Origin of the sequence: Ramlibacter sp., assembly GCF_035554825.1 — a bacterium.
Lineage (GTDB): Bacteria > Pseudomonadota > Gammaproteobacteria > Burkholderiales > Burkholderiaceae_C > Ramlibacter.
On sequence record NZ_DATMHS010000151.1, the window covers coordinates 1 to 48,384 of the forward strand.

56 protein-coding genes are annotated in these 48,384 nt (G+C 70.7%); 23 read left to right on the forward strand and 33 right to left on the reverse strand.

Annotated elements, in window-relative coordinates; genetic code table 11:
- Positions 1 to 1,401 (reverse strand): VCBS domain-containing protein (locus VNT59_RS18770; RefSeq protein WP_325500936.1); only part of this gene is annotated, 1,401 nt, incomplete at its 3' end.
- Between the two features lie 284 nt (positions 1,402 to 1,685).
- Here VNT59_RS18770 and VNT59_RS18775 point away from each other — a divergent pair.
- A complete protein-coding gene (locus VNT59_RS18775) occupies positions 1,686 to 2,969 on the forward strand; it encodes a multidrug effflux MFS transporter (RefSeq protein ID WP_325500938.1) in 1,284 nt (427 codons plus the stop codon).
- Positions 2,970 to 3,049: 80 nt separating this feature from the next.
- On the opposite strand, the gene VNT59_RS18780 is transcribed toward VNT59_RS18775, so the two are convergent.
- Positions 3,050 to 4,813, reverse strand: coding sequence for a DEAD/DEAH box helicase (locus VNT59_RS18780; RefSeq protein WP_325500940.1), 1,764 nt, complete (start codon positions 4,811 to 4,813; stop codon positions 3,050 to 3,052).
- Positions 4,814 to 5,038: 225 nt separating this feature from the next.
- A complete protein-coding gene (gene orn, locus VNT59_RS18785) occupies positions 5,039 to 5,647 on the reverse strand; it encodes an oligoribonuclease (protein ID WP_325500942.1) in 609 nt (202 codons plus the stop codon).
- Between the two features lie 37 nt (positions 5,648 to 5,684).
- On the opposite strand from orn, the gene VNT59_RS18790 reads away from it, so the two are divergent.
- The 3 genes from VNT59_RS18790 to rsgA are packed head-to-tail and all read left to right on the forward strand — an operon-like array spanning position 5,685 to position 8,256.
- Positions 5,685 to 6,956, forward strand: a complete 1,272-nt coding sequence (locus VNT59_RS18790) for a M48 family metallopeptidase (protein WP_325500944.1) — start codon at positions 5,685 to 5,687, stop codon at positions 6,954 to 6,956.
- Positions 6,957 to 6,968: 12 nt separating this feature from the next.
- Positions 6,969 to 7,304, forward strand: a complete 336-nt coding sequence (locus VNT59_RS18795) for a 4a-hydroxytetrahydrobiopterin dehydratase (RefSeq protein ID WP_325500946.1) — start codon at positions 6,969 to 6,971, stop codon at positions 7,302 to 7,304.
- A gap of 28 nt (positions 7,305 to 7,332) precedes the next feature.
- Positions 7,333 to 8,256 carry a ribosome small subunit-dependent GTPase A gene (gene rsgA / locus VNT59_RS18800; RefSeq protein WP_325500948.1) on the forward strand — a complete coding sequence of 308 codons (924 nt, stop codon included), beginning with the start codon at positions 7,333 to 7,335 and terminating at the stop codon, positions 8,254 to 8,256.
- A 9-nt stretch (positions 8,257 to 8,265) separates the two neighbouring features.
- Here rsgA and VNT59_RS18805 read toward each other — a convergent pair whose 3' ends face one another.
- The 6 genes from VNT59_RS18805 to rpsP all read right to left on the reverse strand — a co-directional run bounded on the left by VNT59_RS18805 (position 8,266) and on the right by rpsP (position 12,165).
- Complete coding sequence (locus VNT59_RS18805; protein WP_325500950.1) at positions 8,266 to 9,255, reverse strand: CobD/CbiB family protein; 990 nt, start codon at positions 9,253 to 9,255, stop codon at positions 8,266 to 8,268.
- 32 nt (positions 9,256 to 9,287) lie between these two features.
- Complete coding sequence (locus VNT59_RS18810) at positions 9,288 to 9,995, reverse strand: CoA pyrophosphatase (RefSeq protein WP_325500952.1); 708 nt, start codon at positions 9,993 to 9,995, stop codon at positions 9,288 to 9,290.
- Positions 9,996 to 10,072: 77 nt separating this feature from the next.
- Positions 10,073 to 10,453, reverse strand: a complete 381-nt coding sequence (gene rplS, locus VNT59_RS18815) for a 50S ribosomal protein L19 (protein ID WP_325500954.1) — start codon at positions 10,451 to 10,453, stop codon at positions 10,073 to 10,075.
- Positions 10,454 to 10,551: 98 nt separating this feature from the next.
- On the reverse strand, positions 10,552 to 11,298 hold the full coding sequence (trmD, locus tag VNT59_RS18820; protein WP_325500956.1) for a tRNA (guanosine(37)-N1)-methyltransferase TrmD: 747 nt from the start codon (positions 11,296 to 11,298) through the stop codon (positions 10,552 to 10,554).
- Positions 11,299 to 11,316: 18 nt separating this feature from the next.
- Positions 11,317 to 11,880: a ribosome maturation factor RimM gene (gene rimM / locus VNT59_RS18825; protein ID WP_325500958.1), complete on the reverse strand. Its 564-nt coding sequence runs from the start codon at positions 11,878 to 11,880 to the stop codon at positions 11,317 to 11,319.
- A 6-nt stretch (positions 11,881 to 11,886) separates the two neighbouring features.
- Positions 11,887 to 12,165, reverse strand: a complete 279-nt coding sequence (gene rpsP, locus VNT59_RS18830; RefSeq protein WP_325500960.1) for a 30S ribosomal protein S16 — start codon at positions 12,163 to 12,165, stop codon at positions 11,887 to 11,889.
- 108 nt (positions 12,166 to 12,273) lie between these two features.
- Here rpsP and VNT59_RS18835 point away from each other — a divergent pair, with 108 nt between their 5' ends.
- From VNT59_RS18835 to VNT59_RS18845, 3 genes are all read left to right on the forward strand, one after another.
- Complete coding sequence (locus VNT59_RS18835; protein ID WP_325500962.1) at positions 12,274 to 12,807, forward strand: GNAT family N-acetyltransferase; 534 nt, start codon at positions 12,274 to 12,276, stop codon at positions 12,805 to 12,807.
- The gene (locus VNT59_RS18840; protein ID WP_325500964.1) at positions 12,804 to 13,250 is read left to right on the forward strand and encodes a hypothetical protein; all 447 of its coding nucleotides are present in this window, start codon (positions 12,804 to 12,806) and stop codon (positions 13,248 to 13,250) included. The genes VNT59_RS18835 and VNT59_RS18840 overlap by 4 nt, the downstream gene beginning before the upstream one ends.
- 98 nt (positions 13,251 to 13,348) lie before the next feature.
- On the forward strand, positions 13,349 to 13,891 hold the full coding sequence (locus tag VNT59_RS18845) for a GNAT family N-acetyltransferase (protein WP_325500966.1): 543 nt from the start codon (positions 13,349 to 13,351) through the stop codon (positions 13,889 to 13,891).
- 3 nt (positions 13,892 to 13,894) lie between these two features.
- Here the strand turns inward: VNT59_RS18845 and VNT59_RS18850 are convergent, their stop codons facing one another.
- Genes VNT59_RS18850 through VNT59_RS18860 form a run of 3 tightly spaced genes read right to left on the reverse strand, consistent with a single transcriptional unit; the run spans position 13,895 to position 15,999 of the window.
- Positions 13,895 to 14,905, reverse strand: a complete 1,011-nt coding sequence (locus VNT59_RS18850; protein WP_325500968.1) for an inorganic phosphate transporter — start codon at positions 14,903 to 14,905, stop codon at positions 13,895 to 13,897.
- A 20-nt stretch (positions 14,906 to 14,925) separates the two neighbouring features.
- Positions 14,926 to 15,573, reverse strand: a complete 648-nt coding sequence (locus VNT59_RS18855) for a DUF47 domain-containing protein (protein ID WP_325500970.1) — start codon at positions 15,571 to 15,573, stop codon at positions 14,926 to 14,928.
- A gap of 57 nt (positions 15,574 to 15,630) precedes the next feature.
- Positions 15,631 to 15,999, reverse strand: a complete 369-nt coding sequence (locus tag VNT59_RS18860) for a DMT family protein (RefSeq protein WP_325500972.1) — start codon at positions 15,997 to 15,999, stop codon at positions 15,631 to 15,633.
- Between the two features lie 2 nt (positions 16,000 to 16,001).
- Here VNT59_RS18860 and VNT59_RS18865 point away from each other — a divergent pair, with 2 nt between their 5' ends.
- The 3 genes from VNT59_RS18865 to VNT59_RS18875 all read left to right on the forward strand — a co-directional run bounded on the left by VNT59_RS18865 (position 16,002) and on the right by VNT59_RS18875 (position 18,132).
- Positions 16,002 to 16,673: an RluA family pseudouridine synthase gene (locus VNT59_RS18865; protein ID WP_325500974.1), complete on the forward strand. Its 672-nt coding sequence runs from the start codon at positions 16,002 to 16,004 to the stop codon at positions 16,671 to 16,673.
- Between the two features lie 96 nt (positions 16,674 to 16,769).
- Positions 16,770 to 17,351: a protocatechuate 3,4-dioxygenase gene (locus VNT59_RS18870; RefSeq protein WP_325501042.1), complete on the forward strand. Its 582-nt coding sequence runs from the start codon at positions 16,770 to 16,772 to the stop codon at positions 17,349 to 17,351.
- 25 nt (positions 17,352 to 17,376) lie between these two features.
- On the forward strand, positions 17,377 to 18,132 hold the full coding sequence (locus VNT59_RS18875; RefSeq protein ID WP_325500976.1) for an SDR family NAD(P)-dependent oxidoreductase: 756 nt from the start codon (positions 17,377 to 17,379) through the stop codon (positions 18,130 to 18,132).
- A gap of 3 nt (positions 18,133 to 18,135) precedes the next feature.
- Here the strand turns inward: VNT59_RS18875 and VNT59_RS18880 are convergent, their stop codons facing one another.
- The 7 genes from VNT59_RS18880 to VNT59_RS18910 all read right to left on the reverse strand — a co-directional run bounded on the left by VNT59_RS18880 (position 18,136) and on the right by VNT59_RS18910 (position 23,842).
- Entirely contained in the window at positions 18,136 to 18,417 is a 282-nt protein-coding gene (locus VNT59_RS18880; protein ID WP_325500978.1) for a DUF427 domain-containing protein, read from the reverse strand.
- Entirely contained in the window at positions 18,414 to 19,421 is a 1,008-nt protein-coding gene (gene egtD / locus VNT59_RS18885) for an L-histidine N(alpha)-methyltransferase (RefSeq protein WP_414708420.1), read from the reverse strand. Before egtD ends, VNT59_RS18880 begins: the two co-directional genes overlap by 4 nt.
- A complete protein-coding gene (gene egtB, locus VNT59_RS18890; protein ID WP_325500980.1) occupies positions 19,421 to 20,650 on the reverse strand; it encodes an ergothioneine biosynthesis protein EgtB in 1,230 nt (409 codons plus the stop codon). The genes egtD and egtB overlap by 1 nt, the downstream gene beginning before the upstream one ends.
- Positions 20,651 to 20,661: 11 nt before the next feature.
- Positions 20,662 to 21,069, reverse strand: coding sequence for a hypothetical protein (locus VNT59_RS18895; protein ID WP_325500982.1), 408 nt, complete (start codon positions 21,067 to 21,069; stop codon positions 20,662 to 20,664).
- Positions 21,070 to 21,079: 10 nt separating this feature from the next.
- Positions 21,080 to 21,523 carry a hypothetical protein gene (locus VNT59_RS18900; RefSeq protein WP_325500984.1) on the reverse strand — a complete coding sequence of 148 codons (444 nt, stop codon included), beginning with the start codon at positions 21,521 to 21,523 and terminating at the stop codon, positions 21,080 to 21,082.
- Between the two features lie 151 nt (positions 21,524 to 21,674).
- Positions 21,675 to 22,823 carry a serine hydrolase domain-containing protein gene (locus VNT59_RS18905; protein ID WP_325500986.1) on the reverse strand — a complete coding sequence of 383 codons (1,149 nt, stop codon included), beginning with the start codon at positions 22,821 to 22,823 and terminating at the stop codon, positions 21,675 to 21,677.
- Positions 22,823 to 23,842, reverse strand: a complete 1,020-nt coding sequence (locus VNT59_RS18910; protein WP_325500988.1) for a methionine synthase — start codon at positions 23,840 to 23,842, stop codon at positions 22,823 to 22,825. The genes VNT59_RS18905 and VNT59_RS18910 overlap by 1 nt, the downstream gene beginning before the upstream one ends.
- A gap of 72 nt (positions 23,843 to 23,914) precedes the next feature.
- Between VNT59_RS18910 and VNT59_RS18915 the strand changes: the two genes are divergently transcribed.
- Positions 23,915 to 24,580, forward strand: coding sequence for a phosphatase PAP2 family protein (locus VNT59_RS18915; RefSeq protein WP_325500990.1), 666 nt, complete (start codon positions 23,915 to 23,917; stop codon positions 24,578 to 24,580).
- Between the two features lie 71 nt (positions 24,581 to 24,651).
- Entirely contained in the window at positions 24,652 to 25,038 is a 387-nt protein-coding gene (locus VNT59_RS18920; RefSeq protein ID WP_325500992.1) for a DUF488 domain-containing protein, read from the forward strand.
- Between the two features lie 41 nt (positions 25,039 to 25,079).
- Here the strand turns inward: VNT59_RS18920 and VNT59_RS18925 are convergent, their stop codons facing one another.
- Genes VNT59_RS18925 through VNT59_RS18945 form a run of 5 tightly spaced genes read right to left on the reverse strand, consistent with a single transcriptional unit; the run spans position 25,080 to position 29,816 of the window.
- A complete protein-coding gene (locus tag VNT59_RS18925; RefSeq protein ID WP_325500994.1) occupies positions 25,080 to 25,970 on the reverse strand; it encodes an ion transporter in 891 nt (296 codons plus the stop codon).
- 4 nt (positions 25,971 to 25,974) lie between these two features.
- A complete protein-coding gene (locus VNT59_RS18930; protein ID WP_325500996.1) occupies positions 25,975 to 27,087 on the reverse strand; it encodes a mandelate racemase/muconate lactonizing enzyme family protein in 1,113 nt (370 codons plus the stop codon).
- 52 nt (positions 27,088 to 27,139) lie between these two features.
- A complete protein-coding gene (locus tag VNT59_RS18935) occupies positions 27,140 to 28,033 on the reverse strand; it encodes an NAD(P)/FAD-dependent oxidoreductase (protein WP_325500998.1) in 894 nt (297 codons plus the stop codon).
- A 10-nt stretch (positions 28,034 to 28,043) separates the two neighbouring features.
- A complete protein-coding gene (locus tag VNT59_RS18940; RefSeq protein ID WP_325501000.1) occupies positions 28,044 to 28,520 on the reverse strand; it encodes a DUF2269 domain-containing protein in 477 nt (158 codons plus the stop codon).
- On the reverse strand, positions 28,521 to 29,816 hold the full coding sequence (locus tag VNT59_RS18945; RefSeq protein ID WP_325501002.1) for an SDR family oxidoreductase: 1,296 nt from the start codon (positions 29,814 to 29,816) through the stop codon (positions 28,521 to 28,523).
- Positions 29,817 to 29,933: 117 nt separating this feature from the next.
- Here VNT59_RS18945 and VNT59_RS18950 point away from each other — a divergent pair, with 117 nt between their 5' ends.
- Positions 29,934 to 30,428 carry a hypothetical protein gene (locus VNT59_RS18950; RefSeq protein ID WP_325501004.1) on the forward strand — a complete coding sequence of 165 codons (495 nt, stop codon included), beginning with the start codon at positions 29,934 to 29,936 and terminating at the stop codon, positions 30,426 to 30,428.
- Positions 30,429 to 30,568: 140 nt separating this feature from the next.
- On the opposite strand, the gene VNT59_RS18955 is transcribed toward VNT59_RS18950, so the two are convergent.
- The 3 genes from VNT59_RS18955 to VNT59_RS18965 all read right to left on the reverse strand — a co-directional run bounded on the left by VNT59_RS18955 (position 30,569) and on the right by VNT59_RS18965 (position 35,624).
- The gene (locus tag VNT59_RS18955; RefSeq protein ID WP_325501006.1) at positions 30,569 to 32,272 is read right to left on the reverse strand and encodes a response regulator; all 1,704 of its coding nucleotides are present in this window, start codon (positions 32,270 to 32,272) and stop codon (positions 30,569 to 30,571) included.
- Positions 32,272 to 33,786: an ATPase domain-containing protein gene (locus VNT59_RS18960; RefSeq protein WP_325501008.1), complete on the reverse strand. Its 1,515-nt coding sequence runs from the start codon at positions 33,784 to 33,786 to the stop codon at positions 32,272 to 32,274. The genes VNT59_RS18955 and VNT59_RS18960 overlap by 1 nt, the downstream gene beginning before the upstream one ends.
- Before the next feature lie 131 nt (positions 33,787 to 33,917).
- Positions 33,918 to 35,624: a long-chain fatty acid--CoA ligase gene (locus VNT59_RS18965; RefSeq protein ID WP_325501010.1), complete on the reverse strand. Its 1,707-nt coding sequence runs from the start codon at positions 35,622 to 35,624 to the stop codon at positions 33,918 to 33,920.
- Positions 35,625 to 35,790: 166 nt separating this feature from the next.
- Here VNT59_RS18965 and VNT59_RS18970 point away from each other — a divergent pair, with 166 nt between their 5' ends.
- Positions 35,791 to 36,228: an OsmC family protein gene (locus VNT59_RS18970; RefSeq protein WP_325501012.1), complete on the forward strand. Its 438-nt coding sequence runs from the start codon at positions 35,791 to 35,793 to the stop codon at positions 36,226 to 36,228.
- Between the two features lie 12 nt (positions 36,229 to 36,240).
- Here the strand turns inward: VNT59_RS18970 and VNT59_RS18975 are convergent, their stop codons facing one another.
- Complete coding sequence (locus tag VNT59_RS18975) at positions 36,241 to 36,504, reverse strand: DUF4242 domain-containing protein (RefSeq protein WP_325501014.1); 264 nt, start codon at positions 36,502 to 36,504, stop codon at positions 36,241 to 36,243.
- Positions 36,505 to 36,640: 136 nt separating this feature from the next.
- Here VNT59_RS18975 and VNT59_RS18980 point away from each other — a divergent pair, with 136 nt between their 5' ends.
- A complete protein-coding gene (locus tag VNT59_RS18980; protein WP_325501016.1) occupies positions 36,641 to 37,519 on the forward strand; it encodes a LysR family transcriptional regulator in 879 nt (292 codons plus the stop codon).
- Positions 37,520 to 37,613: 94 nt separating this feature from the next.
- On the opposite strand, the gene VNT59_RS18985 is transcribed toward VNT59_RS18980, so the two are convergent.
- Positions 37,614 to 37,865 carry a hypothetical protein gene (locus VNT59_RS18985; RefSeq protein ID WP_325501018.1) on the reverse strand — a complete coding sequence of 84 codons (252 nt, stop codon included), beginning with the start codon at positions 37,863 to 37,865 and terminating at the stop codon, positions 37,614 to 37,616.
- A gap of 427 nt (positions 37,866 to 38,292) precedes the next feature.
- On the opposite strand from VNT59_RS18985, the gene VNT59_RS18990 reads away from it, so the two are divergent.
- The 7 genes from VNT59_RS18990 (at position 38,293) to VNT59_RS19020 (ending at position 43,673) form a co-directional block, all read left to right on the forward strand.
- Complete coding sequence (locus tag VNT59_RS18990) at positions 38,293 to 38,787, forward strand: DUF411 domain-containing protein (protein WP_325501019.1); 495 nt, start codon at positions 38,293 to 38,295, stop codon at positions 38,785 to 38,787.
- On the forward strand, positions 38,784 to 39,137 hold the full coding sequence (locus VNT59_RS18995) for a copper-binding protein (RefSeq protein ID WP_325501021.1): 354 nt from the start codon (positions 38,784 to 38,786) through the stop codon (positions 39,135 to 39,137). The genes VNT59_RS18990 and VNT59_RS18995 overlap by 4 nt, the downstream gene beginning before the upstream one ends.
- 75 nt (positions 39,138 to 39,212) lie before the next feature.
- Positions 39,213 to 39,893 (forward strand): heavy metal response regulator transcription factor, encoded by a 681-nt coding sequence (locus tag VNT59_RS19000; protein ID WP_325501023.1) that lies wholly within the window; start codon positions 39,213 to 39,215, stop codon positions 39,891 to 39,893.
- Positions 39,894 to 40,042: 149 nt separating this feature from the next.
- Entirely contained in the window at positions 40,043 to 40,408 is a 366-nt protein-coding gene (locus VNT59_RS19005; RefSeq protein WP_325501025.1) for a four-helix bundle copper-binding protein, read from the forward strand.
- Positions 40,409 to 40,478: 70 nt separating this feature from the next.
- Positions 40,479 to 41,492: a P1 family peptidase gene (locus tag VNT59_RS19010; RefSeq protein ID WP_325501027.1), complete on the forward strand. Its 1,014-nt coding sequence runs from the start codon at positions 40,479 to 40,481 to the stop codon at positions 41,490 to 41,492.
- Between the two features lie 14 nt (positions 41,493 to 41,506).
- Positions 41,507 to 42,826: a TAXI family TRAP transporter solute-binding subunit gene (locus VNT59_RS19015; RefSeq protein ID WP_325501029.1), complete on the forward strand. Its 1,320-nt coding sequence runs from the start codon at positions 41,507 to 41,509 to the stop codon at positions 42,824 to 42,826.
- A 118-nt stretch (positions 42,827 to 42,944) separates the two neighbouring features.
- A complete protein-coding gene (locus tag VNT59_RS19020) occupies positions 42,945 to 43,673 on the forward strand; it encodes a hemerythrin domain-containing protein (RefSeq protein ID WP_325501031.1) in 729 nt (242 codons plus the stop codon).
- Here VNT59_RS19020 and VNT59_RS19025 read toward each other — a convergent pair.
- Together VNT59_RS19025 and VNT59_RS19030 are read right to left on the reverse strand one after the other, a co-directional pair.
- Positions 43,670 to 45,007, reverse strand: a complete 1,338-nt coding sequence (locus VNT59_RS19025; RefSeq protein WP_325501033.1) for a GAF domain-containing protein — start codon at positions 45,005 to 45,007, stop codon at positions 43,670 to 43,672. The genes VNT59_RS19020 and VNT59_RS19025 overlap by 4 nt on opposite strands.
- Positions 45,004 to 45,492 carry a hypothetical protein gene (locus VNT59_RS19030; protein ID WP_325501035.1) on the reverse strand — a complete coding sequence of 163 codons (489 nt, stop codon included), beginning with the start codon at positions 45,490 to 45,492 and terminating at the stop codon, positions 45,004 to 45,006. The genes VNT59_RS19025 and VNT59_RS19030 overlap by 4 nt, the downstream gene beginning before the upstream one ends.
- 221 nt (positions 45,493 to 45,713) lie before the next feature.
- Here VNT59_RS19030 and VNT59_RS19035 point away from each other — a divergent pair, with 221 nt between their 5' ends.
- On the forward strand, positions 45,714 to 45,908 hold the full coding sequence (locus tag VNT59_RS19035; protein WP_325501037.1) for a hypothetical protein: 195 nt from the start codon (positions 45,714 to 45,716) through the stop codon (positions 45,906 to 45,908).
- Between the two features lie 184 nt (positions 45,909 to 46,092).
- On the opposite strand, the gene ettA is transcribed toward VNT59_RS19035, so the two are convergent.
- A complete protein-coding gene (ettA, locus tag VNT59_RS19040; protein ID WP_325501039.1) occupies positions 46,093 to 47,754 on the reverse strand; it encodes an energy-dependent translational throttle protein EttA in 1,662 nt (553 codons plus the stop codon).
- A gap of 151 nt (positions 47,755 to 47,905) precedes the next feature.
- A partial coding sequence (locus VNT59_RS19045) for a DUF1631 family protein (protein WP_325501041.1) occupies positions 47,906 to 48,384 on the reverse strand: 479 nt, incomplete at its 5' end.

Genomic DNA, 48,384 nt, shown 5'->3' on the forward strand with positions numbered 1-48,384 from the left:
GCTGCCGTCGCCGTTGTTCACCAGGGTGCCGCTGCCGGAGGCGATCGCCAGGGCGCTGGCCACCAGGGCGTCGCTTTCCACATCGGTGGCGTTGGCCAGCAGCTGCGCCTGCGTGATCAGCCGCGCCCCGCTGTCCTCGGCAATCGCCGCCAGCGTCACCGCGCTGGTGGTGGGCGCGTCGTTGACCGCGCTCACGGTGACCGTCGCGGTCGCCACGTTGCTGAGGTTGTAGAGCGCGCTGCCGTCGTTCACCCGGAAACTCACCGTCCTCGTGGCCGTGGCCGGGTCATCGCTGGTATTGGCGTAGGTAACCGAGCGCAGCGCGGCCTGGTAATCCGCCAGCGACGCCGTTCCGGCCAGCGTGAGCACGCCGGTCGCGGCATCGTAGCTGCCGGTGATGCCGCTCTGGTTGGTGAAGCCGAGCACGTCCTGGCCCGACTGGAAGTTGCCGCTGATGCTGACCGCGGCGCCCGTCAGCTGGGCGCTGTCCACATCGGTGATCGCCAGTGTCGGCAACACGGCCGCGGCCGCCTGGTTCTCCGTGAACGCCAGGGTGCCGCTGCCGGTGACGACCGGCGTGTCGTTGGTGCCGTTGATCGTGATGGTGACCTGCTGCGTGCCCCCGTCCGCCGTGGTCACCAGGATCGTGTCCGTCAGCGTCGCCCCCGCATTCAGTCCCTGCACCGCGGCGTTCGCATCGTTGAGCACATAGGTCCAGACGCCGGCGCTCGTCACCCCGTAGGTGCCGTACCCTTGGCCGCTCGCGGTGCCGGCGGCGACCACCTGGAACAGGTCGTCGGGGCCGTCCAGGTCGTCCGCAAAGAGGTCGCCGCTGGCGTTCGGCACGCCCGCCGCGCCGTTGGCCACGCCGCCCGCCTCGGTGACGGCGGCCGTCGGCGCCGCGCCGAGGATCAGCGCGGTGAGGTAGTTGACGGGGCTGAAATGTCCCGGCGAGTCCTCCACCTCGACCGCCAGCTTCTCGGTCATCTGCACCGTGAGCGTGCCGGCGCCGGCGCCGAACTGGAACGAGAAGTCGCTTTCCAGGCCGTTGGAGACCTCGCCCTGCGCGCTGAGCTTCACCGACCCCAGGAAGGCGACGTAGCGCTGCAGCTCGGCCCGCACCGTCGCATCCTGCCATTGCGCCTGCGTCAGCCGCAGGACGATCGTGTCGATGCCCGAGCCGCCGGTGTAGACGTCGGAGGCGCCGGCATTGGCCGCCAGCTCGTAGATCAGCCGGTCGTCGCCCGAGCCGGCTTTGAGGTCGTCGCTGCCGCCGCCGCCATCGAGCACGTCGCTGCCGGCGCCGCCGAAGATGCGCTCGTTGCCGGCCCCGCCGGTGAGCGTGTCGTTCCCTGCCCCGCCGTACAGGTCGTAGTCCCACTGGGTGCTGATGGTGGCCATGGCTGCTCCGGTTGCGTGGCCGCGCCGCGACGCGGCACTGGCTCCGGGGCATTACAGGACGCCGGCGGCCGGCGCGCATCGGCGAAACGTCCTTTCTTGGCCCCGGGGCGGGGCGCGGCCTCACAGGACTTTTGTCACGGCAGAGCGAACGCCGGCGCCGCGGCGGGAGGTGCCAGATGGCCCGTCGGCCCAGCGCGTGGGCGCATGCTCGACCATGACCAGGACTTGGGACCGGTCGCCCGGCTTTTCGCTTCCGGCGGGCGAACGGCTAGACTCTCGGCCTCGTGAATCCCGAAGCCGATCAACTCTGGCGCGCGCCGCGCTGGGCCCTCGCCGTGCTGCTCGCCGTCCTCGGCATGCTGGGGCCGTTCTCGATCGACACCTACCTCCCGGCCTTCTCGGGCATCGCCGGGGCCCTCGACGCCTCGCCGGTGCAGATGCAGCAGACGCTGTCGGCGTACCTGTTCGGGTTCGCCTTCATGAACCTGTTCCACGGCGCGCTCGCCGACAGCTTCGGCCGCCGGCCGGTCGTCCTGTGGGGCATCGCCGTCTTCACGCTGGCTTCGGCCGGCTGCGCGCTGTCGCAAAGCATCGGCCAGCTGGTGTTCTTCCGGGGCTTGCAGGGCCTGTCCACCGGCGCCGGGATCGTCGTCTCGCGCGCGGTGGTGCGCGACATGTTCGCGCCGGCCGACGCGCAGAAGGTGATGAGCCAGATCACGATCTATTTCGGCGTGGCGCCGGCCATCGCGCCGATCATCGGCGGCTGGCTGCTGGTGAACACCGGCTGGCACAGCATCTTCTGGTTCCTCACCTTCGTCGGCATGGTGCTGTGGACGGCGAACTTCCGGCTGCTGCCGGAGACCTTGCACGCGACCCAGCGCCAGCCGTTCAACGTGGCGAACCTGATGCAGGGCTACTGGCAGCTCGGCTCCAGCCCGCGCTTCCTGCTGCTGGCGCTGGCCAGCGGGGTGCCGTTCAACGGCATGTTCCTGTACGTGCTGTCGGCGCCGGCGTTTCTGGGCCAGCACCTCGGCCTCGCGCCGACGCAGTTCTTCTGGTTCTTCGTGCTCACCATCAGCGGCATCATGGGCGGCGCCTGGGTCAGCGGCCGCCTCGCCGGCAAGATCGCGCCGCGACGACAGATCCGCCATGGCTTCGTGATCATGCTGCTGGTCTCGCTCGGCAACGTCGCCGCGAACTTCACCTTCGAGCCGAGGGCCAGCTGGGCGATGATCCCGATCGCCCTCTTCGCCTTCGGCTGGGCCTTGATGGTCCCGGTGGTGACGCTGCTGGTGCTCGATCTCTACCCGGAGCGGCGCGGCATGGCCTCGTCCCTGCAGGCGGTGGTCGGCTCCACGGCCAACGGCATCGTGGCCGGCGCGATCGCGCCGCTGGTGATGCACTCGACGCGCGCGCTGGCGCTGTCGTCGATCACGATGATGGGCGTGGGCCTGGTCGCATGGGTGTGGGTGAAACGTCATGCACCCGAGATCGGGCGCCTGCACGCTGGCGAGTCGCCGGCGCGGACGCACGCGGCAGGCGCGCGCCAGGACCGGGCGTCGCGCTGAACGACAGCGCCGCGCACGCCAGCGTGCCGGCCAAAAGAAAGCCGGCATCGCGGCCGGCTTTCTTCATTCGCTCGCGGTGATCAGGCCGCCTTGTACGGCCGCTTCTTGAGGTCGCGCGGCACGAAGACCTTGCCGCCGTTGCCCAGCTTGGCCGGCTTGTCGAACGACGCGCGGCGCTCGGCGCCATCGCCGCGCCGGCCGAAACCCTCCGTGCCGCCGCCCGCGAAGCGCGGATCGAAGCCGCCCTTGCGCTGGTCGGCAAAGCGGTCGCGGTCGCGTCCGCCCTGGCCGCCGCCGAAGCCGGCGCCGGCCTGCCGGGCGCCATCGAACGGGCCGCGCGCGTGGCGCTCGCCGTCGAACGGGCCGCGGGCCTGGCGGTCGCCGAACCCGCCGCCGAAGCCGTTGCCCTTGCGCGGGGCACCGAACCTGCGGTCGCGCGACGGCGTCTCCCGGCCACGGCCGGCGAAGTCGCCGCGCGGGCCCTGCGGCGCGCGCTGCTGCGGCTCCAGGCCCGGAATCGTCTCGGGCTTGAACTGCTGGCGCGTGTAGCCTTCGATGTCGAAAATCTTGCGGCGGTCGCGAAACTCGGCGAAGGTCACGGCCAGGCCGTCGCGGCCGGCGCGGCCGGTGCGGCCGATGCGGTGGGTGTAGTCCTCGGCCTTCATCGGCAGGCCGAAGTTGAAGACGTGCGTGATGGTCGGCACGTCGATGCCGCGCGCGGCGACGTCGGTCGCCACCAGCACCTGGACCTGCCCGTTGCGCAGCGCCATCAGCCGCCGGTTGCGCAGGCCCTGGCTCAGCGCCCCGTGCAGCGCCACGGCGTCGAACCCGGCCTGCTGCAGGTCGCCCGCGAGCCCGTCGCACTCGATCTGGGTGCTGGCGAACACGATCGCCTGGTTGATCGAGGTGTCGCGCAGCCAGTGATCGAGCAGCTTGCGCTTGTGCTGGGGCGTGTCGGCCCAGAACAGCACCTGCTTGATGTTGGCGTGCTTGTCCTGCGGGCTGTCGATCTGGATCCGGCGCGGCTGGCGCATCACCCGGGCGGCCAGCTGCTGGATGCGCGGCGCGAAGGTCGCGCTGAACATCATCGTCTGCTGGCGCTCGACGGTCAGCTGGTTCACTTCGGCCAGGTCATCGGCGAAGCCGAGGTCGAGCATGCGGTCGGCTTCGTCGACGACCAGGAACTGCACCTTCTCGAGCTTGATCTGCGACGAGCGCTGCAGGTCCAGCAGGCGGCCCGGCGTGGCGACCACCAGGTCGGCGTTCTGCAGCTTGGCGATCTGCATCTGGTAGGGCATGCCGCCCACCACGTTGGCGATGCGCAGGCCGCGGCAGTGCTTGACCAAATCGATGGCGTCGTGCGCCACCTGCTGCGCCAGTTCGCGCGTCGGGCACAGCACCAGCGCGCCCGGCGTGGCGGCCTTGAAGTTGCGCGGGCTGGTCGGGTCCTTGCGCTTGGCGCGCTTGGGCGGCGGCTCGCCCTTGGCCGCCGCTTCGGCGACGGCACGGTCGTAGTCGGCGCGCGCCTGCGCTTCGGCGTGCGCCTGCTGGCGCAGCAGCGTGTGCAGCACCGGCAACAGGAAGGCCACGGTCTTGCCGCTGCCGGTCTGGCTGGAGACCATCAGGTCGGTGAAGCCGGCGCTCGCGTCGTCCGAGGGCATCGCCAGCGGAACGGTCTCTTCCTGCACCGCCGTCGGCTGGGTGAAGCCCAGGTCGTCCAGCGCGCGCAGCAGCTCGGGCTCGAGGCCCATCTTCAGGAAGCCATTGGGCGCGATCGGCGCGGTATCGATGGCAGCGGTTTGCACGGGCGAAGCTTCGCCCGGCACGTCAAAGGTGTCGGTCATGTCGTGGTACTCACACGGTCACGCCGCCGAAGATGGCGGCGTGGTCGTCAATGGTTAAGGAACATCAACCATCAAACGACTGCAGGCCGGGAAGGCACTGGTGGCTCCAGCGGGTGCGCTGTTTCGACTGCGGCGCCGGGGGCGCTGTGCTCAGTCGTGAGCCGGTGTGTGAAGGGAGATGCACGAGGGCTGCGAAGTGCAGCCGAGCCAGCGATTATCGCACGATCAGGGTTTTCCTGCAGGCGGCCGCGGAATCTCGAGCCGCAGGAAGTGCTCGCGGTAGTGCGCAAGCTCGTCGATGGACTCGTGGACATCGGCCAGCGCGGTGTGCTTTTGCTGCTTCTTGAACGAGTTGTAGACGTCGGGCCGCCAGCGCTTGGCGAGCTCCTTGAGCGCGCTCACGTCGACGTTGCGGTAGTGGAAGAACGCTTCCAGCTTCGGCATGTACTTCACGAGGAACCGGCGATCCTGGCTGATGCTGTTGCCGCACATCGGCGCCGCGCCCTTGGGCGCATAGCGCGAGAGGAAGTCCAGGATCGCCTGCTCCGCCTGCGCCTCGGTGACCGTCGACGCCTTCACCTTGTCGATCAGGCCGCTGCGGCCATGGGTGCCCTTGTTCCACGAATCCATCTTGTCGAGCTGGGCGTCGCTCTGGTGGATGGCGAACACGGGACCTTCCACGCGCGGCGTGAGTTCGGGACCGGTGACGATCACGGCGATCTCGATCAGGCGGTCGCCCTCGGGATCGAGCCCCGTCATCTCGCAGTCGAGCCAGATCAGGTTCTGGTCGCTCTTGGGCAGGGCCGGCAGGGCCGCGGCATCGTTGTCTGGCATCCTTGCGATTGTCGCCGATGGCCTAAACTAGCGCCGAATGCAAGCCCATGCTTCCCAGACGCTGATCCTCGCATTCGCCGCGTTCCTGCTCGCCGGGTTGGGCGTGAAATTCTGGCTCGCCTCGCGCCAGATCCGCCACGTCGCCCGGCATCGCCAGGCGGTGCCCGCGCCCTTCGACGGCGTGGTCACGCTCGCCGCGCACCAGAAGGCCGCCGACTACACCATCACCAAGACCCGTTTGAGCCTGCTGGAACTGGCGTTCGGGGCGGCGGTGCTGCTCGGCTGGACGCTGCTGGGCGGCCTCGATGCCCTCAATCGCTGGCTCATCGGCATGCTCGGGACGGGCATGTGGCAGCAGCTCGCGCTGCTCGGCTGCTTCGCGCTGATCAGCGGCGCGCTGGAACTGCCCTTCACCCTGTACCAGACCTTCGTGGTCGAGGAGCGCTTCGGCTTCAACAAGATGACGCTGCGGCTGTGGCTGGCGGACCTCGCGAAGTCGGCGCTGGTCGGCGTCCTGATCGGGCTGCCGATCGCCGCGCTGATCCTGTGGCTCATGGGCGCGACCGGCCGCTTCTGGTGGCTCTGGGCCTGGGCTGTCTGGATGGCGTTCAACCTGCTGCTGCTGCTGGTGTATCCCACCTTCATCGCGCCGATCTTCAACAAGTTCAAGCCGCTGGACGACGAGGTCCTGAAGGCGCGCGTGACGGCGCTGATGCAGCGCTGCGGCTTCGCCGCCAAGGGCCTGTTCGTGATGGACGGCAGCAAGCGCAGCGCCCATGCCAACGCGTATTTCACCGGCTTCGGCGCGGCCAAGCGGGTGGTGTTCTACGACACGCTGCTGGCGAAGCTGTCGCCGGGCGAAGTCGACGCGGTGCTGGCGCACGAGCTGGGCCACTACAAGCACAAGCACATCCTCAAGCGGATCGGCGGCCTCTTCGCGCTGAGCCTGGGAGGCTTCGCGCTGCTGGGCTGGCTGTCGACGCAGGCCTGGTTCTATTTCGGCCTCGGCGTGCGGCCCAACGTGCAGGGCCCCAACGACGCCCTGGCGCTGCTGCTGTTCCTGCTGGCGGTGCCGGTGTTCTCGTTCTTCATCTCGCCGGTGCTGGCGCTGTTTTCGCGCAAGCACGAGTTCCAGGCCGACGCCTACGCCGTGCGCCAGACCAGCGGCCGGGATCTCTCCAGCGCCCTGCTCAAGCTGTACGAGGACAACGCCTCGACCCTCACGCCCGATCCGGTGTACGTCACGTTCTACTATTCGCATCCCCCGGCGGCGCAGCGGCTCGCCCGCCTGGCGCCGGCGGCGGCCTGACGAGGCAGGTCCATGGAGTCGATGCTGAACAGGAAGGACTGGTCGCAGGTGCGCCGCCGCGCCCTCGGCCCGACCGAGATCGTGACGCGGCTGTCGGTGCTGCCCGGCTGGCAGCTCGCCGGCGACGGCGCCGATGTCGCGATCGAGAAGACCTACCGCTTCGCGAACTACTACGAGACGATCTCGTTCGTGAACGCGGTGGCGTTCGTCGCCAACGCGCAGGACCATCACCCGGCGCTGTCGGTCCACTACGACCGCTGCGTGGTGCGCTTCAACACGCACGACGTCAAGGGCCTGTCCGAAACCGACTTCGAATGCGCGGCGCAGGTCGACGCGCTGCTGGCATGAGCCCGGCGCCGGCGCGCCCGGCGGCGGGATGGCCGTGACCGCGGCCGCCGGGCTGCAGCCCGGCCTCGTCGTGGCCAGCCATGGCCGTCACTGCCTGGTGGAGACGGCCGACGGCCGGCGCCTGATCTGCCATCCGCGCGGCAAGAAGAGCCAGGCCGTGGTCGGCGACCGCGTGCTCTGGCGGGGGTCGCACGACGAAGGCACGATCGAGCAGGTGCAGGCGCGGCGCAATCTGTTCTACCGGCGCGACGAGATCCGCACCAAGTCGTTCGCCGCCAACCTGGACCACGTGCTGATCCTGGTGGCCGCGGAGCCGGAGTTCTCCGAGCATCAGCTGGCCCGCGCCCTGATCGCCGCCGAAGCCGAGCGCATCGAGCCGGTGATCGCGCTGAACAAGAGCGACCTGGTCGAGCCGTTCGAGCGGGCCTGGGCCCGCCTGCTGCCGTACCAGCAGATGCACTACGGCGTGCTGCCGCTGTCGCTGCGGCTGTCGGGCGACGTCGACCGCGCCAAGCTGCTGGCGCTGCTGCGCGGCAAGACGACGCTGGTGCTCGGCCCCTCGGGCGCGGGCAAGAGCACGCTGATCAACCTGCTGGTGCCGGGGGCCGCGGCGCAGACGGGCGAGATCTCGAAGGCGCTGCAATCGGGCAAGCACACCACGACCTCCACCACCTGGTACTGGGTCGATGCCGAGCGCACGACGGCGCTGATCGATTCGCCGGGCTTCCAGGAATTCGGCCTGCATCACATCGAACCGATGCAGCTCGCGGCCTGCATGCCGGACCTGAAGCCCGCCCTCGGCCAGTGCAAGTTCTACAACTGCACGCACCGGCACGAACCGGGCTGCGCGATCATGCCGCTGGTCGGGCGCGAGGGGCCCGGCGGCATCTCGCCGACGCGCTACCGCATCTACCAGGATCTGTTCGCGGAGCTGTCGCAGCCGCGGTTCTGAGACCGCGCCCTACCCGAGCAGGCGCGCCAGCGTCAGCAAGGCCAGCAGCACCATCCACAGCACCACCGAGCGCCAGACCAGGCCGACGATGCTGCGCAGGTGGCCGATCTCGGCTTCGCGCCCCGGCGTGCTCTCGGTGTCGACCATGCCTTCGGCGGCGCTGGAACGAAAGCCCTGGCCGTTCGGCGCGTAGGCGGATTTCAGCGCTTCGCCACCCAGGCGCACGTTCACCGCGCCCGAGGTGGCGGCCAGGATCACGCCATCGTTGTCGTTGGGAAAGCGCTGGGCATAGTTGCGCCAGCAGTCGATCGCGTCCTCGAAGCTGCCGACCACCGCGAAGGCGAGCGCCGTGATCCGCGCCGGCAGCCAGTCGATCGCCGCCCACGCGCCGGCGGCCGTCGACTGCAGGGCCGGGCTGGCCGGCTGCGTCTGCACCTGCGCGCGGTGGCGCCAGTAGCGGTTGACGAATTCGCTCATGCGATACAGCACGGCGCCGGCCGGGCCGAAGCCGAAGGCCGCCAGCACCGAGAACCAGGCGAGCACCCCGAACACGTGCCGGTGCGCGGCCAGCACCGAATACTCGATCACGTGGCGCACGATCTCGCTGCGGGGCAGCTCGCTGGCGTCGACCTGCTGCCATTCGGCGAGCAGCTGCCGCGCCAGCACTTCGTCGCCGCCGTCCAGCGCGTCGCGGATGGCCGTGAAGTGGTGGCTGAACTGCCGGAATCCCAGCGTCGCGTACAGCACCGCGACGCTCCACAGCACCGCGAACGGCCAGCCCAGGAAGACGGCGAGCAGCCAGTGCACGCCCAGGGCGAGCAGCGCCGGCAGCACCGTCGCCAGGGACCAGGCCACCACCGCGTGCTGCCGCCGGCCGGTGTCGAAGTTGCGACTGACCCAGCGCGCCCACAAACGCAGGCCGTTGTGGATGGGGTTGTGCCGTGCGAGCGGGCGCACCTGTTCGATCAGCAGCGCGAACAGGATGGCGAAAAAGCTCATTCGCCAATGATACGGGCAGCGCCCGGGCCGGGTCAGGCGCTCAGGAACCGGTAGAAGTTGCGCAGCATGGCGGCCGTGGCGCCCCAGACGAAGCGCTCGATGTCGCCATCGCGGTACGGCATCGAGAACCACTCGCGCCGCACGCCATGCCACTCGATTGCGTGGCGGCGGTGGTGCGCCGGGTTCATCAGGAACGCGAGCGGCACCTCGAACGCGTCCGCCACCTCGAACGCATTGAGGGTGAGCTGGTGTCCGGGCTCGACCAGCCCCACCACCGGGGTGATGATGAACTGGGTGCCGGTGGTGTACGTGGGCAGCTGGCCGATGATGTCGACCAGCCCGGGCGCCAGCCCGATCTCCTCCTGCGCCTCGCGCAGGGCGGTATGGGCCTCGTCGCGGTCGGTGGCGTCGCGCTTGCCCCCGGGGAAGGCCACCTGCCCCGAGTGCGTCGACAGGTGGGTCGTGCGCTCCGTCAGCAGCACCATCGGCTGCTCGCGCATCACGATCGGCACCAGCACCGAAGCGTGCGCCGGCTCGCGCTCCGAGAAACGGCGCTCGGTCCACAGCTCAGGCTCCCAGCGCGGCGGTGCCTGGAACCGGGCGCGCAGCGCCTGCGGCCGCAGCGCGGCCTCGGCCACCGGCGGCAGGTGCGCGTCGACGCCCAGCACCGGCACGCGGCGCGGATCGAAGTTCGGCAGCCTGGAAAGCGGCAGGTCGGCGGGCGCCGGATTGATGGGCATGAGGCGAACGATGGGGCCGGAATGAAAAAGGCCGCCCGCAGCACTCGGCTGGGCGGCCATCTCCAGGGCGGGGCTGCTTATTCGGCGGCCGCGGCCTTGTTGTGGTGCGCCAGCTTTTCCTTGATGCGCGCCGACTTGCCGCTGCGCTCGCGCAGGTAGTACAGCTTGGCGCGGCGGACGTCGCCGCGGCGCTTGACTTCGATGCCGGCGATCAGCGGGCTGTAGGTCTGGAAGGTACGCTCCACGCCTTCGCCGCTGGAGATCTTGCGCACCGTGAAGCCGCTGTTCAGGCCGCGGTTGCGCTTGGCGATCACGACGCCTTCGTAGGCCTGCACGCGCTTGCGGGTGCCTTCGACGACGTTGACGCTGACGATGACGGTGTCGCCGGGGGCGAACTCGGGAATGTTCTTGCCCAGGCGGGCAATTTCTTCCTGCTCGAGGGTCTGGATCAGATTCATGGGATTCCTGTTCGATCGTGCCCGCGCTACACAAGGGGCGGCGCCTTCGAGGCGCCGCGGCCGGGCAGAGGATCGGAAAAGCCTGCCATTATAGCCCGTCAGCCGATCTTCGCCAGGAAGGCCTCGTCGGCCGGCGACAGGCGCCCCGCCGCCCGGGCGCCGGCGATCAGGTCCGGCCGGTGGCGGGCCGTGATCTCCAGCCGCCGGTCCCGCCGCCAGCGCTCGATCTGCGCGTGGTGGCCGGACAGCAGCTCGGCCGGGACCCGCGCGCCGTCCCAGTCTTCGGGCCGGGTGTAGTGCGGGCAATCGAGCAGCCCGTCCAGCGCCGGATGGAAACTGTCGAACTGGTGGCTGTCCTCGTCGCCCAGCACCCCCGGCTGCAGGCGGGCGACGGCGTCGAGCAAGGCCATGGCCGCGATCTCGCCGCCGGACAGCACGAAGTCGCCCAGGCTGACCTGGACGTCGACGTGACGGTCGATGAAGCGCTGGTCGATGCCTTCGTAGCGTCCGCACAGCAGGATCGCCCCGGCGCTCGCGGACCAGCGCTCCACGCCGGCGTGATCGAGCCGCTGCCCGATCGGCGAGAAGAGGACCACCGGGGCGGCATCGGCGCGCTCGGCCCGGATCGCGTCCAGGCAGCGCGCCAGCGGCGCGGCCATCATCACCATGCCGGGGCCGCCGCCGAACGGACGGTCGTCGACCCGGCGGTAGTTTCCCTCGGCGAAATCGCGCGGCTGCCACAGCCGCACCTGCACCTGCCCCGATTCGTAGGCGCGACGGGTCACGCCGCTGGCGAGGAACGGCGCGAACAGCTCGGGAAACAGGGTGATGACGTCGAAGCGCATGGCGGCGTCCGGGCCGGATCAGTAATCCGGCTGCCAGTCCACGATGATGCGCTTGCCGGCGATGTCCACGGTGTCGACGTAGGCGGCGACGAACGGGATCATCCGCTCGGCCGGCTGGCCGTCGTCGGCCCGGTATTCGAGCACCAGCACCGTCTGCGGGCCGGTGGACAGCAGGTCCTTCACCGCGCCGAGCGCCAGCCCTTCGCGATTGGACACCTGCAGCCCGATCAGGTCGACCCAGTAATACTCGTCGTCGCCCGGGGTGGGGAAACTCGAACGCGCGACGAACACCCGGGCGCCGCGCAGCGCCTCGGCGGCCGTGCGGTCGTCGATGTCCTGCGCCGTGGCCACCACGCTGTCGGCGTGCTCCTTGGCCTCGCGCACGCGCAGCAGCACGGCGCCGGCGAAGGCCTTCTGGCCTTTTTCCGGCGGCAGCAGGTACCAGCGCTTGGAAGAAAAAAGCGCCTCCGGGGAAGCGCTGTGGGGCAGGACCTTGAACCAGCCCTTGATGCCCCAGGCATCGGCGATGCGCCCGACTTCGACGGCGTCCGCGGGCAGTTCCGCGGCCTCGAGGCCGGTCATCGCGCCTCAGGCCGCGGCGGGAGCCGCGGCGGCGGTGCCGGCCTTGGCGGCGGCCTGCTTGATCAGGCGGTCCACGGTGGGCGAGGTCTGGGCGCCGACGCCCTTCCAGTAGGTCAGGCGGTCCTGGGCGATGCGCAGGCCTTCCTCGCCGTCCTTGGCGATCGGGTTGTAGAAGCCCAGGCGCTCGATGAAGCGGCCGTCGCGGCGCACACGCTTGTCGGCAACGACGATGTTGAAGAACGGACGGGCCTTGGCGCCGCCGCGGGAGAGTCGAATGACGACCATGATTTATCCTTCGGGTGGAGGGTATTTTTCCCAGCGTTGAGACACGCGACATGGCCACCCGGCCAGCGACACGCTGAAGAACCCGCGATTATAACCTTCAGCCGCCCCATGAGCACGATCCGCCCCAGCCGCGACCAGGACCTGCCCGCCATCACGGCGATCTACGCGCACCACGTGCTCCACGGCACCGGCACGTTCGAGACCACCCCGCCGACCCAGGAGGACATGGCCGCCCGCCGCGCGGACGTGCTGGCCAAGGGCCTGCCGTATCTGGTGGTGGAGGACGCGGGCCGGGTGCTCGGCTTCGCCTATTGCCAGTGGTTCAAGCCGCGGCCGGCCTACCGGTTCTCGGCCGAGGATTCGATCTACCTGGACCCGCAGGCGGCCGGCCGCGGGCTGGGCGGCCAGCTGCTGCAGGCGCTGTCGGGCCGGGCCGAGGCCTGCGGCATCCGCAAGCTGATCGCGGTGATCGGTGATTCCGCCAACGCCGCCTCCATCGGCGTGCACCGGTCGGTCGGGTTCACCCCGGCCGGCGTCATCCGGTCCTGCGGCTGGAAGTTCGACCGCTGGCTCGACATCGTGCTGATGGAGAAGGCGCTCGGCGCCGGCGACGCCGCGCCGCCCGACCGGGCGACCCCATGAAGAACAAGACACTGGCCGCCTGGCTGGCCTTCCTCGGCGGACCGCTCGGGCTGCACCGGTTCTACCTGCACGGCGGCCGCGACCTCCTCGGCTGGCTGCTGCCGCTGCCGACCCTGGTCGGCCTCTACGGCGTGCTGCGGGTACAGCGTTACGGCGTCGACGATCAGCTGAGCTGGGTCCTGATCCCCTTCGTGGGCTTCACGATCGCGGCCTGCGCGCTGACGGCCATCGTGTACGGGCTCGCCAGCCCGCAGCAGTGGAACCGCTGGTTCAATCCGTCGGCCGCGCCCGAGGACGCCGCCGGCGGCACCAGCTGGCTGACCATCTTCGCGGTCGCGCTGGCGCTGCTGGTGGGCACCGGCGTGCTGATGGCGAGCCTCGCCTTCAGCTTCCAGCGCTACTTCGAGTACCAGATCGAAGAGGGTCGCAAGATCTCGCAGTGAGCCGGCCACCGCATGGAGTCATGCGAAGGCGGCATTTCCATCTGCTGCCGAGCCAGCGTAGATTGGGACGTCCAGCAATCCCCACCAGGAGAGACGCCATGGATGCGGCCCACCGAGCCGACGCGACGCGGATCACCATCCGCGCCCAGGAACCCCAGGACGCTGCCGCCCTCTCGGCCCTCATGGGCAGCCAGGGCACGTTCGAGGGCACGCTGCAACTGCCAGACATGCCGGTCGCCTCGCGGCTGGAATACCTGCAGAAGGTCGACCCGCACAGCTGCCTGCTGGTGGCCGAGGCCGGGACCGGCGTGATCGGCGCGGCGGGCCTGCACCTGCCGCACCGCGGCCTGCGGCGGGCCCATGCCCGCACCCTGGGTATCGGCATCGCGGCGGAATGGCAGGGCCGCGGCGTCGGCCGGCAGCTGATCGCGCGCCTGCTGGACTGGGCCGACAACTGGGCCGGCATCCTGCGCGTGGAGCTGACCGTCCATGCGGACAACGACCGTGCGATCGCGCTGTACCGTGGCATGGGCTTCGTCGAGGAAGGCCGGCACCGGGCCTATGCGCTGAAGAACGGCCGCTATGTCGACGCGTTCTTCATGGCCCGGCTGCACCCGCGGCAGCCGCTGGTCGCGGCGTGAGCCTCAGAAGATCTGCAGGCTGACCCAGTAGGCGATCCCGGCGACGAACGCGCTCGCCGGGATCGTGAAGATCCAGGCCCAGACGATGTTGCCGGCGACGCCCCAGCGCACGGCGCTGGCCCGCTGGGTCGAACCGACGCCGACGATCGCGCCGGTGATGGTGTGGGTGGTGGACACCGGAATGCCGAGCGCGGACGCCAGGAACAAGGTCAGCGCGCCGCCGGTCTCGGCGCAAAAGCCGTGCACCGGCTTGAGCTTGGTGATCCGCTGGCCCATGGTCTTGACGATGCGCCAGCCGCCGAACATCGTGCCCATGCCGATCGCCAGGTAGCAGGACAGGATCACCCAGTTGGGGGGCGCCTTGTCGCCCGGCAGCGTCATGCCGGCGGCGATCAGCAGCATCCAGATGATGCCGATCGTCTTCTGGGCGTCGTTGCCGCCGTGGCCCAGGCTGTAGGCGCCGGCGGAAACCAGTTGCAGCCGGCGGAACCAGCGGTCGATGCGCGACGGCGTCGCGCGCCGGAACAGCTGCGACACCAGCACCATGATCAGCGACCCCAGCACGAACCCCATCAGCGGCGACAGGAAGATCCACAGCACGGTCTTCCAGATCCCGGCGCCGATCAGCGCGCCGGCGCCCGACTTCGCCATCACGGCGCCCACGATCCCGCCGATCAGCGCGTGCGAGGAGCTGCTGGGAATGCCGTAGTACCAGGTGACGACGTTCCAGGTGATGGCGCCGATCAGGGCGCCGAACACCACGTGGGTGTCGACCACCCCCGGCTGGACGATCCCCTTGCCCACCGTCGCGGCCACGCTGAGGTGAAAGATCAGGATCGCGATCAGGTTGAACGCGGCCGCGAACACGACCGCGGTGGTCGGCCGCAGCACGCCGGTGGACACCACGGTGGCGATCGAGTTCGCCGCGTCGTGGAAGCCGTTCATGAAGTCGAACGCCAGGGCCAGGGCGATCAGGAAGACCACCAGCCACAGGGCGGTTTGCGCGTTTTCCATCCGGGAGGCTCCGCGCCGGGCTAGGAGTGCTCGATCACGATGCCTTCGATCACGTTGGCAACGTCTTCGCACTTGTCGGTGATGGTCTCCAGCAGCTCGTAGATGGCCTTGAGCTTGATCACTTCGCGCACGTCCGGCTCTTCGCGGAACAGCTTGCTCATCGCCGAGCGCATCACGCGGTCGGCGTCGGACTCCAGCTTGTCGATCTCTTCGCAGCTCTTGAGCGCCGCTTCGACCGAGGCCGGCTCGGACAGCTTGCCCAGCATGCTCACGGCTTCCTTCACGCGGTCGCAGCAGCGCACGCTGAGGTCGGTGAGGCGGGTGATTTCCTCGGTCATGTGATGGACGTCGTACAGCGCCATCGTTTCGGCCGAATCCTGGATCAGGTCGGCCACGTCGTCCATCGTGTTGATCAGCGTGTGGATCTGGTCGCGGTCGATCGGGGTGATGAACGTCTTGTGGATCATCTTGTTCACGTCGTGCGTGACCCGGTCGGCGGCCCGCTCGGCGTTGTCGACATCGCGGTTGTACTGCTCCCGCAGGTGCGGGTCGTTGTAGTTGGCGACGAGCTGGGAAAAAGCGCGCGCCGCCTCCACGATGCGGTCGGCATGATGATTGAACATCTCGAAGAAATTGCCTTCGCGCGGCAGCAACTTGCCAAAGAGCATGCGTGCTCCTCCGGTATGGGTGTCCTGGGTTGCGGCGAGTGTACCCGGCGCCCGTCGTCAGCCGTTGCGGAATATGAAATAGACGGCGCCCACCATGCACAGCGCCGCCCACAGGTAATCCAGCTTCAGCGGCTCCTTCAGGTACAGCACGGCGAACGGCACGAACACCGACAGCGTGACCACTTCCTGGATGATCTTGAGCTGGCCCACCGTCAGGCCGGCGCGCTGGAAGCCGATGCGGTTGGCCGGCACCTGCAGCAGGGACTCGGCCAGCGCGATGCCCCAGCTGACCAGCGCGGCCGCGTACCAGGGCGCCGTCGCCAGGTTCTTCAGGTGGCCGTACCAGGCCATCGTCATGAACACGTTGGAGGCAAGCAGCAGCAGGACCGCCTGCAACGAAAATGGGATGGCTGACAAGGTGCTCATGCATGGATTATCCGAGTGACCGCATTGCCGATGGCGTGCCGCTGCTGTACGTCGACGCCCATCTGGTGGTGCTCGACAAGCCGGCCGGCCTGCTGAGCGTGCCCGGCCGCGGCGCCGGCAAGGCCGACTGCGCCTGGTCCCGCGTGCAGCGCCAGTTGGCCGATGCGCTCGTCGTGCACCGCCTGGACATGGCGACTTCAGGCCTGCTGCTGATGGCTCGTGGGGCAGCGATGCAGCGCCTGCTCAGCCGCGCCTTCGAGACGCGGCAGGTGGGCAAGCGCTACCTGGCCCTGGTGGACGGACACCTGGCGGCCCCCGCGGCCGGGGACGGCTGGGGCCTGGTCGACCTGCCGCTCGCCGCCGACTGGCCGAACCGGCCGCGCCAGCTGGTCGACCAGGCGCGCGGCAAGCCGAGCCGGACCCGCTGGCGGGTGCTCGGCTTCGATCCGGAGCGCCAGGCCACGCGCCTGGAACTGGAGCCGGTCACCGGGCGCTCGCACCAGTTGCGGGTGCACCTGCAGGCGCTCGGCCATCCGATCCTCGGCGATGCCCTCTACGCGCCGGCCGCAGCGCGCGAGCGGGCGCCGCGCCTGCTGTTGCACGCGAGCGAGCTGCGGCTGGCGCACCCGGCGACCGGGGCGCCCATGCACTGGCGCAGCGCAGCCCCGTTCTGAAGCGAGGAACCGACAGGGTCGGCGCCGAGTCTGACGGCAACGCTTCCGGGAGATCGCGATGACCACTCGCCCGTTGACGCGCCGGGATGCGCCGTCCTGCTCGCCGCGCCGCTCCTGTGGCGCGGCCTTCAGGCGCAACCGGGTGGCGCCCGCCGTCCCACCCCGGCGCAGACCGAAGGCCCGTTCTACCCGGTGCGCTTGCCCGAGGACAGCGACTTCGACCTGCTGCACAACGGCGGCCTCGCCTATGGGCACGGGCTGCCCGCGTGGCTCGAGGGCAGCGTCGCCGATCCCGACGGCAAGGCCGTGGCCGGCGCCCGGGTGGAGATCTGGCAGTGCGACCAGGCCGGCCACTATCACCATCCGGGCGACGGCGGCCGGGCGGACCCGGCGTTCCAGGGCTTCGGGCGCGTCACGGTGGGCAGCGACGGCAGCTACCGCTTCCGCACCATCCGGCCGGTCCCCTATGCCGGCCGCACGCCGCACATCCACGTGAAGGTCAAGCTCGGTTCGCGCGAGCTGCTGACCACGCAGCTGTATGTCGCGGGCGACCCGCACAACGAGCGCGACTTCCTGTGGCGCCGGCTCGCGCCGGCGGACCGCGCCGCCGTCACGATGCCGTTCCGGCGCTCGGCCGAGGGCTGGCGCACGACCTTCCCGATCGTCGTCAACGCCTGAGCGGCGGCCCGGCTACGATGCGCGCATGACGCACCACCTCACCATCATCACCGGCGCTTCGCGCGGCATGGGCCTGGCCATGGCGCAGCAGTTGCTGGATGCGGGCCATCACCTGCTGTGCCTCTCGCGCCGCCACAACGACGAACTGGGCCAGCGCGCCACCCGCGCCGGGCTGCGCTGCGAGCAGTGGGCCGTCGACCTGGCGCAGCCCGAAGCCGCCGCGACCCGGCTCGAAGTCTGGCTGGCCGCGCAGGACGGCGCCTCGGCCGCCACGGTCACGCTGATCAACAACGCCGGCGTGCTGCCGCGCATCGCGCCGCTGGCGGCGATTCCGGCGGCCGAGCTGGCCGCCGCGCTGCGGGTGGACCTGGAGGCGCCGATGCTGCTGACCTCGGCCTTCCTGCGCGGCACCGGGCAGTGGCCGGCGGCGCGCAAGATCCTCAACATCTCGTCCGGGCTCGGGCGCAGCCCCATGGCCTCGCAGGCGGCGTACTGCGCGGCCAAGGCCGGGATGGACCACTACACCCGTTGCGTGGCGCTGGAGCAGGCGGCCGGGCCGAACGGCGCGCGGATCTGCTCGCTGGCGCCCGGCGTGATCGACACCGACATGCAGGTGCAGATGCGCGGCGCGCAGCCGAGCGAGTTCCCCGACCAGGGGACCTTCCTCAAGCTCAAGGAAAAAGGCGCGCTGACGTCGCCGGCCGAGGCCGCCGCGCGCGTGCTGGCGTACCTCGCGCGGCCCGACTTCGGCTCGATCCCCGTCGCCGACGTGCGGGACTGAACCTCAGGGCTCGACCTTCACGCCCTTCCAGAACGCCACCCGGCCCTTGATCATCCAGGCCTCGGGCTTCGGGTCCGGGTAGTACCAGGCGGCATCCGGATTCAGCTCGCCGTTCACCAGCAGCGAGTAATAGCTCGCCTGCCCTTTCCACGGGCAGCTGGTGCGGTGGTTGCTGAACGTCAGGTACTCGCGGTTCAGCGCCTGCTCGGGGAAATAGTGGTTGCCTTCGACCACCACCGTGTCGTCGCTCTCGGCGATCACCGCGCCGTGCCACGTCGCTTTCATGCCGCGTCGCCTTCCTGCGGCGCCTGCAGCCAGTGCACGCTGAACAGCCGCTGTTCGTCGGTCCACACCGGTCCCGGCCGGAAGCCGGCGCGCCGCGCCAGCTCGTGCAGCCCGGCCACGGTGAACTTGTGCGAGTGCTCGGTGTGGAGCGTCTCGCCTTCCTCGATCTGGAACGAGCGCCGGCCCACGCTCACCTGCTGGCGGCAGCGGCTGACCAGGTGCATCTCGATGCGCTGCCAGGGGGCGTTGTAGAACGCGCTGTGGGCGAACTGCTCCAGCACGAAGCTGGCGCCGAGCTCGCGGTTGGCGCGCGCCAGCAGGTTCAGGTTGAACTCGGCGGTCACGCCCTGGGCGTCGTTGTAGGCCGCATGCAGCACCGCCGGGTCCTTCACCAGGTCCGCGCCCAGCAGCAGCGCGCCGCCGCGCAGCACCTGGGCCGCCGCGCCGAGGAACTGCAGCGCCTCGGCCGGGGTGAAGTTGCCGATGGTCGAACCGGGGAAGAAGCCGACCCGCTGGCCGGCACCCGGCAGGCGGGCCGGCAGCAGCAGCCGCTGCGTGTAGTCGGCGGTCACCGGCTGCACTTCGAGCCCGGCGTAGTCGCGCTGCAGCGCGGCCGCGGCCTGCGCCAGGTGCTCGCCCGAGATGTCGATCGGCAGGTAGCGCGCCGGCCGCTCCATCGCGTCGAGCAGCAGCCGCACCTTGCGCAGGGAGCCGGCGCCGAACTCGACGATCTCGGCTCGCGGGCCCATCAGCGCGGCCAGCTCGCGCGCATGGGTGCGCAGGATGTCCAGCTCGGTGCGGGTCGGGTAGTACTCCGGCAGTTCGCAGATCCGCTCGAACAGCTGCGAGCCCCGCGCATCGTAGAAGTACTTGGGCGAAATGCTGCGCGGCCGGGCGGCCAGTGCCGCCACGAGGTCGTGCGCGAACGCGCTGTCGCTGGCCGGCGGACCCTGGTGGTCGGGCGGCGGCGCAGCGTTGTCGGCAAGCGCGGTCATCGATCGCATCAGCATGTTCCGTCCCTGGCCAGGCGCAGCCCTGAAAATTGCCAGCGCGCGGCCGGCTGGAAGAAATTGCGGTAGGTCGCCCGGGCGTGCCCCGCCGGCGTCGCGATGCTGCCACCGCGCAGCACGAGCTGTCCCACCATGAACTTGCCGTTGTATTCGCCGACGGCGCCAGCCAGCGGGCGAAACCCCGGGTACGGATCGTACGACGAGCGCGTCCACTGCCACGCATGCCCGGTCATCTGGCGCACCCCGTCGACCCCGAAGGCCAGCTCCCACTCGAATTCGGTGGGCAGCCGGGCGCCCGCCCAGTGGGCGTACGCCGCGGCCTCGTACAGGCTCAGGTGGACGACCGGCGCTGCGGGGTCCAGCGGCTGCACGCCGTGCTGCCCGAACACCTGCCAGTGCGCCGCCGGCGCGCGCGAATCATCGGGCGCGATCCAGTACCGGGGCGCCGTCCAGCCGGCGTCCTGGGCCGCTGCCCAGCCGTCGGACAGCCACAGGGCGGGCCGCCGATAGCCGCCGTCCTCGATGAACTGCAGGTATTCGCCGCAGGTCACCAGGCGGTCGGCGATGCGGTGCGCCGCCAGCAGCACGCGATGGCGCGGCGTCTCGTTGTCGAAGGCGAAGCCGCTGCCGGCATGGCCGATCTCCGCGACCGCCTCGGGCCGCTCGATCCAGCGCAGCGCGGTCGGGCCGGCGGCGGGGCGCGGGCCGGGGACCGGCTGGTAGACCGGCAGCAGCGGGTTGCACCAGAAAGCCGCCAGGATGTCGGTGACGATCAGTTCCTGGTGCTGCTGCTCGTGATGAAGTCCCAGTTGCACCAGCGGCGCGGCCGCGCTCCAGGTGTCCGCGTCGGCGCCCTCGATGAACCGGCGCAGCGCCGCATCGACATGGCGCCGGTAGGCATGCACCTGCTCCAGGCCGGGGCGCGTGAGCAGGCCGCGCTGCGGCCGCGGATGGCGCGGACCCAGCGATTCGTAATAGGAGTTGAACAGGCGGAAGAACCGCGCGTCGAACGGCGTGTAGCCGGGTGCATGCGCCGCCAGCACCACCGCCTCGAAGAACCAGGTGGTGTGCGCCAGATGCCACTTGGCGGGACTGGCGTCCGGCATCGCCTGCACCCCCTGGTCCTCGGGCGTGAGCGTGGCGGTCCGGGCCAGCGTTTCGGCGCGGACCTGCGCGAAGCGCTGAGCCAGCTCGGCGCGGGAAGGGATCGGGGAGACCGCCAAAGCCCGGTCCGTCAGAAACCGGCGGCGCCGCTGGCGAGGCGCGTCGCCTCGTCCCCACCCGCCTTGCTGCGGCTCTTCCAGCGCCCCAGTTTGCCGGGCGTGTTGTCGACCCGCACGAAGTAGACCGGCCGCTCGCAGGCATGGTAGCGCTGGCAATAGGTCGACCACTTGCGTACCTGTCCGGCCGGCAGGTAGAAGTACAGCGGGTCCTGCGGCGGCGGCGGCCCGAGCGTCTTGGCGGCCACCAGCGGCTGCGACGAGAGCAGCGGCGGCGGCGGCCCCTGGCGCACCTCGATGCGGCCGTACACGCCCGCGCGCAGGGGGCCGCCGGTCGTGACGTTGACGTAGGCCTCCCGGGCCTGGGCCCCAGCCCACGCCAGCAACAGCAGTGCGGCAGCGATCGCGCGTGTGGCGGCCATACCTGGCGGCTCAGCCCCGGCCGGGGCGGTCGGACAGCACCAGGATCGAGCGGCCGGCCAGCAGCACCCGGGAGCCGGACGGCAGGGCGCCGCGCTGCGCCACCGTCCGCAGGCTGCCGTCATCCATGCGGATGCGCATCTCGTACGCCGCGCTGTCCGCCGCCGGACCGCGCGCCACGACGCGCTCGATCACGCCGCAGTCGGGGCAGATGCCGGCCGCGGCGGCGCCGGGGCGACTCAGCGGCGGCGCCTGCACCACCGCGCTCGGGGCTGGCGCTTCGGCGCGCTTGGGCTGCGCCGGGTACCGGGTCTGCATATAGGCGGCCGAGACGCCGGCCACGGCCACGGCACATGCGGCCAGCCGCGTCACCAGCGTTTCGAGTCGCCGCGAGCGGGCAACGCCGGCCTCGGGCCGGGCCGTCGCTTGCTGTGCCGTGTCGCTGGCTTGGTCCATGTCTCATCGCTTTCCTGGCGACCCGTTGTAACGAAGGAATCGACTACACAGCTGTAGGCCGCGGTGACATGCGTAAAAGAAATTTGCTCGGCCTCGCGTAGGACCATTCCCACAAGAGGCTCCCGAAACCAAGCGGCGCCTGCGCGCCTGCTCAGTCGACGGCGGCGTAGACCAGGTGCCGGAACAGGTTGCGGTAGTGGATCCGCTGGTGGGGCGCCTGCAGCAGCAGCAGCGCGAACAGGTCCTCGGCCGGGTCCACCAGGAAGAAGGTGCCGCCGATGCCGCTCCAGAAGTACTGGCCCGCCGACCCCGGTTGCGCGGCCAGCCCGCTCGCCAGCCGCACCGCGAACCCGAGCCCGAAACCATGCCCTGGCGGCAACAGGTCGCCGGCGGGCGCAATGCGGCCGAGGTGGTCCGCGGTCATCCACTCCACGGTCTTGCGCGAGACCAGCCGCGTCCCCTCGAACTGGCCCCGCTGGCGCAGCAACTGCAGGAAACGGATGTAGTCGTGCGCGGTCGACATGAGCCCGCCACCGCCCGATTCGAACGCCGGCGCCGCCCGGCCATCGAGCAGGGTCACCGCCTCGCCGGTATCGGGGTCTTGCGCCAGCGGCTCGGCGATGCGGTGCCAGTGCTCGCGCGGCACCGAGAAGGCGGTGTCGGTCATTCCCAGCGGCGCCAGGATCCGCTCGCGCAGCAGTTGTCCGAGCCGCTGGCCGCTCACCACCTCGAGCAGCGCGCCCAGGACGTCGGTGGCGCGGCTGTACTCCCAGCGCGAACCGGGTTGATGCGCCAGCGGCAGGGCGGCGAGCGTTCGGCTGAATTCGGCGTTGGTCTGCGACAGGCGACCGACCTTCGCGGCGCGGTACTGCTGCTGCACCGGCGAGTCGCCGAGGAATTCATAGGTGAGGCCGGCGGTGTGCCGCAGCAGGTCGTGCACGGTGGCGAGCTGGCGCACCGGCTCCAGCCGGACCGCGCCGCCCTCCTCGACGGCGACCCGCTGACGGCCGAATTCCGGCAGGTAGCGCGCGACGGGGTCCGTCAGCTGCAGCCGGCCTTCTTCGGCCAGCATCAGCGCCGCCAGCGACACCAGCGGCTTGGTCATCGAGTAGATGCGGAAGATCGCGTCCTCGCGCATCGGCGTGCCGGCCTGCGCATCGAGTTGTCCGAGCGTCTCGAACAGTTCCACGTGCCCGCCCAGGGCCACGGCGATGACCGCGCCGGGAATGCGCCGGCGATCGATGTCCGCCTGGAAGGTCGACGCGAGCCGCGCCAGGGCCTGCCGGTTGAGGCGGCCCATCAGGCGAACCGTTGCCGGGCCAGCTCGGCGCCGCGCGCCAGCGCTTCGAGCTTCCTGACGGCGATCTCGCGGTCCATCGGCGCCAGGCCGCAATTGGTGCAGGGAAAGAGCCGCTGCCGGGGCACGAACTGCAGCGCAGCGCCGATGGTCTGGGCCACCTCCTCCGGCGTCTCGATCTCGTCGCTGGCCACGTCGATCACGCCGACCAGCACGTCCTTGCCCGCCAGCAGCTTCATCAACTCGGGCGGGACGTGCGAGTGGAAGCACTCCAGGCTCACCTGGTCGATCGAGCTGGCGGCAAGCGCCGGAAACACCTGCTCGTACTGGCGCCATTGCTCGCCCAGGCCGTGCTTCCAGTCGATGTTGGCCTTGATGCCGTAGCCGTAGCAGATGTGGACGGCGGTGGTGCAGGCCAGGCCCTGCGCGGCCCGCTCGAGCGCCCGCACGCCCCACTGCGCGGCCTCCTGCATGTAGACGTTGAACGCCGGCTCGTCGAACTGGATGATGTCGACGCCGTCCGCCTGCAGCGCCAGCGCCTCCTGATTGAGCAGCTCGGCGAAGGCGAACGCCATCGCGACCCGGTCGCCGTAGTGCGCGTCGGCCACGGTATCGACGATGGTCATGGGCCCCGGCAGCGTGAACTTCAGCTGGCGGCTGGTGTGGGCCCGCGCCAGCCTGGCTTCGACACCGTGCACGCGGCCCTTGAGCCTGAGCGGGCCGACGACCTGCGGCACCATGGCCTCGTACCGGTTGTTGCGGATTCCCATCTTCACCTTGTGCGCGAAGTCGATGCCGTCCACCTGCTCCAGGAAGCCGTGCACGAAATGCTGGCGCGACTGCTCGCCGTCGGTGACGATGTCCAGCCCCGCGTCCTCCTGCGCCTTGATCCACAGCAAGGTGGCATCGGCCTTGGCCTGCTGCAGCTCGCTGCCCTGCAGCTTCCACTGCGGCCAGAGCTTGCGGGTTTCGGCCAGCCACCCGGGTTTGGGCAGGCTGCCGGCGATCGACGTGGCGAACATGGCTTCTCCTGGGGCGATGGGCGCATTGTTGCACCGGGGCCGGCCCCGCGCCGGGCCCTATGATCTCGCCCGATGCCCGCCGCCGACCCGCTGCCGCGCCCTCGCGCGGCGATCGCCCTGCCCCTGCTGGCCGCCGGCTGCGCCGTGTTCGCGCTGCTGGCGGCCGACTTGCTGCTGCACGGCCCGGTCACGGCGGCCGACGCCGGCATCAGCCGCTGGTTTCACGCGCATGCCGGCGCCGCCGTGACCGGCTTCCTGCAGCTCGTGAGTGATGTCCACAGCACGCGCGCCATCCTGTTGATGGCGGCGCTGGCCCTGATCGCATTGCTGTGGCGGCGGCAGTTCGCCTGGGCGCCGGCGCTGGTGCTGTGCGTGCCGGGCGGGATGCTGCTGAACACCGCGGTCAAGGACGGCTTCCAGCGGGCGCGGCCGGCGCTGGAGGGCGTCACGTCCACCTTGGGCAGCTACAGCTTTCCCAGCGGCCACACCGCCGGCGCCACGGTCTGGTGGGGCTTCGCGCTGGTGTGGGTGTTCGCGCACTGCCCGCTCGCGCGCGAACGCGCCACCGCGGCCGCGGTAGCCGTGCTGCTGGTGCTGCTCACGGCGCTGTCGCGGGTGGTGCTCGGCGCCCACTACCTGTCGGACGTGCTGGCGGCCATGGCCGAAGGCGCCGCCTGGCTGGGACTGTGCTTCGCGCTGCTGGCGCACGCCCCGTGGGAACGCGCCCGGCGGCGCTGACGCGGCGCGGTTGTGGCGCGCACCGGCGCTCTGCCAGAATCTCCGGGGGCCTGGGGCCCGAGGAGATCAGCATGGGGATTCGCATCGTGCGCCTGGGCACGCCGCGCGCGCCGGGCGAGGGGCTGCGGCTGGGCACCGTCCGGCGGCCGCCGCGCGGCGTGCCGAAGGCCGAATTCGCGACGCGCGACTTCTACGACACCTGGCTGCCCAACCTGGCGCCGAGCGCGCCGCTGATGGCCGAGGGCCAGGCCGCCGCGAGCGACAAGGAGTGGGCGGCGTTCAAGCGCAAGTTCCATGCCGAGATGAAGCAGCCCGAGGCCAGCCACCTGCTCGATGCGCTGGCCGCGCTGTCGCACCAGACCTCGTTCGCGATCGGCTGCTACTGCGAGGACGAGCAGCATTGCCATCGTTCGGTCCTGCGCGAGCTGCTGGCCGAGCGCGGCGCGAAGATCGAGTAGCGCGGGCCTGCGGGTCGCGGCGGCAGGTGGCAGCGGCGCGATCAGCGGGGGCGGGCTTCGGTCCCCGGCGTGGCCTGCGGCGCCGGGGCCGGCAACGGCGTCCCGCACTGCTGGCAGAACTTCGCTTCGGGCCCGTACCCGCCGACCCCGCAGACCTCGCAGCTGCGCGCCGCCAGCGGCGCCCGCGCGTGCCGGCGCACCGTCATCTCCGCCGTCACGATGCCGGTGGGCACGGCCAGCGTGCCCCAGCCGATCAGCATGATCACCGACGCGATGAAGCGGCCCAGGTCGGTCTTGGGCGTGATGTCGCCGAAGCCCACGGTCGTGATGGTCGTGATCGCCCAGTACACCGCCGTCGGGATGTCGGTGAAGCCATGCTCGGGGCCCTCGACCACGTACAGCAGCGTGCCCAGGATCAGCGCCACCATCAGCACCGCCGCCAGGAAGACCAGGATCTTGCGCCGGCTGGCCAGCAACGCCTCGCCCATCACCTGGTATTCGGCGATGTATTCGGTCAGCCGGAAGATCCGGAAGATCCGCAGCAGCCGCAGGATCCGCACGTCGATCAGCGCATGCAGCTCGGGCAGGACCAGGGCGAGGTAGGTCGGCAGCACCGCGATGAGATCGACCAGCCCGAAGAAGCTGAGCGCATAGCGCAGCGGCCGCCGCACCGACATCAGCCGCGCCAGGTATTCCACCGTGAACAACAGCGTGAAGAACCACTCGGCCAGGGCGAAGCCGAAGCGGTGGCGCGCGTGCCACTGGGGCACGCTGTCGATCACCACCACCGCCACGCTGACCAGGATCGCCAGCACGATGAGCTGGTCGAACAGCCGCCCCGCGGCGGTGTCCGACTCGTAGATCACCTGGTAGGACCGCAGCCGCCAGCCGCCCGCGGGACGGCCCAGGTCGTCGCGGTCCGAGGTCGCCATCGCCTCAGGCGGCCGGCCGGCGGAACCGTTCCCAGGCCTCGCGCGTGGGCGTGGTGCCCGCGCCGGGCTCCTGGGGCAGGCGGAAGCAGCCGTCGACGACTTCGGCCGGGTCGGTGAAGCAGTCCTTGATCCACGGGATGTACTCGAGCACCTGGCAGGCCGGATGCGCATAGCTCAGGTGCACGTGCACCTGGCTCATCTCGCCGGCGTGCGGCGCCACCGGCAGCCGGTACGCATGCGCCGTCTCGCACACGCGCAGCACCTCGGTCAGGCCGCCCATGCGGGTCGAATCCGGTTGCACCCAGTGCACCGCGCCCTGGTGGAAGAACTCCGAGAAGGCGTCCTGCGTATAGAGCTGCTCGCCCAGCGCCACCGGGATGCTGGTGGCCCGCGCCAGCTGGGCGTGGCCCTTCACGTCGTCGTGCCATATCGGCTCCTCGAACCAGTAGACGTCGAACGGCTCGGCGCCGCGGCAGAAACGCAGGCAGGTCGCCAGGTCCCACTTGCCGTTGCCGTCGACGGCGAGCGTCACCTGGGGGCCGATCGCGCGGCGCACCGCCTCCAGGCGGCGCAGGTCGCGCTCCACCGTGGAGCCGACCTTGATCTTGATGCCCGTGAAACCCTGCTCCACGGCGCGCTGCGCACCCTGCACCAGCTTGTCGTCGCCGATGCTGAGCCAGCCGATGTCGGTGTTGTAGGCGCGGACCTGCTCGCGCACCTGGCCGCCCAGCAGCTTCCACAGCGGGACGCCGGCGCGCTTGGCCTTGAGGTCCCACAGCGCCACGTCGATGGCGGCCTGCGACAGCGTGGTGATGCCGGCGCGGCCGATCCACTGCAGCGCCGGGTTGCGCGCCAGCTTCAGCCACAGGCGCTGCACGTCGTCCGCGTCCTCGCCCACCAGCAGCGGCGCGTGGCAGGTCGCGATGCAGCGGGTGATCAGCTGGTCGCCGGGCAGTTCGGCGTGCGTGCCGGTGAAGCCGAAGCCGGCGAGCCCGTCCTCGGTCTCGAGGCGGGCGCCGACCACGCCCCAGTGCGTGATGGTGTGGGTGCTGTCGGCGATCTGCGAGCCGGTGACCGGCACGTGCAGGACGAAGGGTTCGACGGAGGTGATCTTCACTGGACTTCCCGTTGCTGCAAACGCACCGATGGTAGTGCAACAGCGGCCGGCTTCAGAGCCGGTTGTGGATGGCCGTGGCGGCGATCGCCGCCTGGCCGGCAGCCACGTTGATCTGGTTCAGGTCCACCGCCACGTCGCCGGCCGCGTACAGGCCGGGCACGGTGGTTTCGTAGTGCTCGTCGACCTCGAGCTGGCCGTCGGGCCGCGCCCGCGCGCCGAGCGCGGTCGCCAGCCCGCAGGCGTGGACCAGCCCCAACGCCGGATACAAGGTGTCGAACTCCAGCGTCTGGCCGCCGGCAAGCTCCACCAGCACCTGCCGTGGCCCGCAGCGGATCGCCCGCGGCTCGCGATCTTCGACGGTGACGCCGGCTCGCCGCAGCCGCTCCAGTTCCTCGGCCGGCAGCGTGTCGCGGGTGCCCAGCGCCAGCCAGGTCACGCGGTTGTCGAAGCCGGCGACGAACACCGCTTCGCGCAAGCCGTGCTGCTGGCGGCCGAGCACCGCCACCCGCTGGCCCTGCGTTTCGTAGCCGTCGCAGATCGGGCAGTAGCGCACCACGCCCGCCTTCAGCGCGGGCGCAAGGCCGGGGATCTCCGGCTCGATGTCGGTCGCCCCGGTCGCCAGCAGCACGGTGCGGGCTTCCAGTCGGCGCGAGCCGGCCCGGGCCTCGAAACGGCCGCCGGCCGTGCGCTCGAGCCGCTCGACGCGCCCCAGTTCCAGCGTGGTGCCGTAGCGGCCGGCATGCAGCCGCATCCGCTCCAGCAGCTCCGGGCCGGCAATTCCGTCGGGAAATCCGATCACGTTGCGCGCCTTGGGGATGCGCGCGATGCGGCTGCCGCCGTCGTCGATGAGCACCGCGCGGCGACGGTAGCGCCCCAGGTACACGGCGGCCGTCAGCCCGGCGGCGCCGCCGCCGATCACCAGGCAATCCAAGATCTCGTCGTGCACGTCCGTCCCTTCACGCAGTCCACGGCAGCTGCTTGGCCACCATCAGAAAGAAGATCGCGAGGAAGGCCGCGAAGGCCACGCAGCCGAGGCCGACCCACCAGGCGAACAGCCGCCAGTAGCCGCGCGGCAGCGGGGCGCCGGCCAGCGCCGCGCCCGCGGACAGGTCGCGCAGGCGCAACTGGATCCACACCACCGGCAACCAGCATGCCAGCGCCAGGACATACAGGCCCAGCGACCACGAGATCCACGGCAGGCGCCAGGCCATCCCGGCCAGGTGGATCAGCCAGAACCCGCTGAGCGGCTGGAACACCGCGGTGGTGGCGGTGAACAGCCAGTCCGTGATCACGACGAAGCGGCTCACGGTCGCCACCTTGGCCGGGTCGCGGCTCCAGGTGGCCAGCACCAGGTAGAAGGCCGAGCCGATACCGGTGCCGAACAGCATCGTCGAGGACAGCACGTGCAGCCACTTGGCGACCAGGTACTCCATTCAGCCGGCCCTGTTTCGCGGCGGCTCGAGCGCCCACAGCAACGCGATCGCCGCGGCGAGTGGCAGGTTCTTCGACAGCGGGCCGTACGGGTGCAACCAGTACTCCGGCAGGAAGATCGTGATCAGCGCGGTGTAGCCCAGGACCAGCAGCAGCTGGCCGGCCCAGACGAGGCGGCGCCGCGCCGGCGGCGCGATGATCGTCGCGACCCCGAGCAGCAGGTCGAGCGCGGCAGCGCCGTACAAGGCCAGTGTCGCCAGGCCGCCCCGCAGCCCGACGCGGGCGAGCAGTTCCAGGCTGTCGGACACCGGGTACAGGCCCAGCGACACGATCCCGGTCCAGATCCACAGCAAGGCGATCGACCAGCGCAGCAGCGGCAGCCAGGTGCCGAGCATCGCCTCCTGGCGCCACGTCGCGGCCCGCGCGCGCTCGATGAACGATGCCACCGCCAGCGGCGGGCGTCCCAGCAGCCGGGTGAACGGTCCGGCCGGCGCGACGTTGCCGCGCAGCAGCATGCCGGCCGTCTCGCTGTCCAGGAAACTGCCGGGGATGTGGCCGGCGAGGCTCGCGCCGAAGCGGAACAGCCCGGCCGGCAACGGCAGCACGCGCAGCGGGCTGGCGAGTCCGAGCTGGCGGCGCAGCGCCGCCAGGAATTCGCGCAGCGGCATCGGCTCCGGTCCGACGAACGCGATGGTCGCCGGCTGCGGCGGCGGCGACTGCAGCAGTGCCAGCACGCCCGCGACCACGTCGTCGACATGCACCGGCTGCACCTGCATCGCGCCGCCAGCGGGCAGGGCCAGCAGCGGCAGCACCGCCATGCCGTTGAACATGGCGGCGCTCGCGCCGCCGGGGCCGTACACCAGTGACGGCTGCACGATCGCCGACTGCAGCGGCAGCTGCCGCAGTGCATCGTCGGCGGCCTTCTTGCTGCGGTGGTAGCGGCTGCGCGCCGCCTCGTCGGCGCCGAGCGCGGAGATCTGCAGCACGAACGGCACCCCCGCCTGGGCACAGGCCCGGAACAGCGCGATCGGCGCCTGCTCGTGCAAGGCCGTGAAGGTCTGCCCCGGCTGCTCGCGCAGGATGCCGACGGCGTTGACCACCGCGTCGACGCCGGCCAGCCGCGGCAGCCACCACTGCGGTGGCGGCACGGCCGCGAAATCGACCGCCAGCGGTTCGCGCTGCGGCGCGTCGGCGCGCGGATGCCGCGACGCGCAGACGACGGTGTGCCCAGCGCGCACCAGGGCCGCCACCACCGCCTGGCCGATGAAGCCCGTCGCTCCCGTCACCAGAATACGCATGCCGCCTCGAGGGAAAGTGTCGGCCGAGTCTAGCCGCCGGCCCGCGCGACAGCGGGCGCGTGTTACGCCTTGAGAGCCTGAGCCACGCGCTGCGGCTCATCCGCCTAGACTGCGTCGATGAGCAGCTGGAAGCAGGCACTGCGCGAAGGCGCGATCTCGGGCAGCGTGGCCAGCGTGCTGTCGGCCGCCGCCCTCGCGCTGGCCGGTCGCCGCGAGAACGGGGCGCCGGCGGCGCCGGTGAATGCCATCAGCCACTGGCTCTGGGACCGCCAGGCGCTGCGCCAGGACGGCCCGAGCGTGCGCCACACCCTGGCCGGCTACCTGATCCACCACGCCGCGTCCGTGTGGTGGGGCACCTGGCATGCGAAGGCCTGGGGTGGGCGCGCCCGGGCCAAGCGCCCGGCACCGGCGCTGGCCGGCGCCACGGCGGCGGCGGCGGTGGCTTGGTTCGTCGACTACCGGATGACGCCGCAACGCCTCACGCCGGGCTTCGAGCATCGGCTGTCCACCGGCGCGCTGGTCGCCGTGTATGCCTGCTTCGCGGTGGGCCTGGCGCTCGGCAGCATGGCGGTGCCAGCGGCTCGCGACGCGCCACGCCGCACGGTTGAGTGACGCCTGGGCGCCACCAGTGCGTCGGGCGGCCGGCCCTCGCCTGCCCGGCGCCGGTCTCCCTCCTGCAGCCCCGGTCCAGCCGCTCCATCGCGGGCGCCGTCGCCGGGCACGGCCACAGCTGCGCAACCGACGTGGCCGGCCTAGACGTTGCTCAGCACGTGGTTGGGCTCGGCCCTGGCTTCCAGCGCCGTCGCCACGGCGGCGCCGAGCGAATTGATGTCGAACGGCTTGCGCAGGATGGCCGGCTTGCCGGCCAGCCGCTCGACGGCGGCCATGTCGGCGTAGCCGGTGGCCAGGATCACCGGCAGTTCGCCGACCAGGGCGCGGGCCCGGGAGATCACCTCGGCCCCGGTCATGTCCGGCATCGCGTAGTCGACCACCAGCAGGTCCGGCTTGCTGCTGGCGATCGCGGCCAGGCCCTCGGTGCCGTTGGGCGCTTCGCTCACCGCGTAGCCGATCAGGCCCAGGCATTCGACGATCACGCGCCGCACGTCGGGGTCGTCCTCGACCACGAGGATCTTGCGCGGCTCGACCGGTGCCGGCACTTCGGCCGGCTGCGGCGGCTCGGCGCCGGGCTGGGCGTCGGCCGGCGCGGCCGGGAACACCAGTTCGACGGTGGTGCCCTGGCCGACGTGGCTGACGATGGAGGCAACGCCGCCGGACTGGCGGGCGAAGCCGTACACCTGGCTCAGGCCCAGGCCGGTGCCGCTGCCCAGCGGCTTGGTCGTGAAGAACGGATCGAACACCTTGCTCAGCAGCTGGGGCGCGATGCCCTGCCCGGTGTCGCTGACGCGGACCAGCACGTACTGGCCGGGCTTCAGATGCTCACGCGCCTCGGTGCGCTCGTCGGTGCAGGTCGAGATGGTGAGCGTGCCGCCGTCGGGCATCGCGTCGCGCGAATTCACCGCGAGGTTCAGCACCGCCATCTCGAGCTGGCTGGCGTCGACCACCACCGACGCCGGCTGCTCGCATAGGTCGAGCTTGACCTGCACCGAGGAGCCGACCGAGATCTCGATCAGGTCCTTCATGCCCAGCAGCAGCTTGTTGACGCTGGTGAGCCGCGGCAGCAGCGACTGGCTGCGCGCGAACGAGAGCAGCTGGCCGGTGAGCTTGGAGCCGCGCCGCGCCGCGCTCTTGGCGCGCTCGACCACGGGCTTGACCTTTTCCTCCTTCGCGTACAGCGAAATGAGTTCGAGGTTCATGTTGACGACGTGCAGCAGGTTGTTGAAGTCGTGCGCGATGCCGCCGGTCAGCCGGCCGATCGCCTCCATCTTCTGCACCTGCGTCAGCGCCGCCTGCGCCCGTTCGCGCTCGGCGATCTCCTTCATCAGCCGGTCGTTGGCCGTGGCCAGTTCGCGCGTGCGCTCGAGGATTCGCGCCTCCAGCTGGCTGTTGAGCCGCTCCACCTCGTTGCGCGTGCGGCTGAGTTCGTCCAGGTGCTGGCGCGTGGCGTACTGGCGCTTGCGCGCGCGCACGGCGGCGTCGGCGGCGCTCGCCAGGGTCTCGGCGTTCAGCGGCCGCTCCAGCAGGATCACGTTGCCCAGGCTGTGCAGCGAGGCGATGGCCTCGGCCGAGCGGCGGCCGGGCTGCTTGGTCGCCAGCACGATGAAAGGAAAGTCGGACCAGGACGGTTGGCCGGCCAGCCAGCTCGAGAGGTGCTGCACCAGCGGCTCGTCGACCAGCGCCTCCTCGGTGATGACCGCCGCCGCCGCGCCTTCGTCGATCCGCTGCGCGAGCTCGCGCGAATCGGCGCAGATCACGCCCACGTGATGCTCGCCGAGCACGCTTTGCACCACGGCCGCGTCGCGGCCGCGGGGAGCGTGAATCAGGACCCGCAGTTCCATCAGGCGCCGGCCCCGTCGCTGTCGCCGAGCAGCGGCAGCTGGCCCTTGTACGAGGTGATGCCGCTGAGCACGCCTTCGAAGTCGGTCAGCGCCTCGCCGACTTCCACGCCGCCGGCACCGAGGCGGAACTCGCGGATCGTGAGCTCGTGCGCGCTGGTGCGGCTCTTGACCATGGACACCGCCTTGAGCAAGCTGCCGCGGGCCTCGAAGAAGCGGAACAGCAGCGTGGCGTCGCTCAGGTAGCTCAGGTCGATGTCGCTGTTCATGTCGCCCAGCACGCCGTGCAGGCCCAGGATCAGGATCGTGACGACGCCCTGCTGGTTCAGGTAGCTGAGCAGCTCATGCATCTGCAGCAGCATGTGCTTCTCGCCGGTCATGGCCTGCAGGTACGCGTTGAGGCTGTCGATCACCACCGCGCTCGCCTGCCCGTCTTCGACGGCGGCGCGCACCATGTGGGCGAACTCGCCCGGGGAGACCTCGGCCGGATCGAGGCTGTCGATGCGCAGCTGGCCGGACTCGAGGTACTCGTCGACCGCCAGGCCGAGCGCGCGCGACCGCACCAGCAGGCTGCCCAGGCCCTCGTCGAACAGGTAGTACACGGCGCGCTCGCCCCGCTGCAGCGCCGCGCGGACGCAGGCCAGCGCGGTCGTTGTCTTGCCCACGCCCGACGGGCCGCTGAACAAGGTGTTGCTGCCGCGGGCCAGGCCGCCGCCCATCAGCTGGTCGAGCGCCGGCGTGCCGGTCGAGACGATCGCCCACTCGGCACTGCTGCGGTGCTCCGCCGCCACCAGGCGCGGGAACACCGAGATGCCGCCGGTTTCCAGGTTGAAGTCGTGCTCGCCGCCGCGGAAGCGGATGCCGCGCATCTTGACCAGCCGCAGCCGCCGCCGCTCGGGGCCGTACTGGTCGACCACCTGCTCGAGGCGGACCACGCCGTGCGCGATGCTGTGCAGCTGCACGTCGTCGTGCTCGGCGCTGCGGTCGTCCAGCAGCAGCACGGTGCAGCCGACGTTGGCGAAGAAACTCTTGAGCGCCAGCACCTGGCGGCGGTAGCGCAGCGGGTTCTGCGCCAGCAGCCGCATCTCCGACAGGCTGTCGAAGACGACGCGGCGCGGCTTGATCCGTTCGACGGCACTCATCACGCCGCGGGTCGTCTCGCCCAGCTCGATCTCGGCCGGATGGAGGATCGACTGCTCGGCGGCGGGACTGAGACCTTCGTCGGTGACCAGTTCGAACACCTCGATGCCCTCGAGCGACCAGCCGTGCGAGGCCGCCACCGTCTTCAGCTCGGCGCCGGTTTCGGACAACGTGATGTACAGCCCGGTCTGGCCGCTCTGCACCCCGCTGCGCAGGAACTGCAGGCCCAAGGTGGTCTTGCCCGCGCCGGGCGTTCCTTCGACGAGGTAGAGGTGGTTGGCCGGCAGTCCGCCGCCGAGAATGTCGTCGAGGCCCGAAATGCCGGTGGAGGCCCGTTGCTGATCCGGGATGGTGGTGCGCGCGGCTGCTTGTCTCATGTCAGTGATTGCCAACCGGCCATCCTAGAGTCAAAACAGCCGAGGAGATGTAGTCCGATTCCGACAAAGACCGAAGCGGACGACCCGAAAGTATGCCCGACCGGCGCCTGCCGGTCCGCGGCGGCCGCCGCTCAGGGCGGCGTCCGCGCTTCGGCTTCCTGCAGGGCCCGCCACATGACCTTGCCGCTGCCGCTCTTGGGCAGCGCGTCGGCGAACTGCACGATGCGGGGCACCTTGTAGACCGCCATGTGCTCGCGGCACCAGTCGACGATGTCCTGCTCGCTGACCCGGCCCTTGTGCGCCGGCCGCAGCACCACCACGGCCTTCACGGTCTCGCCGCGATAGCTGTCCCTGGCCGCGATCACGCAGGCTTCCTGGATCGCGGGATGGCGGAACATCAGCGCCTCCACCTCGGCCGGCCAGACCTTGAAGCCCGAAGCATTGATCATCCGCTTGAGCCGGTCGGTAATGAAGAAGTAGCCATCGGCGTCCACGCGGCCGAGGTCGCCGGTGCGGAAGAATTTCCGGCCGCCGAACTCGATGAAGGCCGCCGCGGTGGCTTCCGGTTGCTTCCAGTAGCCGGCGAACACCATCGGCCCATGCACGATGATTTCCCCCTGCTCGCCGACGGCCACTTCCTCCCGCGTCTCGGGATCGATCACGCGCGCGTCGCAGCTCATGAAGGGAATGCCAAGGCACTGCTGCTTGGGCGCGTCGGGCGGGTTGCTGTGGCTGGGGGCCGCGGTTTCCGTCAGGCCGTAGCCCTCGACGTAGCGCAGGTCGAACTGGTCGAGCAGCCGCTGCGCCACCGCCTGCGGCATCGCCGCGCCGCCGCCGCCGATGTAGGCCAGGCTGGTCAGGTCGTAGTGGTCGAAATTGGGACTGCCCATCAGGTCGATGACCATGGTGGGGATGTTGGTCCATGCGGTGACCTGCCAGCGCGAGATCAGCCGCCCTGCCAGCTCGCGGTCCCAGCGCGGCATCACCACCTGGGTCGAGCCGGTGTAGACCGCGTTGTGCATCAGGCTGACCATGCCGGTGATGTGGAACATCGGCACGACCAGCAGCGACACGGTTTCGACCGTGGCGTTGCCCCAGATGGCGCTGGCCACCGCGTTGTGCATGATGCTGGCGTGCAGGTGCATGCAGCCCTTGGGCAGGCCGGTGGTGCCGCTGGTGTACGGGAGCACGGCCAGGTCCTCGGGCCCCACGTCCAGGGGCGGTGGCGGCGGATTGCCGCCGAGCGCGTCTTCCCAGCGGCTGCACTCGCCGCCGACCAGGGCCGGCAGCGGGTGGCGCGTCAGCAGCCAGTCGTGCCAGGCCGGCGGCACCGGATCCGCGTCCGCGGCCTCGGGGTCGAAGGCATCGGTGAAGTGGGTGACGATCAGGTGGCGCAGGCCCTGCCCGGCGCCGAGCTGGTCGCTGGCGCGGGCGATCTCCGGCGCCAGGTCCGAGGTGGTGATGCCGACCTTGGCGTCCGGGTCCAGGATGTAGTGCTTCAGTTCCTCGGCCCGGTTCATCGGGTTCACCGGCACCACGACCGCGTTCGCGCGCAGGATGCCGAAATGGGCGATCACCAGCTGCGGGCAGTTCTGCATGTCCAGCAGCACGCGGTCGCCCTTGCGCACGCCCAGCGCGTGCAGGCGCGCCGCGATCCGCTCGGCGCTGTCGCGCAGCTCGCGGTAGGTGAAGACGCGGCCGAAGAAGATCAGCGCGGCCCGCTCGGGATAGCGCCGGGCGCTGACCTCGAGGTTGTCCCAGAGCGACGTGGCGGGCGGGGTGAGGCTGTGGGGCAGGCGCTTGGGCCAGAACGAATGATGCGGGCGGGAGGGGGTCACGGGGGCTCCTGGAGCGGCGAGAGCCTAGCGGCACGCCGCCCGGGCGGCATCGGTAGTGGCCCCAGGCCGGTCGCGTCGGCGACGCCCCGATCGGCTGTCGGCACCGTCCTACAGACGCGGCCCGCCGGCTGTGCCGACACTCGGCCGGCGACCACAGGAGAGCACCATGATCGAACAACGCGCGAGCGTCCACTGGGACGGCGCCGGCAAGGCCGGCAAGGGCAAGGTCAGCACCGGCAGCGGCGCGCTGCAGGACTTCCCGTACGGTTTCACCAGCCGCTTCGAAGGCGACCGCCAGGGCACCAATCCCGAGGAACTGGTCGGCGCGGCCCATGCCGCCTGCTTCACGATGGCGTTCGCCTTCGCCTGCGAGCGGGCCGGCGTCGCCACCAGCAGCATCGACACCAGCGCCACCGTGCGGCTGGCCAAGCAGGGCGAGGGTTTCGCGATCGACCGCATCGCCCTCACGCTGGACGCCACCGTGCCCGGCCTGGACGAGCAGAAATTCCAGGAACTGGCGCAGGCCGCCAAGCAGAACTGCCCGCTGTCGAAGGCGCTCGCGGCCGTCCCGGAGATCACGCTGCAGGCGCGCCTGCGCGCGTGAGGCCGCCGCCCCTCACGGCGTCAGGTCCAGCGCGGCCACCACCTTGTCGAACGGAATGCCGGCCCGCTCGTTGAGCGCGCGGACCTGTTCGGGGCCGGCGGCGGAAAACAGGCAATTGCACTCGCCGCTCTCGGGCACGAAGGTGGAGCGGATGTAGCGGATGGGCGTGCCCTCCGCCGTCATCTGCGCCGCGGTGCGGATCGCGTTGCGCTGCGCCGCCGCGAGCTGCTCCATGGGAATGTCCTTGAGCGAGCGCTCGACCAGATAGACTTGCATGGCGTTCTCCCGTGCGTGGTGGATGAAGCGACGCAGTCTAGGGAGCGCCGGCTGCGGCGTGAAGGTGGCACGGCTTATCGATCGATAAGCGCCGCACCGCGCCGGCCGTGCCACCATCAGGCCGAGGAGAACCAGCGTGGAGCTGCAGCAGATCCGCTACTTTCTCGCGATCCAGGAGCACGGCAGCTTTTCGCGCGCGGCCCGCGAATGCGCGGTGTCGCAACCGGCCCTCACGGCCGCCATCAAGAAGCTCGAGTCCGAGATCGGCTCGCCCCTGTTCTATCGCGAAGGCAAGCGCGTGGTCGCGACCCCGCTCGGGCGGCTGCTGCAGCCGGCGCTGGAGCAGGCGCTGGGCGGCACCCGCAGCGCGCACGCCATCGCCCACAACTTCCGGCTGCTGCGGCAGGCGCCGCTGCGGGTCGGCGTGATGAACACCATCGGCCCGGTGCGGCTCGCCCGCTTCCTCGACGCCTACCACCGCCAGCATCCCGGGGTGGAACTGACCGTGCAGGACGCCGCACTGCCGGCGCTGCAGCAACAGCTCGAGGCCGGCGAGCTGGACCTCGCGGTGGTCAGCTCGCCGCGGCCGCTGGACGACGGCTTGCGCGCCGAGGTGCTGTACCAGGAACCGTATGTCGTCGTTTTCGCGCCCGGCCACCGGCTCGGGCGGCTCGCGGAGATCGCACTGGCCGACCTCGCCGGCGAGCCTTACGTCGACCGGCTCGCCTGCGAGTTCCGCGAGGCGGTGATGGCGGTGTGCGGCGAACGCCGGATCGAGCTGTACGCTGCGTTCCGCAGCGAACGCGAGGACTGGATCGAATCGATGGTGCTGGCCGGGCTGGGCTTCGCGTTCATGCCGCGCTATTCGGTGCGGCTGCAGGGATTGCAGCAGCGGCCGCTGGTCGATCCCCCGGTGGCACGCACCGTGCACGTGGCCGACGTGCGGGGCCGCCAGCGCTCGCCGGCCGCCAAGCTGTTCGTCGACGACCTGCGAGCCTTTGCCTGGACCGGTTGACGGCGGAGCGTGCCGGCACCGCGCGCGGTGGCGGTGAGCCAGCGCACGCTCCGGGTGGGACGGGCGGCCCCTTGAAGCGACCGCCGCCGCGGGTTCAGCGCGTCAGCTTGGCCAGCACGTAGCCGACGACGAACGCGCCGGCGACCACCGCCAGCGGATTGTTGCGGACCTGTTCGCGCGCCATCTCGCCGTATTCCTCCTGCCAGCCCATCACCTTCTCGCTGCTGCTGCCGATGGTCTGCTCGAGGCGGTCGACCGCCTCGTGGGCCTTCTGCGCCACTCGGCGCACCGTGCCTTCACTGCTGCTGCCGGTCAGGCCCGTCGATCCCATGGATGACGTGTTCATGCTGCTGATGCTGTCGCTGGTTTCGCTGTTCATGGTGCTTCCTCTTCTCGGGCATGTCGAAAAAATCGCCAGCGGCGCCGGCGAAGCACCACTGTAGAAAGCTCGGCGTCAGCGGCTTGTCGGCCAAAGCGCCGCAGTGGCTGTAGGACATTTCCCTGCCGCCGAGCCTCCGCGGCGCCCACCGGCGGTCGCGGGCCTGCCCGACCAGCGCCGGCCCGCGACGCGCATGCGGCGCTCATGGCGAAGTTCCCGGCATGGCGGACGACGAGCCGTACATGACCCAGGTCAAGGCGGGTGAACATGGAACGCTTGTGTGGAACTTCAACCGTCCAGGAGAATTCCACCATGCATGCCGGTCAGTACCAGGCGGGCATGGTCGGCGCGATCACATGGCGCCGGCACAGTCAACCCGGAGGAAGTCCACCACATGAACACCGCCCTGCCCCATGGCACCCGGCGCCAGCTGTTGCTGGCGCTGGGCCTGCTGCCCGTGGCCGGCTTTGCGCGGGCCGCGGCGCCCGCGGCCCCATTGCCGCCGGTCGAAGTCTGGAAGGAGCCGACCTGCGGCTGCTGCAAGGACTGGATCGCGCACATGGAAGCGAGCGGCTTCAAGGTGTTCGTGAACGTCGGCGGCACGCAGGCGGCGAAGACGCGCCTGGGCATTCCCTCGAACATGGCGTCGTGCCACACGGCGCGCGTCGCCGGCTACGCCCTCGAAGGCCATGTGCCGGCGCGGGAGGTCAAGCGCCTGCTGCGCGAGCAGCCCAACGCGGTCGGCCTGGCCGCGCCCGGCATGCCGATCGGCTCGCCAGGCATGGATACGCCGTCGTACAACGGCAAGAAGAATCCCTACAACGTGATGCTGATCGCCAGGAACGGCAGCGCCACGGTCTACCAGAAATACGAAGGAAACAACCTGTGAAGACAATCCATACGGTCCTCGTGGCCGGCGCCCTCGGCGCCGCCGCCGTGGCGCTGCCGGTGCAGGCGCAAGGCCATGACCACCACGGCGGCGCCGCCGCGATCAAGCCGGTGGCCGACAAGGCCGGCGAGATGAGCGAAGGCGAGGTGCGCAAGGTGGACGTCGCGGCCAAGAAGATCACCCTCAAGCATGGACCGCTGAAGAACCTCGACATGCCGCCGATGACGATGGCCTTCCAGGTGCAGGACCCGGCGCTGCTCGCCAAGGTGAAGGCCGGCGACAAGGTGCGCTTCGTGGCCGCCAACCCCGGCGGCCGGCTCACGATCACGCAGCTCGAAGTCGCCAAGTGAGGCCGCGGCGGCGGGCTGCCGCGCCCGGGACGGGCCCGGCCGCGGGCCCCGCGCCGTGACCGGCCCCGCCCGTCCATGAAGATCCTGGTCATCGAAGACGAGCCCAAGGCCGCCGAGTACCTGCGGCAGGGCCTGGCGGAGAGCGGCTACGCCGTGGAGGTGGCCCACAACGGCACCGACGGGCTGCACGTCGCGGCGACGGGTGATCACGACCTCGTGATCCTCGACGTCATGCTGCCCGGCATCGACGGCTTCGCCGTGTTGTCGGCGCTGCGCACCGCCAGGCAGGTGCCGGTGCTGATGCTCACCGCCCGCGGCGCCACCGACGACAAGGTGCGGGGCTTCGATCTCGGCGCCGACGATTACCTGGTCAAGCCGTTCCAGTTCCCCGAACTGCTTGCGCGGGTGCGGGCGCTGCTCAAGCGCGGCCATGCGGCGCCGCCGGATCCCGTGCTGCGGGTGGCCGACCTCGACATCGACGCCGTACGGCACCGCGCGACCCGCGGCGGCCAGCGCATCGATCTCACCGCCAAGGAATTCGCGCTGCTCACGCTGCTGGCCCAGCGCAGCGGCGAGGTGCTGTCGCGCACGCAGATCGCGTCGCTGGTGTGGGACATCCATTTCGATTCGGACAGCAACGTGGTCGAGGTGGCGATGCGGCGCCTGCGCGCCAAGATCGACGACCCGTTTGCCGAAAAGCTGATCCACACGGTGCGCGGCGTCGGCTACGTGCTGGAGCGGCGCGCGCCCGCTTGAGCTGCTAGCGCCGGTGGCGCGTCCGGTCGCGGCCGTTGCTGCTGCCCGAGCGCAAATGATGTGTCCGGTCGCTCCGCCATGCCCCACGGCGGCCAGGCGCCGCCTAGACTGAAAAGCGGGAGCGCATCGCGTCTCATCAGGAGCATTTCATGTCGCACGAGAAATACGAGGACTACCAGGACTGCATCGCCGCCTGCCACGCCTGCGCCGTCGCCTGCAACCACTGCGCGGCCTGCTGCCTGCAGGAGCCGGACGTCAAGGCCATGGTGCGTTGCATCGCGCTGGACAGCGACTGCGCGCAGGTCTGCGAGCTCGCGGTCGCGTTCATGTCGGGCGGCAGCGACTACGCGCCGGCGCTGTGCGCGCTGTGCGCGGACATCTGCCGCGCCTGCGGCGACGAATGCGCGCGCCACGACATGGACCACTGCCAGCAGTGCGCCGAAGCCTGCCGCCGCTGCGAGCACGAGTGCCGCCAGCTGGCCACGCAGGGCCGGCACGCGGCGATCGAGGTCTGACGGTTTCGCCGCCGCCGGCGCTGCGGTCGGCCGCGGCCCGCGCCGGTACGGCCATGGATAATCGCCGTCCATGGTCCGCACCGCTTCGCCCTCGCCTCGCAGCACGCGCCGCTGCGGCGCCATCACCGACGTGGCCGGGATCGAGGTCGGCCATTTCACCGACCCGCGCAGGCCCACCGGCTGCAGCGTCGTCATCGCCCGCGACGGGGCGGTCGGCGGGGTCGACGTCCGCGGTGCCGCACCGGGCACGCGCGAGACCGACCTGCTCGAGCCGACCCATCTGGTCGAGCGGGTGCATGCGGTGCTGCTCGCGGGCGGCAGCGCCTGGGGCCTGGACGCCGCGACCGGGGTGGTGCGCTGGCTCGAAGAGCAGGGCGCCGGCTTCGACGTCGGCGTCGGCCGCCTGCCGCTGGTGCCGGCCGCGGTGCTGTTCGATCTCATGGTCGGCGACGCGAAGATCCGGCCCGACGCGGCCGCCGGCTACCGCGCCTGCGAGCTCGCCTCGACCCAGCCGCCGGCCGAAGGCAACGTCGGCGCCGGCGCCGGCGCCTGCGTCGGCAAGATCTTCGGCATGCAGCGGGCGATGAAGGCCGGCATGGGCACCGCGAGCGTCACCGTCGGCGGCGTGACGGTGGGCGCGCTGATCGCCGTCAACGCGCTCGGCGACGTGCTCGATCCGGACACCGCGCAGGTGATCGCCGGCGCGCGCGCGCCGGACGGCAAGACGCTGCTCGACAGCCGGCGCGCCCTGCTGCGCGGGGAAGCGCCGCTGCCGGTGCTCGCGGGCACCAACACCACCATCGGCGTGATCGCCACCGACGCTGCGCTCACCAAGGCGCAGGCGACGCGGCTGGCCGTGATGGCGCACGACGGCCTGGCACGCAGCATCAACCCTGTCCACACCATGTCCGACGGCGACACCCTGTTCACGCTCGCCACCGGGCGCGGCGGGCCGTCGCCCGGCATGGTGGTGCTCGGCACGATGGCGGCGGAAGCCACGGCCCAGGCCGTCGCTCGCGCCGCGCGCGCGGCCACCGCGCTCACCGTCGGCGCGCTCCACCTGCCGTCGGCAGGCGACCTCTGATCGGCCGCGCGGCGATGCCCCAGGCGTTCCGCACCACCCTGCTCTCGCTGCGCGACCTGCTGGTGTCGGCCGGCCCGCTGGCGCTGCTGGCGCTGGCGCTGCTGGTCCTGGCGTATGCGTGGCTCGATCCGACGCCGCCGCGCCGCGTCACGCTGGCCACCGGCCCGGCGCAAAGCGCGTACGACGAATTCGGCAAACGCTACCGCCAGGCGCTGGCCGCCAACAACATCGAGGTGGTGCTGCTGCCCAGCCAGGGCTCTTCCGACAACCTGCGCCTGCTGCGCGAGGGCCGGGCCGACCTCGGCTTCGTGCAGGGCGGCAGCAACGACCGCGCGACGCAGGAGGAGAACGGGCTGGCGTCGCTGGGCAGCCTGTTCGTGGAACCGGTGTGGCTGTTCTACCGCGAGCAGGCGGCGCGCCAGCGCGGCGCGGCGGCCGGCTTCACCTCGCTCACCCAACTGGAAGGACTGCGCCTGAATGTCGGCAGTCCGGGCAGCGGCGTGCCGCCGCTGATGCAAAAGCTGTTCGAGGCCAACCGGATCGATCCTTCGCGCCTGACGCTGTCGCAGCTGGGCGAGACGCCGGCCACGATGGCGCTGCTGGCCGGCGACATCGACGCGATCGTTTTCGCCTCGGCGCCCCAGTCGCTCATGGTGCAGATGCTGCTGCAGACGCCCGGCATCCGGCTGATGGACTTCGCCCAGAGCGAGGCCTACTCGCGCCGTTTCCCGTTCCTCTCGCCGGTCGTGCTGCCGCGGGGCGTGGTCGATCTGTCGCGGGACCTGCCGCCGGCCGACCTGCGGCTGGTCGCCACCACCACGGCGCTGCTCGCGCGCGAGCAGACGCATCCGGCGCTGGTGCAGCTGTTCGCCCAGGCGGCGATGGACCTGCACAGCCCCGCCGGCTGGTTCAACCGGGCCGGCAGCTTTCCCAACATCGAGCACAGCGAATACCCGGTGTCGCGCGAGGCCGAGCGCACGATCCGCGGCGGCCGCCCCTTCCTGCAGCGCTACCTGTCGTTCTGGCTCGCCAACCTGGTCGAGCGCATGTGGCTGGCGCTGGGCATCATCATCGCCATCCTGCTGCCGCTGTCGCGCATCGTGCCGCCGCTGTACGAGTTCCGCATCCGCTCGCGCGTGTTCCGCTGGTACGGCCAGTTGCGCTCGCTGGAAGTCCAGCTGCAGGACGGCGCCGACCCGGCGCAGGTGGCGCGCGAACTCGATGCGCTGGAGCGCAAGGTGGCCGGCATCAACGTGCCCCTGTCCTACGCCGACGAGCTGTACGCGCTGCGCAACAACATCTCGCTCGTGCGGCGCCGGCTGCGCGAGGCCTGAGCAGGCCGGGCCCCCGGCCGGTTAAGGTCTTTTTAGGATTTGCATAGCCAATTCTTCAGAACGCGCGCGGCGTCCCATTCCTAGACTTCGTTCCCTCACAAACGAACCAAGGAAGATCATGAACGTCGACTCCCGGGAACTGAACCAGGTCGCCGCCGCGGCCGGCCGCTTCGACATGTACAGCGGCATCCACAAGGCCGTGCGCGCCGCGATGGCCGATGCGCTGCTGGCCGTGGGCCGCATGGATGCCGAGGACGACCTCGCGCTGGCGCAGGCCACCGAATGCGTCATGCAGCTGCTCGATTTCTGCAGCGCGCACCTGCAGCACGAGAACGAATTCGTGCACGCCGCCATCGAGGCCCGCGCCGCCGGCGCCAGTGCCGCGATCGCGCACGAACACGAGGAACACCAGCGCCACATCGGGCAGCTGGCCGCGGCCGTCGGGGCACTGCGCGGCGCGCCGGCGTCCGGGCGGGCCCCGCTGGCGCAGGCGCTCTATCGCGAGCTCGCGCTGTTCATCGCCGCCAACTTCGAGCACATGCACCAGGAAGAGACGGCGCACAACACGGTGCTGTGGGCGCGCTACAGCGACGCCGAGCTGGTGCAGCTCCACGACGCCCTGATCGCGGCCATTCCCCCGCAGGAGCTGATGGACACGTTGCGTTGGCTGGTCCCGGCGATGAACCCGGGCGAGCGCGCGGCGCTGCTGGGCGACATCCGGGCCAAGGCGCCGGCCCCCGCATTCCAGGCGATCGCGGACGCGGCGCAGGCGCAGTTGCGGCCGGCCGAATGGGCCAAGCTCGCCCGCGCGCTCGGGCTGGCCGCCGCGCCCGGTCTTGTTGTCTAGGTCCGCACCAGCTGCACCGGTCGCAGCACGACCAGGCGAAAGCGCCCGCGGCCGGTCTTCTCGATGCGCAGGTCGGGGCTTTGCTCGGCCAGCCGCCGTTGCAGCAGCAGCAGCCGCGCCTCGAGGTTGTCGCTGACGTCGGGCAGGCGCAGCGACCCGTCCAGGCGCAGTTCGCGGTTGCTGAACTCGGTGCGGCCGCTCTCCAGGTAGTCCCGCAGCAGCTTGCACAGAATCGCCCCGGCGACGCCCTTGATCAGGTAGCTGTCCTGGACGAACACGCTGTCGTTGCTGGCGAAATGCCGCACCACCAGCGGGGTCCCGCGCGCGGCGGCCGGCAGCGGGGGCGCGGCGGCGGGTTCGGCCGCGTCGTCGAGCGCCTGCATCAGCTCGATCGCCGCGCCCAGATGGCCGGCAATGGCGACCAATGCGTCCTCGTCCTCGTAGCCGAACTGCAGGTCGTTGGGACTTTCCACGAACAGCACACCCAGCAGGCCGCGCGCCGACGAGATCGGCACGGCGAGCTGGCTGTGCGGCTGCGGCAATCCCGGATACGGAATCTCCGTGCGTGGCCCGAGCCCGGGGCTGTCGGCCTCGAGGCTGCTGCGCATCGCGCGGCTGTACAGATAGGCGCTGGTCATGTGGCCGATGCGCACCGGGCTGCGCTCGCGCGCGGCCACGCCGATCACGCCCTGCCCGATCGCGATCTCGGAGCCGACGCCCGACGTCGCATAGCCGACGCTCGCCACCGTGTACAGGCGCTGGGTGGCGGCATCGAGCATCAGCACCATCGCATGGCGCACGTCCATCAGATCGGTGAGGCTGGAGAGCACCGCGGCGAGCGCCTCGTCCAGCGAGGCGCAGCGGGCCAGCCGCTCGCTGGTGCGGCGCACCGCGCCGAGCGTGCCGCTGCGCGGCAGCCGCGGCGGCAGCGACCGCCCCGGCAGCGCCTCCACCTGCTCCACCGCGTACACGTCGGAGCCGAGCAGCCGGAACACGCCCTGCATGCCGGTGTGCGAGGCGATCCCGGCCAGCTGCGCCTTCATGCCTTCGAACAGCGGTCCGCCGGTCTCGGTGCGCAGGTAGCGGATCCGCAGCCGGTAGAACTGCGCGGTGACCGGGTGCAGCAGCAGCACCACGGCGTTGGGATTGGCCAGGATGTTCTGGCGGGTCTTGTTGAAGAACTGGAACGACAGCGCGACGTGGTGCTCGTCGACGTAGTACACCTGCGAGATGTACGCCACGTTCGGCATGCCGGCGGGATCGCAGGTCGCGACCATCGCCGGGATCGCCCCTTCGAAGCAGGCCCTGATCTCGCCGAGCGGCGGCGCGTTCACCGGCCGCCCCCCAGGGGCGCGCCGGCCCGCGGCCCGGGCGTCTGGTCGAACGCGTGCTCGGGCCGGAAGGTGACGGCGACGACTTCTTCCAGCTCGCAGGCGAGCATCGCCCGCGTCAGCTCCCGCGCATGGCCGACCAGTTCGATCTCGTGTTCCATCGACGCGAGGTAGCGATCCAGGTGCGGGCGGTCGCCGGCGTCCGCGGTCCGCAGCGCCGCCCGGGTGGCCTTCAGCTGCACCGTCTTGTGGGTCGACGGTTCCGAAAACACGGCGGCCACGTGGCCGTTGGCGGCGATGTCCTGCAGCACCTGCCGCGACTGCGGCCGCGACAGGTACACCGTCACCGCGCTGCCGCCGCCTTCGATCCGGCTGCCGACCGCCCGCACCACGCTGGGTCGCAGCTGCGCATCGCGCGAGCCGACGATCACCGACACCCCGCGCTCCATCAGGGCCAGCAGATCTGCGGGAAGTGGCACCGGTTCCATGGCGGCGATGCTAGCCGGAAAGCCGTGGGGGTTTTCCCTTGAACGATGCTGCTCGGCCACAGCCGGCGGCGCACGCGCCTTCGAACGATTCCCACAGGCTGTCGGCAGGCGTGAAGCCGCGAACCGGAACTCGCCGACCGTGCAATTCAGCTTGCGCCTATGTCGCGGCCGCAGCCGCGAACCGATAGTGAAGGCTCGCGATGCACCTACGGAGACATCACATGGTCACTGAATACGAGCTGCGCTTCCAGTCCCTCTTCGACAGCGGCCGGGGCTACGCCTTCCCATGCGACCCCAAGGGCGAGGTGGACCTGGACCGGCTGAGCGACAAGGCCCGCAACAACTATCTGTATGCCCGCGCCATGGTCGGCCGCGAACTGGCCTGCCCGGCCGTGAAGCCGGCGGCGATGCACTGAGCAGCGGCGATTTTCAACAACGGAAGGCACCTGGACAGGTGCCTCGGGCGGGACGGAGCGAACGGGTCGCGGCAACCGCTGCTGTGGTTGCCGGCCCGCCAGGTCGGCCGGCAGCGCGCGCGCCAGGCGCGTCGCTGCATCGCCGGTGGGGCGTGACAGAAGGGCGGCCTGCAGCCGCCCTTTGTCACTTCAGGGCCTTGAACCGCATCCGGTGCGGGCGGGCGCCCTCTTCGCCCAGGCGCTTGCGCTTGTCGGCTTCGTATTCCTGGTAGTTGCCGTCGAAGAACGTCCACTGGCTGTCGCCCTCGGCGGCCAGGATGTGGGTCGCGATCCGGTCGAGGAACCAGCGGTCGTGGCTGATCACCAGCACGCTGCCGGCGAATTCCAGCAACGCGTCTTCCAGCGCCCGCAGCGTTTCCACGTCCAGGTCGTTGGACGGCTCGTCCAGCAGCAGCACGTTGCCGCCGGCGATCAGCGTCTTGGCCAGGTGCAGCCGGCCGCGCTCGCCGCCCGACAGCGTGCCGACGCGCTTTTGCTGGTCGCCGCCGTTGAAGTTGAAGCGGCCGCAGTAGGCCCGGCTGGCCATCTGGAACTTGCCGACGTTGATGATGTCGAGGCCGCCCGAGACGTCCTCCCACACGGTCTTGTCGTTGGCCAGGTCGTCGCGGCTCTGGTCGACGAACGCCATCTTCACCGTCGAGCCGATCTTGACTTCGCCGCTGTCGGGCTGCTCCTTGCCGCCGATCAGCTTGAACAGCGTCGACTTGCCGGCCCCGTTCGGACCGATGATGCCGACGATCGCGCCGGCGGGCACCTTGAAGCTCAGGTTGTCGATCAGCAAGCGGTCGCCGAAGGACTTGCTGACGTTCTTGAACTCGATCACTTCGTTGCCCAGGCGCTCGGCGACGGGAATGAAGATCTCCTGGGTCTCGTTGCGTCGCTGGTATTCGTAGTCGGACAGCTCCTCGAAGCGCGCCAGGCGGGCCTTGCTCTTGGCCTGCCGCGCCTTCGGGTTCTGGCGCGCCCACTCCAGCTCCTTCTTCATCGCCTTCATGTGGGCGTCTTCGGACTTCTGCTCGGCCTCCAGGCGCGCTTCCTTCTGCTCCAGCCAGTTGCTGTAGTTGCCCTTCCACGGAATGCCGTTGCCGCGGTCGAGCTCGAGAATCCACTCGGCCGCGTTGTCGAGGAAATAGCGGTCGTGGGTGATCGCGACCACCGTGCCGCTGAAGCGCTTGAGGAACACTTCCAGCCATTCGACGCTTTCGGCGTCCAGGTGGTTGGTCGGTTCGTCCAGCAGCAGCATGTCGGGCTTGGACAGCAGCAGCCGGCACAGCGCCACGCGGCGCTTCTCGCCGCCGGAGAGCAGGCCGATCTTGGCGTCCCACGGCGGCAGCCGCAGCGCGTCGGCCGCGATCTCGAGCTGGTGCTCGGAGTCGGTCCCGGCCGTGGCGATCACCGCCTCCAGCCGCGCCTGTTCCGCCGCCAGCGCGTCGAAGTCGGCGTCCGGCTCCGCGTACGCGGCGTAGACCTCCTCGAGCTTCGCCTTGGCGGCCAGCACCTCGCCCATCGCCTCCTCGACGCTCTCGCGCACCGTGTGCTCGGGGTTGAGCTGCGGCTCCTGCGGGAGGTAGCCGATGTCCAGGCCGGGCATCGGCGTCGCCTCGCCTTCGTATTCCTTGTCGACACCGGCCATGATGCGCAGCAGCGTCGACTTGCCCGAGCCGTTCAGGCCCAGCACGCCGATCTTGGCGCCCGGGAAGAAGGACAGCGAGATGTCCTTGAGGATCTGTCGCTTCGGCGGCACGATCTTGCCGACGCGATTCATCGTGAAAACGTATTGAGCCATTGCCTTGTGATGAGGGGAGCGGCCCGGGTCCGGGAGCGGGCCTGCGGGCTGGTGCGAACCCTCGATTATCGCGGGGGACGCCGGATCCCGCCGGAAAGCCGGCCGCCAGCCCGGGCCATCGCATGCGCCGGCGGCCGCAGGCCGCGCTCGCTCAGGGTTTGCCCTCGACGCTGTTGAGCAGGGCGGCCTTGGCCACCTGGTCCAGGGCCTCGTCCACCAGGTTGCGCTCGGCGACGATGCGCAGGTGGCCGGTGGCCAGCAGCCGGTCCAGGCTGCGCCGCGACATCGAGTGCGCGGACCCGGCCTGCGACGTGAACATGTAGAGCGTTCCGGCCGGACTGGCCCAGGTCAGCTGCGCCCGTACCCAGGCCGTGCCGATCAGGATCTCCACCCAGCTGCCGGTGTGCCATTCGCCGGGCCGCACCGGCCCGGGCGGCGCCTGCTGCTCGAGGTCCGCCGCGGCCGGCTGGTCGGCGCTGAACGCCTCCTCGGGGACGAAGCCGGATTCCTCCGCCTCCTTCGAGTCCAGCCACAAGGGGGCGCCGTCCTGGACGCTGTCGGCGAACTGGGACGCTTCGGCCTCCACCGCATCGGCAGCCGCCTTGCTGGCCTTGTCGCGGCCTTCGTGAA

Coding starts and splice junctions, on each gene's coding strand:
- VNT59_RS18780 (WP_325500940.1), bottom strand. CDS start 4,813: ATGACCGACACCTTTGACGTGCCGGGCGAAGCTTCGCCCGTGCAAACC.
- orn (WP_325500942.1), bottom strand. CDS start 5,647: ATGCCAGACAACGATGCCGCGGCCCTGCCGGCCCTGCCCAAGAGCGAC.
- VNT59_RS18790 (WP_325500944.1), top strand. CDS start 5,685: ATGCAAGCCCATGCTTCCCAGACGCTGATCCTCGCATTCGCCGCGTTC.
- VNT59_RS18795 (WP_325500946.1), top strand. CDS start 6,969: ATGGAGTCGATGCTGAACAGGAAGGACTGGTCGCAGGTGCGCCGCCGC.
- rsgA (WP_325500948.1), top strand. CDS start 7,333: ATGGCCGTGACCGCGGCCGCCGGGCTGCAGCCCGGCCTCGTCGTGGCC.
- VNT59_RS18805 (WP_325500950.1), bottom strand. CDS start 9,255: ATGAGCTTTTTCGCCATCCTGTTCGCGCTGCTGATCGAACAGGTGCGC.
- VNT59_RS18810 (WP_325500952.1), bottom strand. CDS start 9,995: ATGCCCATCAATCCGGCGCCCGCCGACCTGCCGCTTTCCAGGCTGCCG.
- rplS (WP_325500954.1), bottom strand. CDS start 10,453: ATGAATCTGATCCAGACCCTCGAGCAGGAAGAAATTGCCCGCCTGGGC.
- trmD (WP_325500956.1), bottom strand. CDS start 11,298: ATGCGCTTCGACGTCATCACCCTGTTTCCCGAGCTGTTCGCGCCGTTC.
- rimM (WP_325500958.1), bottom strand. CDS start 11,880: ATGACCGGCCTCGAGGCCGCGGAACTGCCCGCGGACGCCGTCGAAGTC.
- rpsP (WP_325500960.1), bottom strand. CDS start 12,165: ATGGTCGTCATTCGACTCTCCCGCGGCGGCGCCAAGGCCCGTCCGTTC.
- VNT59_RS18835 (WP_325500962.1), top strand. CDS start 12,274: ATGAGCACGATCCGCCCCAGCCGCGACCAGGACCTGCCCGCCATCACG.
- VNT59_RS18840 (WP_325500964.1), top strand. CDS start 12,804: ATGAAGAACAAGACACTGGCCGCCTGGCTGGCCTTCCTCGGCGGACCG.
- VNT59_RS18845 (WP_325500966.1), top strand. CDS start 13,349: ATGGATGCGGCCCACCGAGCCGACGCGACGCGGATCACCATCCGCGCC.
- VNT59_RS18850 (WP_325500968.1), bottom strand. CDS start 14,905: ATGGAAAACGCGCAAACCGCCCTGTGGCTGGTGGTCTTCCTGATCGCC.
- VNT59_RS18855 (WP_325500970.1), bottom strand. CDS start 15,573: ATGCTCTTTGGCAAGTTGCTGCCGCGCGAAGGCAATTTCTTCGAGATG.
- VNT59_RS18860 (WP_325500972.1), bottom strand. CDS start 15,999: ATGAGCACCTTGTCAGCCATCCCATTTTCGTTGCAGGCGGTCCTGCTG.
- VNT59_RS18865 (WP_325500974.1), top strand. CDS start 16,002: ATGGATTATCCGAGTGACCGCATTGCCGATGGCGTGCCGCTGCTGTAC.
- VNT59_RS18875 (WP_325500976.1), top strand. CDS start 17,377: ATGACGCACCACCTCACCATCATCACCGGCGCTTCGCGCGGCATGGGC.
- VNT59_RS18880 (WP_325500978.1), bottom strand. CDS start 18,417: ATGAAAGCGACGTGGCACGGCGCGGTGATCGCCGAGAGCGACGACACG.
- egtD (WP_414708420.1), bottom strand. CDS start 19,421: ATGCGATCGATGACCGCGCTTGCCGACAACGCTGCGCCGCCGCCCGAC.
- VNT59_RS18895 (WP_325500982.1), bottom strand. CDS start 21,069: ATGGCCGCCACACGCGCGATCGCTGCCGCACTGCTGTTGCTGGCGTGG.
- VNT59_RS18900 (WP_325500984.1), bottom strand. CDS start 21,523: ATGGACCAAGCCAGCGACACGGCACAGCAAGCGACGGCCCGGCCCGAG.
- VNT59_RS18905 (WP_325500986.1), bottom strand. CDS start 22,823: ATGGGCCGCCTCAACCGGCAGGCCCTGGCGCGGCTCGCGTCGACCTTC.
- VNT59_RS18910 (WP_325500988.1), bottom strand. CDS start 23,842: ATGTTCGCCACGTCGATCGCCGGCAGCCTGCCCAAACCCGGGTGGCTG.
- VNT59_RS18915 (WP_325500990.1), top strand. CDS start 23,915: ATGCCCGCCGCCGACCCGCTGCCGCGCCCTCGCGCGGCGATCGCCCTG.
- VNT59_RS18920 (WP_325500992.1), top strand. CDS start 24,652: ATGGGGATTCGCATCGTGCGCCTGGGCACGCCGCGCGCGCCGGGCGAG.
- VNT59_RS18925 (WP_325500994.1), bottom strand. CDS start 25,970: ATGGCGACCTCGGACCGCGACGACCTGGGCCGTCCCGCGGGCGGCTGG.
- VNT59_RS18940 (WP_325501000.1), bottom strand. CDS start 28,520: ATGGAGTACCTGGTCGCCAAGTGGCTGCACGTGCTGTCCTCGACGATG.
- VNT59_RS18945 (WP_325501002.1), bottom strand. CDS start 29,816: ATGCGTATTCTGGTGACGGGAGCGACGGGCTTCATCGGCCAGGCGGTG.
- VNT59_RS18950 (WP_325501004.1), top strand. CDS start 29,934: ATGAGCAGCTGGAAGCAGGCACTGCGCGAAGGCGCGATCTCGGGCAGC.
- VNT59_RS18955 (WP_325501006.1), bottom strand. CDS start 32,272: ATGGAACTGCGGGTCCTGATTCACGCTCCCCGCGGCCGCGACGCGGCC.
- VNT59_RS18960 (WP_325501008.1), bottom strand. CDS start 33,786: ATGAGACAAGCAGCCGCGCGCACCACCATCCCGGATCAGCAACGGGCC.
- VNT59_RS18970 (WP_325501012.1), top strand. CDS start 35,791: ATGATCGAACAACGCGCGAGCGTCCACTGGGACGGCGCCGGCAAGGCC.
- VNT59_RS18975 (WP_325501014.1), bottom strand. CDS start 36,504: ATGCAAGTCTATCTGGTCGAGCGCTCGCTCAAGGACATTCCCATGGAG.
- VNT59_RS18985 (WP_325501018.1), bottom strand. CDS start 37,865: ATGAACACGTCATCCATGGGATCGACGGGCCTGACCGGCAGCAGCAGT.
- VNT59_RS18990 (WP_325501019.1), top strand. CDS start 38,293: ATGAACACCGCCCTGCCCCATGGCACCCGGCGCCAGCTGTTGCTGGCG.
- VNT59_RS19000 (WP_325501023.1), top strand. CDS start 39,213: ATGAAGATCCTGGTCATCGAAGACGAGCCCAAGGCCGCCGAGTACCTG.
- VNT59_RS19005 (WP_325501025.1), top strand. CDS start 40,043: ATGTCGCACGAGAAATACGAGGACTACCAGGACTGCATCGCCGCCTGC.
- VNT59_RS19010 (WP_325501027.1), top strand. CDS start 40,479: ATGGTCCGCACCGCTTCGCCCTCGCCTCGCAGCACGCGCCGCTGCGGC.
- VNT59_RS19015 (WP_325501029.1), top strand. CDS start 41,507: ATGCCCCAGGCGTTCCGCACCACCCTGCTCTCGCTGCGCGACCTGCTG.
- VNT59_RS19020 (WP_325501031.1), top strand. CDS start 42,945: ATGAACGTCGACTCCCGGGAACTGAACCAGGTCGCCGCCGCGGCCGGC.
- VNT59_RS19030 (WP_325501035.1), bottom strand. CDS start 45,492: ATGGAACCGGTGCCACTTCCCGCAGATCTGCTGGCCCTGATGGAGCGC.
- VNT59_RS19035 (WP_325501037.1), top strand. CDS start 45,714: ATGGTCACTGAATACGAGCTGCGCTTCCAGTCCCTCTTCGACAGCGGC.
- ettA (WP_325501039.1), bottom strand. CDS start 47,754: ATGGCTCAATACGTTTTCACGATGAATCGCGTCGGCAAGATCGTGCCG.